A 55,198-nucleotide genomic window follows, 5' to 3' on the forward strand; every position below is an offset into this window, starting at 1 on the left:
GAAGCTGATCGCTCCGATCGCGATGGAAGAAGGTCTGCGCTTCGCAATCCGCGAAGGTGGCCGTACCGTCGGCGCCGGTGTCGTTGCCAAGATCATCGAGTAAAATCGCTGGTTTGCTGTAAGTAGTAGATGGTGCCCAGGGTGAGGGCGCCCGCTCTCGCGGAAGTCCTCGCCCTTCGTTCTTTTATTAATTGGCGGTGCAACATCGCCTCGCTCTTTTCCAAGGAATTGTCATGCCGAACCAGAAAATCCGCATCCGCCTGAAGGCTTTCGACTACCGCCTGATCGACCAGTCGGCAGCCGAAATCGTCGATACCGCGAAGCGGACTGGTGCAATCGTTCGTGGCCCGGTGCCGCTGCCGACCCGCATCCAGCGTTTCGACATCCTGCGTTCGCCGCACGTGAACAAGACGTCGCGCGACCAGCTCGAAATCCGAACCCATCTGCGCCTGATGGACATCGTCGACCCGACGGACAAGACCGTCGACGCACTGATGAAGCTGGATCTGCCGGCTGGCGTGGACGTCGAAATCAAGCTGCAGTAAGCGCTCGCAGTCGCCTCACGCGGCGCTCAAGTTATGCAGCGCCGCTAAGTCTTTGATTGCTTGCGGAAAACGAAAAGCCTCGCTATAATGCAAGGCTTTTCGCGCATTTGCGCAAAAATAGCCGTTGCAATCCGCGCCTCGCAGAGGCCTCCGGAAGCGGTATTTTGTAAATTAGCCCCGACCAATCGCAGTCGGGAATGGAGAAAACGATGAGCCTTGGACTCGTAGGTCGCAAGGTTGGCATGACCCGTATCTTTACGGCTGAAGGGGATTCGATTCCCGTCACCGTGCTGGACGTGTCCGACAACCGCGTGACGCAGATCAAGACTGTTGAATCCGACGGCTACACGGCCGTTCAGGTCGCTTTCGGTACGCGCCGCGCATCGCGCGTCATCAAGCCGATCGCAGGTCATCTCGCCAAAGCCGGTGTTCAGGCCGGTGAAATCCTGAAGGAATTCCGTATCGACGCAGCCAAGGCAGCCGAGCTGTCGAATGGCGCTATCGTCGGTCCGGATCTGTTCGAAGTAGGCCAGAAGGTCGACGTGCAAGGTGTGTCGATCGGTAAGGGCTACGCCGGTACCATCAAGCGTCACAACTTCAAGTCGGGCCGCGCGTCGCACGGTAACTCGCGTTCGCACAACGTGCCGGGCTCGATCGGTATGGCGCAGGATCCGGGTCGTGTGTTCCCGGGTAAGCGCATGACCGGCCACATGGGTGACGAAACGGTCACCGTGCAGAACCTCGAAATCGCTCGTATCGACGGTGAGCGCAAGCTGCTGCTCGTCAAGGGCGCCGTTCCGGGTGCTAAGGGCGGTAAGGTCTTCGTGACGCCGGCTGTGAAGGCACGTGCAGCGAAAGGAGCGAAATAATGGAACTTAAGCTCCTGAATGCTGATGGTCAGGAAGGTGCAGCAGTTACCGCGTCGGACGTCGTGTTCGGCCGTGACTACAACGAAGCGCTGATCCACCAGATCGTGGTTGCGTACCAGGCCAATGCTCGCAGCGGCAACCGTGCGCAGAAAGACCGTGAGCAGGTGCATCACTCGACCAAGAAACCGTGGCGTCAGAAGGGTACGGGCCGCGCTCGTTCCGGTATGACGTCGAGCCCGTTGTGGCGTGGCGGTGGTCGGATTTTCCCGAACTCGCCGGAAGAAAACTTCTCGCACAAGGTCAACAAGAAGATGCATCGCGCAGGTCTCTGCTCGATCTTCTCGCAGCTGGCCCGCGAAGGCCGTATCTCGGTGGTCGACGAGCTCACGCTCGAAGCGCCGAAGACCAAGCTGCTGGCTGAGAAATTCAAGGCAATGGGTCTCGAGTCCGTGCTGGTCATTACCGACACGGTTGACGAGAACCTGTACCTCGCGTCGCGCAACCTCGCCCATGTGGCAGTTGTCGAGCCGCGTTACGCCGACCCGCTGTCGCTGATCTACTTCAAGAAAGTCCTGATCACGAAGGCTGCGGTCGCCCAGATCGAGGAGTTGCTGTCATGAGCGAAGTTCGCAAAAACGATCATCGTTTGATGCAAGTTCTGCTCGCGCCGGTGATCTCCGAAAAGGCGACGCTGGTGGCCGACAAGAACGAACAAGTCGTGTTCGAAGTTGCGCCGGATGCTACGAAGCAGGAAGTTAAGGCTGCTGTCGAGCTGCTGTTCAAGGTGGAAGTCAATTCCGTCAACGTGCTGGTCCAGAAGGGCAAGGCCAAGCGCTTTGGCCGCTTCATGGGCAAGCGCAAGGACGTGAAGAAGGCGTATGTCTGCCTGAAGCCCGGCCAGGAAATCAACTTTGAAGCGGAGGCCAAGTAATCATGGCAATCGTTAAAGTTAAGCCGACTTCGCCGGGTCGCCGTGCGATGGTCAAGGTGGTGAACAAGGACCTGCATAAAGGCAAGCCCTTCGCACCGCTGCTCGACGTGAAGAAGTCGAAAGCAGGCCGTAACAACAACGGCCGCATCACCACGCGCCATCAAGGTGGTGGTCACAAGCAACATTACCGCATGGTTGATTTCCGTCGCACGAAGGACGGCATTCCGGCAAAGGTCGAGCGTCTCGAGTACGACCCGAACCGCAGCGCGAACCTCGCACTGGTGCTGTACGCAGACGGCGAGCGTCGCTACATCATCGCGCCGAAGGGCGTGGCGGTTGGTCAGCAACTGATGTCGGGCTCGGAAGCGCCGATTCGCGCAGGCAACACGCTGCCGATCCGCAACATCCCGGTCGGTACGACGATTCACTGCATCGAAATGATGCCGGGCAAGGGCGCGCAAATCGCGCGTTCGGCAGGTACGTCGGCGATGCTGCTGGCTCGTGAAAGCGTGTACGCACAGGTGCGTCTGCGTTCGGGCGAAATTCGCCGCGTGCACGTCGAGTGCCGCGCGACGATCGGTGAAGTAGGCAACGAAGAGCACAGCCTCCGTCAAATCGGTAAGGCAGGCGCGAACCGCTGGCGCGGTATCCGTCCGACGGTGCGCGGCGTTGTCATGAACCCGGTCGATCACCCGCACGGTGGTGGTGAGGGCAAGACGGCAGCAGGTCGCCATCCGGTGAGCCCGTGGGGCACGCCGACGAAGGGCTATCGCACCCGCAGCAACAAGCGCACGACGAGCATGATCGTCCAGCGCCGTCACAAGCGTTAAGGAGCAGACAATGGCACGTTCAATCAAAAAAGGTCCGTTCTGCGACGCTCATTTGCTGAAGAAAGTTGAGACGGCTGCAGCTACGCGCGACAAGAAGCCTATCAAGACCTGGTCGCGTCGTTCGACGATCCTGCCGGACTTCATCGGTCTGACGATCGCCGTTCATAACGGCCGTCAACACGTTCCGGTGTATGTCACGGAAAACATGGTCGGCCACAAGCTTGGCGAGTTCGCTTTGACCCGTACGTTCAAGGGTCACGCGGCCGACAAGAAGGCCAAGAAATAAGGGGCAATCAAGATGGAAGTGAAAGCAATTCATCGCGGTGCCCGCATCTCGGCGCAGAAAACGCGCCTTGTGGCTGACCAGATCCGCGGTTTGCCGGTCGACAAGGCGCTGAACGTTCTGACGTTCTCGCCGAAGAAGGCTGCGGGAATCGTGAAAAAGGTCGTGCTGTCGGCGATCGCGAATGCGGAGCACAACGAAGGCGCCGATATCGATGAGCTCAAGATTACGAGCATCTACATCGACAAGGCAGCTTCTCTCAAACGGTTCACTGCGCGCGCGAAAGGCCGTGGCAACCGCATCGAGAAGCAATCCTGTCACATCACTGTGACGGTCGGGAATTAAGGAGCCATACGATGGGACAGAAAATTCATCCGACTGGCTTCCGCCTGGCCGTCAGCCGCAATTGGGCTTCGCGTTGGTACGCGAGCAACACCAATTTCGCGGCGATGTTGCAGGAAGACATCGGTGTACGTGAATACCTGAAGAAGAAGCTGAAGAACGCTTCGGTCGGCCGCGTCGTTATCGAGCGTCCGGCGAAGAACGCGCGCATCACGATTTACAGCTCGCGTCCGGGCGTGGTGATCGGCAAGAAGGGCGAAGACATCGAACTGTTGAAGACGGAACTGCAGAAGCGCATGGGCGTTCCGGTCCACGTCAACATCGAAGAAATCCGCAAGCCGGAAACCGACGCGCAACTGATCGCCGATTCGATCACGCAACAGCTCGAGCGCCGGATCATGTTCCGTCGCGCGATGAAGCGTGCAATGCAAAACGCGATGCGTCTGGGTGCTCAAGGCATCAAGATCATGAGCGCTGGTCGTCTGAACGGCATCGAAATCGCCCGTACCGAGTGGTATCGCGAAGGTCGCGTGCCGCTTCATACGCTGCGTGCCGACATCGACTACGCAACTTCGGAAGCGAAGACGACGTACGGCATCATCGGCGTCAAGGTGTGGGTCTACAAGGGCGACACGCTCGGCCGTAACGATGCGCCGGTCGTGGAAGAAGTTGCCGAAGAAAAGCGTCCGCGCCGTAACGCGCGCCCGGGTGGCGATCGCCGTCCGCGTCGCGATGGTGAAGGCGGCGGCCCGGCAGGTGCACGTCGTGGCGGTCCCCGTCGTGGCGGCGCCGGCGGCGGCAGTGCCGGTGGCGATGGCAAGACTGGAGAATAACGATGCTGCAACCGAAACGCAGGAAGTATCGCAAAGAGCAAAAGGGCCGTAACACCGGTGTGGCGACGCGCGGCAACGCAGTGTCGTTCGGTGAATACGGTCTGAAGGCTATCGGTCGCGGCCGCCTGACCGCGCGTCAGATTGAAGCAGCGCGTCGTGCAATGACGCGTCACATCAAGCGCGGCGGCCGCATCTGGATCCGCATTTTCCCGGACAAGCCGATCTCGCAAAAGCCGGCTGAAGTACGTATGGGTAACGGTAAAGGTAACCCTGAGTACTACGTCGCCGAGATTCAACCGGGCAAGATGCTGTACGAAATGGACGGCGTAACCGAAGAACTGGCGCGCGAAGCGTTTCGTCTGGCTGCAGCAAAGCTGCCGCTGAAGACGACCGTCATCGTTCGTCAGCTTGGCGCCTAAGGAGTGATGATGAAGGCTTCCGAACTTCACCAGAAAGATAAGGCCGCGCTCGACAAGGAGCTGTCGGACCTGTTGAAGGCGCAATTCGGCCTGCGCATGCAACTCGCGACCCAGCAGCTCACCAACACGAGCCAGCTGAAGAAGGTTCGTCGCGACATCGCACGTGTGCGGACCGTCCTGACTCAGAAGGCGAACCAGAAATGAACGATAGCGTAAAAACAGCGCTTAAGCGGACGCTGGTCGGCAAGGTCGTCAGCAACAAGATGGACAAGACGGTCACCGTGCTGGTTGAGCACCGCGTCAAGCACCCGATCTACGGCAAGTACGTCGTGCGCTCGAAGAAGTACCACGCGCATGACGAAGCGAACACCTACAACGAGGGTGACCTCGTTGAAATCCAGGAAACTCGTCCGGTCTCCAAGACGAAAGCCTGGGCGGTGTCGCGCCTTGTCGAGGCTGCACGCATCATCTGATGCAGTCTGCATGCAGTAGAAGTAATTGAAGTCGCAGTAGATTTCGCTTGCAGGGCCGAGATTATTTGATATAATCTCGGTCTTCCCTCATTTATGGGATCCCGGCTGTAGCCTGTTGTTTGCAACACGCAATGCACCTGGCAAAGCGGCGGGCGAAATCGTAGGTGGGAAGCCGGTTCGGGCGTCAGCCTGTGCCGAAGGATTCACCGGATTGCGATGGCGGGTTTCGTTTGCCGTCGCTGCCTGTTCTAACCCAAGCAGCCACACGGCTGACGGGACCAAGACTGACCGGATGTGCCATGGTGGTACGACCGGATTAAGTTGGGAAAAGTTAAACCATGATCCAGACCGAAACTCGGCTTGAAGTGGCCGACAACACGGGTGCACGCGAAGTTATGTGCATCAAGGTGCTCGGCGGCTCGAAGCGTCGTTATGCCAACATCGGCGACATCATCAAGGTGACTGTCAAAGAGGCAACGCCGCGCGGGCGCGTGAAGAAAGGCGAAATCTACAACGCCGTGGTGGTTCGCACCGCCAAGGGCGTGCGCCGTCAAGACGGCTCGCTGATCAAATTCGACGGCAACGCCGCCGTACTTTTGAATACCAAGCTCGAGCCCATCGGCACCCGCATTTTCGGGCCGGTCACGCGTGAGCTGCGCAGCGAACGCTTCATGAAGATCGTTTCGCTGGCGCCGGAAGTGCTGTAAGGAGCCGAGATGAACAAGATTCGAAAGGGCGATGAAGTCATCGTTACGACCGGCAAAGACAAGGGCAAGCGTGGTGTTGTGCTGGCCATTGGCGATGAGCGCGTGACGGTCGAAGGCCTCAATATCGTCAAAAAGCATGTGAAGCCGAATCCGATGAAGGGTACGACGGGTGGTGTGGAGGCGAAGTCGATGCCGCTGCAGATCTCTAACGTAGCTCTCGTCGACGCGAATGGTAAGCCGTCGCGTGTCGGCATCAAGGTCGAAGGGGACAAGAAGGTTCGGTTCCTGAAGACGACCGGTGCCGTGCTGGGCGCCTGACGCTGCGGAGTAAAAAATGGCACGTTTGCAAGAATTTTATAAAGAGAAGGTTGTTCCCGGCCTGATCGAGAAGTTCGGTTACAAGTCCGTTATGGAAGTGCCGCGCATCACCAAGATCACCCTGAATATGGGCCTTGGCGAAGCGGTCGCTGACAAGAAGATCATCGAGAACGCCGTTGGCGATCTGACGAAGATCGCGGGTCAGAAGCCGGTGATCACGAAGGCACGCAAGGCAATCGCGGGCTTCAAGATCCGTCAGGGCTATCCGATCGGTGCGATGGTCACGCTGCGTGGTCAGGCGATGTACGAATTTCTGGACCGTTTCGTGACGGTTGCGCTGCCACGTGTGCGCGACTTCCGTGGCGTGTCGGGTCGTGCATTCGACGGTCGCGGCAACTACAACATCGGTGTGAAAGAGCAGATCATTTTCCCCGAAATCGACTACGACAAGATCGACGCGCTGCGTGGGCTGAACATCAGCATCACGACTACCGCGAAGACTGACGACGAAGCAAAGGCACTGCTCGCCAGCTTCAAGTTCCCGTTCAGAAACTGAGGTTACCGTGGCTAAACTGGCACTGATCGAACGTGAGAAGAAGCGTGCTCGCCTCGTCGCGAAGTATTCGACGAAGCGTGCTGAGCTGAAGGCGATCATCGACGACCAAGCAAAGTCGGACGAAGAGCGTTATGCCGCTCGTCTGGATCTGCAACAACTGCCCCGCAACGCAAACCCGACGCGTCAACGTAACCGTTGCGCGATCACGGGTCGCCCGCGTGGCACGTTCCGTAAATTCGGCTTGGCCCGTAACAAGATTCGCGAAATCGCGTTCCGCGGCGAGATCCCTGGCCTGACCAAGGCGAGCTGGTAATAGGAGAAACATAAGATGAGCATGAGTGATCCTATCGCCGATATGCTGACTCGCATCCGCAACGCGCAGATGGTCGAGAAAGTTTCGGTGACGATGCCCTCGTCAAAGGTCAAGATTGCAATCGCGCAGGTCCTGAAGGACGAAGGCTATATCGACGACTTCGCAGTGAAGTCCGAAGGCGCGAAAACTGAGCTGAACATCGCTCTGAAGTACTACGCTGGCCGTCCGGTTATTGAGCGCCTCGAACGCGTCTCGAAGCCTGGTCTGCGTGTGTACCGCGGCCGCAACGACATTCCGCAGGTCATGAACGGCCTCGGTGTTGCAATCGTGTCGACGCCCAAGGGTGTGATGACTGACCGCAAGGCTCGCGCTACAGGCGTGGGCGGCGAAGTCATCTGCTACGTCGCTTAAGGCCGAAAGGAGAGAGAAACATGTCTCGAGTAGGTAAAAGCCCCATCGTGCTGCAAGGCGCAGAAGTGGCGATCAGCGACGAGCGCATTACCGTCAAGGGTCCGCTGGGCACGATCTCGCAAAACGCGAATCGTCTGGTGAAGGTGGTGAACGACAACGGCACGCTGAAATTCGAGCCGACTGACGAGAGCCGCGAAGCAAATGCGATGTCGGGCACGATGCGCGCGCTGGTGGCGAACATGGTGAACGGCGTGACGAAGGGTTTCGAGCGCAAGCTGACGCTGGTTGGCGTTGGTTATCGTGCACAAGCGCAAGGCGACAAGCTGAACCTGTCGCTGGGTTTCTCGCACCCGGTGGTGCACCAGATGCCGGAAGGCATCAAGGCTGAAACCCCGTCGCAAACCGAAATCGTGATCAAGGGGATCAACAAGCAGCAGGTCGGCCAGGTTGCCGCAGAAGTGCGCGGCTACCGCCCACCCGAGCCCTACAAGGGCAAAGGCGTGCGCTATGCCGACGAGGTTGTGATCCTCAAAGAAACGAAGAAGAAGTAAGGGTGCGCAATCATGGATAAGACTCAATCTCGCCTGCGCCGCGCTCGTCAGACGCGCGTCAAGATCGCCGAGCTGCAGGTCGCACGTCTGGCCGTGCATCGCACGAACACGCACATCTATGCGCAAGTGTTCTCGCCGTGCGGCACGAAAGTGCTCGCCAGCGCGTCGACGCTCGAAGCCGAAGTGCGTGCGCAACTGGCTGACCAGTCGGGCAAGGGCGGCAACGTCGCCGCTGCCACGCTGATCGGCAAGCGTATCGCTGAAAAGGCTAAGGCTGCCGGCATCGAATCCGTCGCCTTCGACCGCTCGGGTTTCCGCTACCACGGCCGCGTGAAAGCGCTGGCTGATGCCGCGCGCGAAGCCGGGCTCAAGTTCTAAGGGAAGGAATTCGTCATGGCAAAGATGCAAGCGAAAGTTCAGGCTGACGAACGCGACGACGGCCTTCGTGAAAAGATGATCGCGGTCAATCGCGTGACCAAGGTGGTGAAGGGCGGCCGGATTCTCGGCTTCGCTGCACTGACCGTGGTTGGCGATGGCGATGGCCGTGTCGGTATGGGCAAAGGCAAGGCGAAGGAAGTGCCGGTCGCTGTCCAGAAGGCAATGGAACAAGCTCGTCGCAACATGTTCAAGGTGCCGCTTAAGAACGGCACGCTGCAACACGAAGTGCACGGTAAGCACGGCGCATCGATGGTCCTCCTCGCTCCGGCGAAGGACGGTACCGGTGTGATCGCCGGCGGTCCGATGCGCGCGGTGTTCGACGTGATGGGTGTGCAGAACGTGGTGGCGAAGAGCCACGGTTCGACGAACCCGTACAACCTCGTTCGTGCGACGCTCGACGGTCTGCGCAAGCAGTCCACGCCGGCTGATATCGCGGCGAAGCGTGGCAAGTCCGTCGAAGACATTCTGGGCTAAAGGTGGGCACCATGTCTGAAAAAACAGTGAAGGTTCAGCTCGTCAAGAGCCTGATCGGCACGCGTGAAACGCACCGTGCAACGGTGCGTGGCCTGGGCCTGCGCCGACTCAACTCGGTCAGCGAGCTGCAGGACACGGCGGCCGTGCGCGGCATGATCAACAAGGTTTCGTACCTCGTTAAGGTCATCGGTTAAGCGGCTGATCGGGTACTCAAGGAGTTGATAATGGAATTGAATAACCTGAAGCCGGCAGAAGGCGCGAAGCACGCAAAGCGTCGCGTTGGGCGCGGCATCGGCTCTGGCCTGGGCAAGACCGCAGGTCGTGGTCACAAGGGTCAGAAATCGCGTTCGGGCGGCTTCCACAAGGTCGGCTTCGAAGGCGGTCAAATGCCGCTGCAACGTCGTCTGCCGAAGCGCGGCTTCACGTCGCTGACGAAGGAATTCGTTGGTGAAGTGCGTCTGGGTGATCTGGAAAAGCTGCCGGTCGACGAAATCGATCTGCTGGCTCTGAAGCAAGCTGGCTTGGTGGGCGAGCTGACGAAGAGCGCCAAGATCATCGCGACGGGCGAGCTGAAGCGCAAGATCCTCGTGAAGGGTCTGGGTGCGACGAAGGGTGCGCGCGCTGCAATCGAAGCGGCCGGCGGCTCTTTTGCCGAGTAACGTGCAAAGCATTTTGCCGTCACTAGCATTTGCATCGGAGAAGGTACTTGGCTAATAGTCCGAGTCTCGCAAAACCGGGTCGAAGCGCGGCGAAGTTTGGCGATCTGCGTCGGCGTGCAGTGTTCCTGCTGCTGGCGCTGGTCGTCTACCGTATCGGTGCGCATATTCCGGTGCCGGGCATCGATCCGGATCAACTGGCAAAGCTGTTCCAAAGCCAGGCGGGCGGCATCCTTGGCATGTTCAACATGTTCTCGGGTGGTGCGCTTTCGCGATTCACGATTTTTGCGCTGGGGATCATGCCGTACATCTCGGCGTCGATCATCATGCAGCTGATGGCAATTGTCTCGCCGCAGCTGGAAGCGCTGAAGAAAGAAGGGCAGGCAGGGCAGCGGAAGATTACGCAGTACACGCGGGTCTTCACGGTGCTGCTGGCGACGTTCCAGGCATTCGGCATTGCCGTTGCGCTTGAGAACCAGCCGGGCCTGGTGATCGATCCAGGCATGGTGTTTCGCCTGACGACGGTCGTAACGCTGGTGACCGGCACGATGTTCCTGATGTGGCTCGGTGAGCAGATCACGGAACGCGGCTTGGGCAACGGCATTTCGATCATCATTTTCGGTGGTATCGCGGCGGGCTTCCCGAATGCGATCGGTGGTCTCTTCGAACTGGTTCGCACCGGCTCGATGTCGATCATCTCGGCGATCATCATCGTGGCGTTGATTGGGGCTGTGACGTACGTGGTGGTGTTCATCGAACGCGGCCAGCGCAAGATCCTCGTGAACTATGCGAAGCGTCAGGTCGGTAACAAGATTTACGGCGGACAGTCGTCGCATCTGCCGCTGAAGCTGAATATGTCGGGCGTGATTCCGCCGATCTTTGCATCGTCGATCATCCTGTTCCCGGCAACGATCCTGAACTGGTTTAGCACGGGATCGAATACGGGTTGGTTCGCCGAAACGCTGCACAACGTGGCCGAGGCGTTAAAGCCTGGTCAGCCGGTGTATGTGTTGTTGTATGCGTTGGCGATTGTTTTCTTCTGTTTCTTTTACACCGCGCTGGTGTTCAACAGCAGGGAAACTGCCGACAACCTGAAGAAGAGCGGCGCTTTCGTTCCGGGTATCCGCCCGGGCGATCAGACGGCGCGTTATATCGATCGGATCCTCACGCGTCTGACGCTGGCTGGTGCGATCTATATCGTGTTCGTTTGCCTGCTGCCCGAATTTTTGGTGCTGCGCTGGAACGTGCCGTTTTATTTTGGTGGAACGTCGCTGCTGATCATCGTCGTCGTCACCATGGACTTCATGGCCCAGGTGCAGTCGTACGTTATGTCGCAACAGTATGAATCGCTGCTGAAGAAAGCCAATTTCAAAGGCGGCGGCGTCCCAATGCGCTAAAGGACTTATGGCCAAAGACGATGTAATCCAGATGCAGGGAGAAGTCATTGAAAACCTGCCTAACGCTACCTTCAGGGTAAAGCTGGAGAACGGCCATGTCGTTTTGGGACATATTTCCGGCAAGATGCGGATGCACTACATCCGTATCCTGCCTGGCGACAAGGTGACAGTTGAGTTGACGCCCTACGATCTGTCGCGTGCGCGGATCGTGTTCCGGGCGAAGTGATTTGAAAAAAGGGTAATATCATGAAAGTGATGGCATCGGTTAAGCGCATCTGCCGCAACTGCAAGATCATCAAGCGCAAAGGCGTTGTCCGCGTGATTTGCAGCTCTGATCCGCGCCACAAACAGCGTCAAGGCTGAACGGCCACGCTTTTGCTTGCGCTTTTTGTTTGAGGAAAAACAATGGCTCGTATCGCAGGGGTTAACATCCCGAATCACCAGCACACCGAAATCGGCCTGACGGCAATTTACGGTGTTGGCCGCACGCGCTCGCGCATCATTTGCGAAGCTGCTGGTGTGGCATTTTCGAAGAAGGTCAAAGACCTGAACGACGCAGACCTCGAAAAGCTGCGTGAAGAAGTCGGCAAGTACATCGTCGAAGGCGATCTGCGTCGCGAAACGACGATGAACATCAAGCGCCTGATGGACCTCGGCTGCTACCGCGGCGTGCGCCATCGCAAGGGCTTGCCCCTGCGCGGTCAGCGCACGCGTACCAATGCGCGTACGCGTAAGGGTCCGCGTCGCGCAGCGCAATCGCTGAAGAAGTAAGCGGGACTGACAGTTACAGGAAAACGTATGGCTAAGGCTTCGAACAACACCGCGGCGCAACGCGTTCGCAAGAAGGTTAAGAAGAACGTCGCCGAGGGCGTGGTTCACGTTCACGCGTCGTTCAACAACACCATCATCACGATCACCGATCGTCAGGGCAACGCGCTTGCCTGGGCGACCTCCGGTGGCCAGGGCTTCAAGGGTTCGCGTAAATCGACCCCGTTTGCAGCTCAGGTGGCGGCCGAGTCGGCTGGCCGTGTGGCGATGGAATACGGCGTAAAGAACCTCGAAGTGCGGATCAAGGGCCCCGGCCCTGGCCGTGAGTCGGCGGTGCGCGCGCTGCATGGTCTTGGCATCAAGATCACCGCGATCTCCGATGTGACGCCGGTTCCGCACAACGGTTGCCGTCCGCCGAAGCGTCGTCGTATCTAAGACACGCTTGTTGCCTGCGCCTGTCTCCGCCGGGTGAAAAAGCCGGCGGCGGCAGGCCGTATGCATTGTTGAATTGACTAAGCCCACCGTTCGACCCAAAGGGTTCGGACTAGCGTGAATACAGTTCACGTGATCAATCATAGAAGGAACGCAAAGTGGCACGTTATATCGGCCCTAAGGCCAAGCTGTCCCGCCGTGAAGGCACTGACCTCTTCCTGAAAAGCGCGCGCCGTTCGCTCGCCGACAAGTGCAAACTCGATAGCAAGCCGGGTCAGCACGGTCGCACATCGGGCGCGCGTACGTCCGACTACGGCACGCAGCTGCGCGAAAAGCAAAAAGTGAAGCGTATCTACGGCGTGCTCGAGCGCCAGTTCCGCCGTTACTTCGCGGAAGCATCGCGTCGCAAGGGCAACACCGGCGAAAAGCTGCTGCAATTGCTCGAGTCGCGTCTCGATAACGTCGTGTATCGCATGGGCTTCGGCTCGACGCGCGCTGAAGCGCGTCAGCTGGTGAGCCACAAGGCGATCACCGTGAACGGCGTCGTGTCGAACATTCCGTCGCTGCAAGTGAAGTCCGGCGACATCGTCGCGGTGCGCGAGCAGTCGAAGAAGCAGGCGCGCATTCTCGAAGCGCTGTCGCTGGCTGAGCAAGGCGGTCTGCCGAGCTGGGTTGCTGTCGACGCGAAGAAATTCGAAGGCACGTTCAAGCAGATGCCGGAACGCAGCGACATCGCTGGCGATATCAACGAAAGCCTGATCGTCGAATTGTATTCGCGCTAATCGGATTGACGGCCGGGGTACCCTGATTGCGTTGTGCAAGGGGTCGCCTCGGCTGTTTATTTTCAGGTTGTTACCGGTCAGCCTTATCGGTGTAACGAGCCGAGGGTATTGAAAAGGAAAACCTATGCAAACCAGTTTGTTGAAACCCAAGATTATCGCAGTGGAATCGCTGGGCGAGAGCCATGCGAAAGTGGTCATGGAGCCGTTCGAACGCGGTTATGGCCACACCTTGGGTAACGCGCTTCGGCGTGTATTGCTGTCGTCGATGATCGGCTATGCGCCGACTGAAGTGACGATCGCAGGCGTGGTCCATGAGTACTCGACGCTCGACGGTGTGCAGGAAGACGTGGTCAACCTGCTGCTGAACCTGAAAGGCGTGGTGTTCAAGCTGCATAACCGTGACGAAGTGACGGTTACGCTGCGCAAGGAAGGCGAAGGCGTAGTTACCGCGGGCGACATCGAACTCGCGCACGACTGCGAAGTGATCAACCCGGATCACGTGGTTGCGCATCTGTCGAAGGGCGGCAAGCTCGACGTGCAGATCAAGGTCGAAAAGGGCCGCGGCTATGTGCCGGGCAACGTGCGTCGTTACGGCGAAGAGTCGGCCAAGATCATCGGCCGGATCGTGCTGGACGCGTCGTTCTCGCCAGTTCGCCGTGTGAGCTATGCGGTGGAAAGCGCGCGTGTCGAACAGCGTACCGACCTCGACAAGCTCGTGATGAACATCGAAACCAACGGTGTGATTTCGCCGGAAGAAGCGATCCGTCAATCGGCGCGCATTCTGGTCGATCAACTGTCGGTGTTCGCTGCGCTGGAAGGTACGGAAGCCACGGCAGAGGCACCGTCGCGTGCGCCGCAGATCGATCCGATCCTGCTGCGTCCGGTCGACGACCTCGAGCTCACGGTTCGTTCGGCAAACTGCCTGAAGGCCGAGAACATTTACTACATCGGCGATCTGATCCAGCGTACGGAAAACGAGCTGCTGAAGACCCCGAACCTCGGCCGCAAGTCGCTGAACGAGATCAAGGAAGTGCTCGCTTCGCGCGGTCTGACGCTCGGCATGAAGCTCGAAAACTGGCCGCCGGCTGGGCTGGACAAGTAAGTCGAACAAGTAAGGCACGAAGTCTTGCAGTGCGGGCGTCCGGCAACGGGCGCCAGTGTTGCACCGCAACTGGCAAAGACGCGGATTTTCCTTTAAAATCCGCGTCTTGCTTTTTTCTCTACCGGCCCGTGCGCCATCTTCACCGAGCGTCTCGCGAGGTGCAGCAAGCGCGATAGAAGAGCTGGATCAAAACTTTGAATCAAGGAAATTGAAATGCGTCACCGTCATGGTTTGCGGAAACTGAACCGCACGAGCAGCCACCGTCTGGCAATGCTCCGTAACATGTCCAACTCGCTGATCGAGCACGAAGTCATCAAGACCACGCTGCCGAAGGCAAAAGAACTCCGTAAAGTCGTCGAGCCGCTGATCACGCTCGGCAAGAAGCCGTCGCTGGCAAACCGCCGTCTGGCGTTCAACCGCCTGCGCGATCGTGACTCGGTCACGAAGCTGTTCGACGTGCTCGGTCCGCGTTTCGCGAACCGTCCGGGCGGCTACCTGCGTATCCTGAAGTTCGGTTTCCGCGTTGGCGATAACGCGCCGATGGCACTGGTCGAACTGCTCGACCGTCCGGAACTGCCGGAAGCTGAAAACGTCGTCGAAGCTGAATAAGCTTTGCTGCGGCGGTAGTTACAAAAAAACCAGGCCATTGAGCCTGGTTTTTTGTTTGTACGCACGCAAACGCTGTGATGAGCCAAAGTCGCGGCTGCGCCGGCGACAGCGGCGCCTTAGGCCAAGGTGATAGCATAGCGGCAGCGAAATTTGCGCGGTTGGAGGCGTCGACAACCATGAACGTGACCCTGCTGCTCACCACGGTGCCCGACACCACGACAGCCGAAAAACTGGCGTCGGACGTGCTGACTGCGCGGCTTGCCGCGTGCGTCACGCAGCTAGGTGCTGTGCGTTCGAGTTTCCACTGGCAAGGCAAGCTCGAATCCGCCGACGAGATTCAGCTACTGTTCAAGACAAGCATCGCCCGCGCGCTTGAACTCGAGCAGTTCATTCAGGCGCATCATCCGTATGACACGCCGGAAATCCTGACGTGGCAGGTCACCGCATCGATGGCGTACGGCCAGTGGGTCAATACAGAAACTCAACGTTCCATTCATGTTTAACGGTCTTTACAGACGTGTGCACGGTGTCGCGCACAACGTCAGATTGCTGCTTGCGTGCCTGTTCGTCGCGCTATTTTCGGTTGGCATCGCACACGCAGCCGACGACTTCCTCGATCCCGCCGATGCATTCAAATTCAGCGCGACCGAAAAGCCGGGCGAAGTCGACGTTCACTACAAGATCGCCGACGGCTACTACATGTACCGCGAGCGCTTTGCGTTCGCGACCCGCAACGGCACCACGACGATCGGCGATCCGCAACTGCCAGCCGGCCACGTCAAATTCGACGAGACGTTCCAGAAGAACGTCGAAACGTATCGTGGCGATCTGACGGTCCGCATCCCGATCAAACAGGCGTCGGGGCCGGTCGATATCGCGGTGACGTCGCAAGGCTGTGCGGACGCAGGTGTCTGCTACCCGCCGATGGAGCGCGTATACCACGTCAATGGCGCCGCGCTCCAGCCGGCAACCGCGGCGACAACTTCAACGGCAACCTCGACGGGTGCAGCCAATTCCTCGCAAGCGGACACGTCCACTGGCGGCAACTGGTACGAACGCGCAACCAGCGCGGACTACGCACAATCGCTGCTGCAGGGCGGCGGCTTCTTCGCGATCGTCGGGTTGTATTTCGTCGCGGGCATGGTGCTGAGCCTGCTGCCGTGTTCCTATCCGATGATCCCGATCCTGTCCGCGATCATCATCGGCGAAGGCGCGAAGGTGACGCGCGCGCGCGGCTTTGTGCTGTCGCTGTCGTACGTGATCGGCATGGCGCTCGTCTACACCGCGCTGGGGATCGCCGCCGCGCTGGTAGGTCAAGGCCTCGGCGCGTGGTTGCAAAACCCGTGGGTGCTCGGCGCATTCGGCGTACTGCTGACGATCTTCGCAGTCACGCTGATCGCGAAAGTCGACATTGTTCTCCCGCAACGCTGGCAGGCCGGTGTCTCGAAAGCATCCGAAGGCCGCTCGGGCGGCAAGCTGGCGGCCGTTGGGGTAATGGGCGCGCTTTCTGCACTGGTAGTCGGTGCCTGCATGACCGCGCCGCTGTTCGCGGTGCTGGCCTTCATCGCGCATACGGGCAACGCATTGCTGGGTGGCGCGGCGCTGTTCTCGATGGGCATCGGGCTCGGCGTTCCGCTGCTGATCATCGGCCTTGGCGCGGGCACGCTGCTGCCACGGGCCGGTGTCTGGATGGACGGCGTGAAGGTGTTCTTCGGTGTCGTTCTGCTGGCTGCCGCGTTGTGGATCGTGTGGCCGGTGCTCGGCGGCACCGCACAGATGCTGCTGAGCGTCCTGTGGCTGCTGATCGCGGCGGCGGCGCTAGGCTTGTTCTCGCCGCAACCTCAAGCGCCAGCGAGCTCGCTGTGGCGTAGCCTCGGACGCGGTATTGGCGCGGCGTTCGCGATCTGGGCAGCGGTGTTGCTGGTTGGCGTGGCGGCCGGTTCCACCGATCCTTTGCGGCCGCTGGCGGTTCTCGCGGGCCGCACGACACCCAGCAGCACGGTACCCGATGCAGCCACGGCCGAGACACAAAACGGCCTTGCCTTTGCGCCGGTCGCCTCTTCTGGCGAACTGGATCAGGTGGTGAAAACCGCCGCGCAGCCAGCGATGCTGGACTTCTACGCGGACTGGTGTGTGAGCTGCAAGGAGATGGAGAAATTCACCTTCAGCGATCCGCGCGTGAACGCGCGGCTCAAGCAACTGAAGCTTCTACGCGCCGACGTGACGGCAAACAACACCGACGACCAGGCGCTGCTGAAGCGTTTCAAGCTTTTCGGTCCGCCGGGCATCATTTTCTTCGACCGCAGCGGCAATGAAGTTCTGCGCGTGGTCGGCTACGAGTCGGCGGATACGTTCTTGCGCAGCCTGGACCGCGTGGCGGTCGCCGCACCGGTGCCTGCGCCGCAATCCTGATCGGCTTTAAAGGCAGCGAGCCTTGCGCAGGCGCCACAAGAAAAACGCGGAGCCTTCCGAAGAACGCTCCGCGTTTTCATAACCGCCACACCAGCTGCAATTCGACGTGAGGCGAGGCCCGCCTACCTGAAGTCAGGTAAACACAAACCTACCGCCACCCGCGCGCTACTTCTGCGCGCGCAGGATCCGCGCCGCATCCAGCGCAAAGTACGTCAACACCCCATTGGCACCTGCCCGCTTAAATGCGAGCAGCGATTCCATCATCACCTTGTCGTGATCGAGCCAGCCGTTCTGTGCCGCGGCCTTCAGCATCGCGTACTCACCGCTCACCTGGTACACATAAGTCGGAAAGCTGAACTCATCACGCACGCGCCGCACGATATCGAGATACGGCATGCCGGGCTTGACCATCACCATATCGGCGCCTTCGTCGATGTCTGCACGGATCTCGCGCATCGCCTCGTCGGAGTTCGCTGGGTCGAGCTGGTACGTCATCTTGTTGCTTTTGCCGAGGTTCGACGCGGACCCGACTGCATCGCGGAACGGCCCATAGAACGCCGAAGCGAATTTGGCCGAATACGCCATGATGCGCGTGTGAATATGGCCATCGCTTTCGAGCAACTCGCGGATCGCGCCGATGCGCCCATCCATCATGTCGGAAGGCGCGACGATATCGACGCCGGCTTCCGCATGCGTCCTCGCCTGGTCGCACAGAATCTCGACGGTCTCGTCGTTGATCACATAGCCCGCCTCGTCGAGCACGCCGTCCTGGCCATGGCTCGTATAAGGATCGAGCGCGACGTCGGTCAATATGCCCAGCTCGGGGAAGCGTTTTTTCAGCTCGCGCACCGCGCGCGGCACCAGCCCGGCCGCGTTGGCCGCTTCGCGCCCATCCGGCGTTTTCAACGAAGGCTCGATGGCCGGAAACAGCGACAACACCGGCACACCCAGTTCGACGCACTGTTCGGCCACACCCATCAGCAGGTCGACCGACACACGTTCGACGCCCGGCATCGACGGCACGGCTTGCCGCACGTTCGTGCCTTCGACGATGAACACCGGATAGATCAAATCGTTGGTGGTGAGGAGGTTCTCACGCATCATGCGGCGGGAGAAGTCGTCGCGGCGCATGCGGCGCGGACGGTGATGCGGGTAAAAACTCATATCGAAGCTCGTGCGAATGTGAAACAGGCGGGTGGGGCGTGCCAGAAACTTTTCGAGACAATGGTATATCATACCGATCGAGCTAGGCGCGTTGCGCTGATCTCCCCGCTTCTCCTCCCTGAGCGGGTGCCTGTCGTTTTTCGATTAGGCTGTTTAACCCGCCGTCACTAAGCGGCGGGTTTTTTTCTGGGCGAAACAAAAGCGAAAGCGAAGAAGTAAAGCTGTCTACAGGCCGGGTTCGTTGCGCGATTTACGCATTGCTACACCATCACGACGACCGCAACTACGACGCAGTTTCCCCGGAACCTGCCGCTTCATCCGGCACCAGCCAGCTTTCAATCAGCGCGTGCGCTTCATCGAGACCGACTCGCTTGAGCGCCGAGAACAGTTGTGCGGTCAGCTCGCCCTCGAATCCCGCCGCGCGATACTCCTCCAGCCCCTTCTTCGTAGCCCGCAACGCATTGATGCTTTCCTGACGCGTCAATTTGTCGCATTTGGTCAGCAGCGTGTGGATTGGCTTGCCTGTCGGTGCGAACCACTCGATCATGCGTCTGTCCAGTTCGGTCAGCGGGCGGCGCGAGTCCATCATCAGGATCATGCCGCGCAGTTGGGCGCGCGACTGCAGGTAGGTCGACAGCAGCCTTTCCCAGTGCTCTTTCGCAGCACCAGGCACTTCCGCATAACCATAGCCGGGCAGGTCGACCACATGCGCGACCGGTTCGTCGGCCGGACCGACCGAGAAGTAATTGATATGCTGCGTGCGCCCCGGCGTCTTGCTGGCGAAGGCCAACTGCTTCTGGTTGCACAGCAGGTTGATCGCGGTGGATTTGCCTGCATTCGAGCGCCCGGCAAATGCGATTTCCGGCTGCGCCGTGGGCGGCAGATCGCGCAAATGATTGACGGTAGTGAAGAAGCGGGCTTGGTGGAGCAGGAAGGACATGGATGAGACCGGGTATGTGATACAAGCCCAAGGCACGCAAAAACCGTGGGGCTGCTGGGCGGTGAACCGTGCTGCGAACCGCGCCTGGACTGGCTGCGGGGGATGCCCGACTGGCGTCTTCGCGCTTAGCGAGTTATTGTACAATACGATGGTTTACTGAAAACCTGTTAGGCATTGCGACCTTTACAAGTAATTCGGTCGCCGTCGTACTTTGCAGAACCTCTAATTCCCACAAGACGAAACAGGGTGTGCGAATGAATCGACTGGGCAGGATTCTGGTGGTGCTTCACACAGCAGTAGGTCTTTCAGGTTTGGCGGTACAGGCAAAAGCAGCGGATCAGGCTCCGGCCAAGCCGGATTTGAATCGGGGGCAGGCCATCGCAGCGCAGGTTTGCGCGACGTGTCACGGTGCAGATGGCAACAGCGCGGGCGGTGCCTATCCGAAGCTCGCGGGCCAGCATCCGGAATACCTCACCAAAGAGCTCAAGGATTTCAAGACACAGCCGGGCGCAAAAGGGCCCGCGCGGAACAATCCGATCATGGCGGGCATAGCGGGTGCGCTGTCGGATCAGGATATGGTCAACGTGTCGGCGTGGTTTGCGACGCAGGTGCCCAAGCCCGGGTACGCGCACAACAAAGACACCGTCCCGTTGGGTCAAAAGATCTATCGTGGCGGTATCGCGGATAAGGGCATACCCGCCTGCGCGAGCTGCCACGGCCCGACGGGCCAGGGCATTCCGTCGCAGTATCCGCGGTTGTCCGGCCAGTGGGCAGACTACACGGCCGCCCAGTTGACGGCGTTCCAGCAGGGCGTACGCAACAACAACGAGCCGATGCATGCCATCGCACAGCGTCTGTCAGATGGTGAAATAAAAGCAGTCGCTGATTACGTCGCGGGTTTGCATTAAGCTGGCGTCCGCGCCGCATCGGTATAGCCGGTCCCAGGGTCTTACGATCCGTCAGGCCGGCGCAAAAATAAGAAAAGGGTGAGGGCGCCGTGCCGGCACGGCAGCCTCTTCACCCTTTTTTGCTGTTCAGTCGGAGTTTGAATGAGCGTCACCACCTCGGGTTTGCAGTCGAAATCGCGTCAGCGGGTCACGCGCGAAATCGTCGAGTTGCTCAGTTCGATGCGCTTTGCGATCGCGATGCTCGTGATCCTGGCCATCGCGAGCATCATCGGCACCGTGCTTACGCAGGACGACCCGTATCCCAACTATGTGAACCAGTTCGGCCCGTTCTGGGCCGACATCTTCCGCTCGCTGAGCCTGTACACCGTGTACAGCGCGTGGTGGTTCATGTTGATCCTCGGCTTTCTGATTGCGTCGGTGTCGCTGTGCGTGATCCGGAATGCGCCGAAGATGCTGGCCGATACCAAAAGCTGGAAAGACAAGGTCCGCGAAGCGAGCCTGCGCGCGTTTCACCACAAGGGCGAATTCACGCTACACGGCTCGCGCGCGGAAGCCACCAACGTGCTCGCGAAGCTGTCCGCCAAGCTAGGCTACAAATTCGTTACACGCGAATCCGAAGGCGCGACGCTGATCGCCGCCAAGCGCGGTGCGCTGACCAAGCTCGGCTACATCTCCGCGCACCTGGCGATCGTGATCATCTGTATCGGCGGGCTGCTCGACAGCAACCTGCCGATCAAGCTGCAGATGTGGCTGTTCGACAAGTCGCCGATCAACAGCAACACGGTGATCAACGAAATCTCGCCCGACCACCGGCTGTCGGAGAGCAATCCGACCTTCCGCGGCTATGCGTGGGTGCCCGAAGGCCAGCATGTTTCGACCGCGATCCTGAACCAGCCGACCGGCTCGCTGATCCAGGACTTGCCGTTTTCGATCGAACTGAACAAGTTCATCGTCGATTACTACTCGACCGGCATGCCGAAGCTGTTCGCCAGCGACATCGTCGTGATCGACCACAAGACCGGGCAGCGCATTCCGGCGCGTGTCGAGGTGAACAAGCCATTCGAGTACGACGGCGTGTCGATCTTCCAGTCGAGCTTCCAGGACGGCGGCTCGGAGATGAAGACGACCGCCTGGCCGATGACCGGCAGCAGCACGAAAACGGTGCCGTTCGAAGGCACCATCGGCAACTCGACGCCGCTGGCGAATTCGGTGCCGGGCGCGGATGGCCAGACGATCGAATTTGCCGACTTCCGTGCGATCAACGTCGAGAACATCTCGAACGGCAGCGGTCAGAACGACGTGCGCGGCGTGACCGCGCATCAGTCGCTGAAAGAGGCGTTCGACGAGCGCCTCGGCTCCGGCGCGAAAACCTCGAAGCCGCTCGACCTGCATAACGTCGGGCCGTCGGTGCAGTACAAGGTACGCGGCAAGGACGGCCAGGCGCGCGAGTACAACAACTACATGCTGCCGGTCGATGTGAGCGGCGAGCGCGTGTTCCTCGCGGGCATGCGCACCAATCCGGACGACGCGTTCCGCTACCTGCGCATTCCCGCGGACACCGGCGGCACGGTCAAGGAATGGATGAGCCTGCGCGCCGCGCTGGAAAATCCGGCCACGCGTACCGAAGCGGCCCATCGCTTTGCGCAGCGCTCGGTGCCCGCGTCGAACCCGGACCTGCAGCAGCACCTCGAAGAAAGCGCGGTGCGCGTACTCACCCTTTTTGCCGGCGCCGATTCGACCCTCGGCACCCCGCCGCGCAGCCAGGTGAACGGCGGTTTCCAGTCGATCGCCACCTTTATCGACCATTCGGTGCCGAAAGCCGAGCAGGAAAAGGCCGCCGGCCTGCTGCTGCGCATGCTCGAAGGCTCGATGTGGGACGTCTGGCAAATCGCGCGCGAGCAAAACGGCGAAGCGTCGGCGCAGGTCAACGACGCGAACAGTCGTTTCATACAAAGCTCGATTAACGCAATTTCCGACAGTTTTCTGTACGGATCGCCGGTGTTTCTGCAGCTCGATTCGTTCAAGCAGGTGCAAGCATCGGTATTTCAGTTGACGCGCGCGCCGGGCAAAAAAGTCGTGTATCTTGGCAGCCTGCTGCTCGTGCTGGGTATCTTTTCGATGTTTTACGTCCGTGAACGGCGCCTGTGGTTCTGGCTCAAAGATACCGACCACGGCACGCACGTCGTGATGGCAATGTCGAGCGCACGCAAGACCTTCGACTTCGACAAAGAGTTCAAAGAGACGCGCGACGCGGTGGGCGAGGCGCTCGGTGCCACGCCAGTCAGTGCGTCCGATGCGTCCGGCGGCGCGAGCTCGCATGCCGGCCCACAAGATTCGACCCGGTAAGATCATGGACTTGACACAGGTTTCCTCCTCCTCGCCCGCACAGCGTCCCACCGGCGATGCGCCTGCGCGCCGCAGCCCGCTGCTCGACGATCGCCCGTTCCTGAAGCGCCTGAAGCCGTTCGACTGGCTATTCGCGCTGGCAATGGTGGCCGGCGCCGGTTTCGCGCTGTCGCGCTACTACGGGTTCATGAACTACTACGACAAGCTGGTGCTGGTGTGCGCAGTGCCGGTGTTCGTCGTGCTCGGCTGGCGCTGGAAGCCGGTGCGGCCGTTGATGATCGGCATTGCTGCGCTGTCGCTACTGGCCATCCAGATCTACCACGGCGATCTGGCGCGGGCCGACCAGGCGTTCTTCCTCAAATATTTCCTGTCGAGCCAGTCCGCGATTCTGTGGATGAGCGCGCTGTTTGTGTTCGCCACGGTGTTCTACTGGATCGGCTTGCTGACGCGCTCGCCCACGGGCGCAGCAATCGGCTCGAAAATGACGTGGGCCGCGGTGCTGATGGGCTTCGTCGGCCTGATGGTGCGCTGGTACGAGTCGTACCTGATCGGCGCGGACGTCGGCCATATTCCAATCTCGAACCTGTACGAAGTGTTCGTGCTTTTCAGCCTGATTACGGCGCTGTTCTATCTGTATTACGAATCGCACTACAACACGCGTGCGCTCGGCGCGTTCGTGCTGCTGGTCATCACGGCGGCGGTCGGCTTCCTGATGTGGTACTCGATCTCCCGCGACGCGCAGCAGATCCAGCCGCTGGTGCCCGCGCTGCAAAGCTGGTGGATGAAGATCCACGTGCCGGCGAACTTCATCGGCTACGGCAGCTTCGCGCTGTCGGCGATGGTGGGCGTCGCGTATCTGAGCAAAGAGCGCGGCGTGCTGGCCGACCGGCTGCCGCCGCTCGACGTGCTGGACGACCTGATGTACAAGTCGATCGCCGTCGGTTTCGCGTTTTTCACGGTCGCGACGATTCTCGGCGCGCTGTGGGCCGCGGAAGCGTGGGGCGGCTACTGGAGCTGGGACCCGAAAGAAACGTGGGCACTGATCGTCTGGCTGAACTATGCGGCATGGCTGCATATGCGTCTGATGAAAGGCCTGCGCGGTGCGGTCGCCGCCTGGTGGGCGCTCACGGGCCTGCTGGTCACGACGTTCGCGTTCCTCGGCGTCAATATGTTCCTGTCGGGGCTGCATAGTTACGGCAAGCTGTAATATCCGCTGTTCAGGTCCGACCAAGAAACCGCTGGGTGCGTGATAGCCCCAGCGGTTTTTTTACGTCAGGATGGGAAGGATTTGCCAGCATTTCCGTTTGCCAGAAGAGAGTCTGCGGATAAACGGACATAGCCATCGAATGGCGGGCGATCGGCGATCGGCGCCCGCGAGGAGCAGCATCATGTGGATCAAACGGTCTGACCGGACACAACTGAGCGGCGACGACATCCCGCGCAGCGAAATCACGCCGCAACACGTGTTCGAAAATCGGCGGCGCATCTTGCAGATGGCAGGCGCAGCGGCGCTAGGCGGCCTGATCGGCGTGCATGGTGAAGCGTATGCCGCGTTTGCGTCACCCGATCCGAAAGCGTTGAAGCTGTCGGCGAAGACGAACCCGAAATTCGTCGCGACCGACAAGGCGACGCCGTTCAAGGACATCACCACGTACAACAACTACTACGAGTTCGGCACCGACAAGGCCGATCCGGCGCACAACGCCGGCACGTTGCGGCCGCGTCCGTGGAGGGTGAGCGTTGAAGGCGAGGTGAAGAACGCCAAAGTCTACGACATCGACGAGCTGCTGAAGCTCGCACCGCTCGAAGAGCGCGTGTACCGGCACCGGTGTGTCGAAGGCTGGTCGATGGTGATTCCGTGGATCGGCATTCCGTTGTCGGAGGTGATCAAGCGCGCGCAGCCCACCGGCAACGCGAAATACGTGCAGTTCATTACGCTGGCCGATCCGTCGCAAATGCCGGGGCTGTCCGAGCCGATTCTGGACTGGCCGTATTCGGAAGGCCTGCGGATGGACGAAGCGATGAATCCGCTGACGCTGCTTACCGTGGGCCTGTATGGCCAGGTTCTGCCGAACCAGAACGGCGCGCCGGTGCGCATCGTGCTGCCATGGAAGTACGGCTTCAAGAGCGCGAAGTCGCTGGTGAAGATCCGCTTCGTCGACCAGCAGCCGCCGACCAGCTGGAACGTCTACGCGCCGAAGGAGTACGGCTTCTACTCGAATGTGAACCCGAACGTCGACCATCCGCGCTGGAGCCAGGCAACCGAGCGCCGGATTGGCGAGGATGGTTTCTTCACGCCGAAGCGCAAGACGTTGATGTTCAACGGCTACGGCGATCAGGTCGCGTCGCTGTATCAGGGCATGGACCTGAAGAAATTCTTCTGAGCGGGGACGTCGATGACAACCGATACGCAAACTGCTGCGGGTCGCAAGGTGCCGCGACCCGCGTCGGCCACGGCGGCAGCGACTGTTGCGGCTGCCGGCGCTGCCACGAAACGTGCAGCTACCGTGCCGGCCGGTGCGCGCTGGGTGAAACCCGCAAAGGTGGCGGTATTTGTCGCGGCGCTGTACCCGCTCGCGCGCCTCGTGCTGTTCGGTTTCACCGACCAACTGGGCGCCAATCCGATCGAATTCATCACGCGTTCGACCGGCCTATGGACGCTGGTATTTCTGTGCATCACGCTGGCCGTGTCGCCGCTGCGCCGGCTGACGGGTGTGAATGCGCTGCTGCGCTTTCGCCGCATGCTCGGGCTGTACGCGTTCTTCTACGCGGCGCTGCACTTCACGACGTATTTCTGGTTCGACAAGTGGTTCGACTTTGCGGAAATCCTGAAGGACATCGGCAAGCGTCCGTTCATCACGGTCGGTTTTGCGGCCTTCGTGTTGCTGATCCCGCTCGCGGCGACCTCGACCCGCGCGATGGTGCGCAAGCTCGGCCGACGCTGGCAGGTATTGCATCGCGCGATCTATCCGATCGCCGCGCTGGCGATCCTGCATTTCTGGTGGATGAAGGCGGGCAAGCACGATCTGATCTTGCCGAAGATCTACGGAGCGATCGTGATCGTGCTGCTGGGCTGGCGGCTTGCTGTGTGGGCGCGCGAGCGGATCGCGCGGCGCAGTGTCATAGGACGCTGACGCGCGGCGGCGGTGTAGGGCTGTGTTGTCGCGCAGTGACGCAGCCTGATGACGTAGAGCGATGACGCACGGTGGCGTAGCACGACGCGGCGCCATCTACTGCGTTGAGAGAATTTTTGCGGCGGGAGCTGACGGGCGGCGCGCATAGATGGCGCCGCTTGCTACCCGCCGAAGTTGATGCGCCTCAGTCCGGCAGAATCGATTCGCCAGCGAACAACTGCTTGATCTCTTCGCGTTCACGCACGACGTGCACCGTGTCGCCTTCCACCATCACTTCAGCGGCGCGCGTGCGCGTGTTGTAGTTCGAGCTCATCACAAAGCCATATGCGCCTGCCGAGCGAATCGCCAGCAGATCGCCCGGCTCGAGCGCCAGTTCGCGGCTGCGGCCCAGCCAGTCGCCGCTTTCGCAGACCGGACCGACCACGTCGTACAACTGTTTCGGCGCGCTGCGCGTCACCACCGGCTCGATCGCGTGATACGCGTCGTACATCGCGGGCCGCGCGAGATCGTTCATCGCGGCATCGACGATCGCAAAGTTCTTTTCCGCGCCCGGCTTCAGAAATTCGACACGCGTGAGCAGAATGCCCGCGTTGCCTACCAGCGAGCGCCCCGGCTCGAAATACACTTCGCGATGACCATGGCCGCGCGCCTCGATGCGATCGAGCACGGTGCGCACGAAATCGCCGATGGCAGGCGGTGTCTCGTCGCTATACGTAATGCCGAGGCCGCCGCCGACATCGATATGGCGAATCTTCAAGCCGTCGGATTCGATCTGCCCGACGAGTTCGAGCAGCTTGTCGACCGCATCGAGATACGGCGAGACTTCGGTGATCTGCGAGCCGATATGGCAATCGATGCCGACCACGTCCAGATGCGCCATCGCCGCCGCCGCGCGATACGTGGCGCGCGCTTCGTCAAACGCGACGCCGAACTTGTTCGACTTCAGGCCGGTGGAAATATACGGATGCGTCTTCGCGTCGACGTCCGGATTCACGCGCAACGAGACAGGCGCCAGCTTGCCGAGCGCGCCGGCGACTTCGTTGAGGCGGCTCAGTTCCGGAATCGACTCGACGTTGAAGCACTTGACGCCGGCTTCGAGCGCCTCGCGCATTTCCGCGACGCTCTTGCCGATGCCCGAAAACACCGTGTTCTCCGCCTTGCCGCCGGCCGCCAGTACGCGCGCCAGTTCGCCGCCGGACACGATATCGAACCCCGCGCCGAGCCGGGCGAACAGATTCAGCACCGCGAGGTTGCTGTTCGCCTTGACGGCGACATGGACCGTGGCACGCCGGCCGGCGCATGCGCCTGCATAGGCTTGCCATGCGTCGGTCAAGGCGGCGCGCGAATAGACGTACAGCGGCGTGCCGAACTGTTCGGCGAGCGATACGGCGGACACGCGTTCGGCGTGCAGCACGCCGTCGACATGGGCGAATGCGGATCGAGTCATGCGAAGGTCTTATTGAGCTTGAGGAACGCCGGATGCGGGTTGTTGCGGCAGGTTCGTCGACGGCATCCGGAAATTGTCGTCGGGGGACAGCGACAGCGCGGCGCCCGACGTGTCCGGAACGTCGGAAGCGGACGAAGCCGTTTCAGCGCCGGGGTTCACTTCATCGGGCGAAGGCGGCCGCGTTTGCTCGTTCGGTTTGGCGGGCAGTGGTGGTACGGTGGGCAGATAAAGCGCGCCGCGTTGCCCGCAGCCGGCGAGTGCGCCGACCGTAACGATGGACAAAGCCGCTACAATCGCGCTCATCCGGAAAACGGCTTGCATGACTGTCCCTGTATAACGAATCCGCTGGAGTTTAGCATGACCGATAGTGAATACTTAACCCGCGCCGAAGCCGTGCTGGCCGCGATCGAACGCGCGCTCGACGAGGTCGACGCCGATATCGAATTCGGCCGCAGCGGCAATGTGCTGACACTCGAATTCGAGAACGGCACGAAGATCATCGTGAACCTGCAGCCGCCGATGAAGGAAATCTGGATTGCGGCGAAGTCGGGCGGCTACCACTTCCGTTTCGTCGACGACGCATGGCGCGATACGCGCAACGGCACCGAGTTTTTCTCGGCGTTGTCCGACTACGCGTCGCAGCAGGCCGGCGAGCCGGTGCAGATCGCGCCGTAAGCGCACGGGGTGGCCGCTGGGTGCGCTGTCGCGATGATGCGAGCGGCGGGTGGTAAGCGGCGGGTGGTGAGCGGCAGGTGGTGAGCGGCAGGTGGTGAGCGGCTTCGCGAGCGGTGCGTAGTTGCACCGCTTACTGCGCGCCTCCTGGCCGCTTCAATGCCCGCGGAACAGGTTCATGATGTCCTGCTTTTCCTGCTCGTTAACCTGCTCGGGCGCAGCCTGCGCCCCGCTCGCCTCGTCACCCGGTTGCGGCAGCGAAACGCCGACCGCCGAAACGAATCCATTGCCCGGCGTAAATCCGTCGAAATACAACTCGTCGCCGATCGTCGTGACACCGGCCGGCATCGGCATCTTGTACTCGGGCACGCCCTTCAACGCGCGGCCCATATAGTCGACCCACACCGGCAACGCGAGACCGCCGCCGGTTTCCTTGTCGCCGAGGCTGCGCGGGTTGTCGTAGCCGATCCACGCAATGGCAGTCAGCGTGTGCTGATAGCCGGCGAACCACGCATCGCGCGAGTCGTTGGTGGTGCCGGTCTTGCCGGCAAGGTCGGTACGCTTGAGCACGTTCGTCTTCGCGCCGGTGCCGCGTTGCGCGACGCTCTGCAGCAGGCTGTTCATCACATACGCGTTGCGCGGCTCGATCGCATGCGGCGCACTTTGCGCGGCGACCAGCGGTTGTGCATGAGCGACCACCACGCCGCGCTGATCGGTGACTTCCGCGATCAGATACGGGTTGATCCGATAGCCGCCGTTCGCAAACACCGAATAGCCAGCCGCCATCTGCAGCGGCGTGACGAGACCCGCGCCGAGCGCCATCGGCAGATAGGCCGGATGCCGCTCCGCATCGAAGCCGAAGCGCGTGATGTACTGCTGCGCGTACTTCGTGCCGATGTGGTTCAGGATGCGGATCGACACAAGGTTCTTCGATTTCTGCAGCGCGGTGCGCATCGTCATCGGGCCATCGAAGCCGCCGCCATAGTTTTTCGGCTCCCACGCCTGGCCGCCCGTTTCTGCGGCACTGAAGAACAGCGGCGCATCGTTGATCACGGTAGCCGGCCCGAGGCCTTTTTCCAGCGACGCCGAGTAGATGAACGGCTTGAAGCTCGAGCCCGGCTGGCGCCATGCCTGCGTCACGTGGTTGAACTTGTTCTTGTTGAAATCGAAGCCGCCGATCAGCGCGCGGATCGCGCCGTCCTGCGGCACCACCGAAACGAATGCGCCTTCGACCTGCGGCAGCTGCGTAATCGACCACTCGCCATCGTCGCCATTGACCACCCGTACGATCGCGCCTGGACGGATACGCTGATTCGGCTGTGCACGCGCGTTCAACGCCGGCGCGGCATAGCGCAGCCCATTGCCGTCGATGGTGATCGAGTTGCCGCCGATCAACGTAGCCTGCACCTGCTTCGGCGTGGCCGACGTCACCACAGCCGCGATGATCTCGCCATTGTCGGGATGCTCGAGCAGCGCATCGTCGATTGCCTGCTCGCGGTCGTCGGCATCTTTCGGCAGGTCGATGAACGCTTCCGGGCCGCGATAGCCGTGACGCCGCTCATAGTCCATCAGCCCCTTGCGCAGCGCGCGATAGGCGACGTCCTGATCGGCCGAATCGATCGTCGTGACCACGTTCAGGCCGCGCGTGTAGGCTTCCTCGCGGTACTGCGCGTACATCATCTGGCGCACCATCTCGGCCACGTACTCGGCGTGCACGCTGAATTCCTTGCCCGCGCCCTTGACCACCAGCGGCTGCGCGTTGGCCTGCTCGAACTGCTGCTGCGTGATGTAGTGCAGCTCCAGCATGCGCTGCAGGATGTACTCCTGACGGACCTTGGCCCGCTTCGGGTTGACCACCGGGTTATACGCGGAAGGCGCCTTGGGCAGCCCCGCGAGCATCGCGCATTCGGCGAGCGTGAGGTCTTTCAGATCCTTGCCGAAATACACGCGCGCGGCACTCGCAAAGCCGTACGCGCGCTGGCCGAGATAGATCTGGTTCATGTAGACCTCGAGAATCTGGTCTTTCGACAGCTTCGACTCGATCTTGTACGCGAGCAACATCTCGTAGACCTTGCGCGTGTAGGTCTTTTCGCTCGACAGAAAGAAGTTGCGCGCCACCTGCATCGTGATCGTGCTCGCGCCTTGCGTGGCATGGCCGTTGGTCAGCGCGACGATGCCGGCGCGCGCGATGCCGGTCAGGTCGACGCCGCCGTGATCGTAGAAGCGCGCGTCTTCAATGGCGAGCACGGCTTTCTTCAGGTTGTCCGGCACGTCGCGGATGTGCACGACGTCGCGCCGCTCTTCGCCGAATTCACCGATCAGCACGTGATCGGCGGTATAGATGCGCAGCGGCACCTTCGGCTGATAGTCGGTCAGCGCTTCGAGCGAAGGCAGGTTCGGCGTGGCGACGACGAGCGCGTAGCCGAGCAGCAGCGCGACGCACACGACGCCGGCGAAGACCAGGCCAGCCAGACCGTAGATCAGCGTAAGCCACAGCGAGCGCTTGCGTTTGCGCGGCGCGGGCGGCGGCGGAGATGAAGGAGTCGACGATTGCATAAGACCACCAAAAACCAGTCCCGCGATTATAGCCGCGCGCGCAGCGAGCTTTCGACGCGCTTACATCGGACCGGCGGACTGCGGTAGCGAATTGCGTCAGCGAATGACATCACTGTAGCGCCTCCGGCTCACGCCTGGGACCGCTTTGCATCGCGTTAGCCATTCGGCTGAATATCGCGGATCAAGCCGTCTGAGCACAATTCTCCCTGTGGCCTGCGCTCGAATGCGTGGCCGCTTCGTTGCTGAAAGGGAGGCAAAAATGACGTTTAAAAATACGTTGCAAATGGCGGTACGCCGGTTCGCAGCCGGCATCGATGTGAATCCGTCCGAGGTGCGCCTCGTGGTGTTGAGCCGGCGTGCGCGTGGCGATGGTCCGGTGCGGGTCGAGTGCATCGCGTCGGTGCCGATGCGTGCCGGCGCAATGGCCGGTGCGGAGATCGTCGACCGGCCGGCGGTCGCGCGTGCGCTTGCCGAATTGCTCGAGGGTTTGCCGACCGAGCGCATTCTGTACGCACTGCGTTGTGCGATGGCCGTGCCGGGCTCGGCCACCCTCACTGCCAACGTGCCGGTCGCGCAGTTCGGGCCGCGGCGGCGGGGGCGCTTCGGCGCCACATATGGGCATGCCGCCTTCGAGGCCGCCGTGATGATCGAAGCCGAACGCATCGCCGGTCTCGAGCGCCACGCGCTTGCGGTCGACTGGTACGTCACCGAAGTGTCGCCGGATGCGGGCTGCGTGACGATCGCGGCTACCGCGCGCCAGCACCTCGAGGCGCGCCTTGAATGCGCGGCGATCGCCGGTGTTTCACTCACCGCGATCGACAGCGAGCCGCGCGCCGCGCTACGCGCGTTACGCCATGCAGCCGATCACGAACCATGCGCGGAAGACGCGTACGCGGCGCTCTGGGTCGCTCCCGATGGTCTCTATGGCTGGCGCATCGTCGACGATGCGATTGCGGCCGAGGTGCGCTATCCGGCGCTCGAGTACGCCGGCATTGCCGACGCGTTGCGCGATCTGGGCGGCGGCCAGACACTCGGCCGCGCGCTGGTGGCGGGCGAACTCGACCTGCTCGAGGGCGTGTCCTTTTCGCTGGCCGACATCGCCGACGTGCTCGCGTGCGGCGTCGTGCCGTTTCAATGCGCGGCGTTCGGTGAAGTCGTGCGCGCGTCCGACGAGAAGCTGTTGTACGAACCCGGCTGTGCCGTGGCCTTCGGTCTTGCACTGCGCGAGGTGCTCGAATGAGATCGCCGGACTTGCGCTTCGACACGGCCGCGCGGCCGCGCGTGCTGCCCGCGTGGAGCGGTGGCTTCAACCTGTTGCCGTACCGGCAACGCAACGCGCGCCGCGCGCGGCGGCGTCGCGTTGGGGAGTGGCTGGCGGCGGTGCTGGCCGGCTGTACGGCCGTGCTCGCGCTCGCCGGCTGGCAGACCGTCGAGCGAACCAGGCTGGACGCACAACGGGCTGCTGCAGAGCGTGCGTTCGCGCAACTGGCGGCGCCGCTTGCCGAGCATGCGCGGCTGTCGCGCGAGGTTGCCGATGCGCACACGCGAGCGGCGCGCGCCGAGACGCGTGCGGAACCGTTGACGCGTCTCATCGCACTCTTCGAGGTGCTGAGCGACGAAGCCGACCAGCGCATCGTGGTTCAGCAATTGAAGCAGCGTGACCACGAAACCGAGTTGCTTGCCAGCGCGCGCGACCACGCGGCGCCGGCCGCGTGGCTCAAACGCCTGAACGCAATCCACGGTGTGCGCGACACCGAGGTGAGCGATCTGCGCCGTGCGGGGACTTCATCGCATCGCACGTCGCCAGGCGAGAGCGCGGCGATCGAGTTCGCTACACGTCTGCACTGGAATCCTCTGCGCGACCCGGCACCGCACAAACCCACGGTAGCTGCTGCCCATCCTGTTCAACCTGGCAATACACGAGGTATGAAATGAATTCGACTCTTTCCGGCCACTTCGGCTATACGAACAACCGACCTTCTACGCGAGGCTGGGCCGACGGCCTGCGCGTGCCGCTTGCGGCCTGGAGTACGCGCCGCCGGCTGGCAATCGCATCGCTGATCGCGGTGCTTGTCTTCGGGCTCGGCACCCATGCATGGGTCGCGGCAGACCTGAGCGGTATCGGCGCAAGCCGTGCGTCGCTGGCGCAGGCGCAACATCGTTTCGACGATGCGCGTGGTGCGCTCGACGCATTGCCGGCGCTGCGCCGGTCGGCGGGCGCAGCAGGGGCCACCCGTCCGGCTGCGCCATGGACGTCGTCCGACGATGTGCGGGCCGTCACGCAACTGGCAGAGCGCAGCGGCATTTCGCTGCTTGCGCTGGAACCCGGTGTCGTCAGCGGCGACGGCATCGATGCCGCCCGGCCGATTCGCCTGACCGCACAGGCCGGTTTCGCGCAGCTGATGGCCTTCGTACGCGCGCTGCCGAGCCTGCCTGTGCTGGCCGTGCCGGGCGACATCACGGTCAGTAGGGCGGATACCGCGATCTCCGGCACGGGCCTGCTGTCGGTTGGCATCACGTTGAGCGTATTCGATGGGCTGCGCCCGTTCGACTCGATCATCGACGCGATCGATGACGCATTCGACGGCGACGAAGATATCGTGTTCAACGATCCCTTTGCACCGCCGGCGCGTTTCGAGCAGCGTGTAACCGACGTGGGCGACGCCGCGTTGCGTGTGGTCGGTTTGCTGTCCGACCTGGTGCGCGGCCTCGCGCTGGTCGAAACGCCGGACGGCGAGACTACGCTCGAGGCCGGGCAGCGTATCGGCAGCGCGCATGTCGCGCGCGTCGATGGGCACGGCATGACGCTTGCGATGCGCGATGGCGACAAGCGTGTCGTGGCATTCGGCGAGGCGCTCCAATGATGCGCGCGTACCGCCTGAAGTGGCTGGCGGGCATCGGGTGGGCGTTTGCGGCGGCAGCACATGCATCGATGCCGCCGCTGCCGGGACAGATGCCGCTCGACGATGGGCTTGCTTCGTACGGTACGCCGCCACTGCCGCGGGCGGCCGCCGACGAAGTGCAAAACCCGTTTGGCGAGCAGCCAGCCGAAGCCCGCCTGACGAACGTCGATGAGCCTCTGGTGGCCCCGGTTGACAACGCTGCGCAACAAGACCGCGCAGCGCGCAGCGAAGCCACAACGCCCGTCGATGCGGCACGCAACGAAGCTTCAGCCGGCGCGCTCGAGGGGCCGCCCGTGCCGCTCGCGCCGCAGGCGCGGCTTGGCGGTTCGGCGGCAAGCCTGCTCGCGGACGACCTGCCGCCGGACAAGCCGATCACGCTGAACTTCCGTCATGCGGAGCTCGGCGCGGTGCTGAACGCGTTTGCGCAGTTCACGGGGCTGAACATCATCGCCAGCGACAAGGCGCGCGGTGCGGTGACGCTGCATCTCGACAACGTGCCGTGGCGCATTGCTTTCGATACGCTGCTCGATGTCCATGGCCTTGCGATGGAGCGGCGCGGCAACGTGATCTGGGTTGCGCCGCTTGCCGAGCTCGCCGCGCGCGAGCGGCAGCGTTTCGAAACGCATGCGCGTGGCGCCGACCTCGAGCCGCTCGCGAGCCGCACCTTCGAGCTGAATTACGCGCATGCGGACGATGTGCGCAAGCTCCTGATGGGCTCGGCCAACCAGCGTGTGTTATCGAAGCGCGGCGCGGTGATGGCCGATCCGCGCACGAACCTGGTGTTCATCACCGACCTTGAAGCGCGCCTCGCGCAGATCGACAAGCTGATCGCCGCGCTCGACCGGCCGACTCGCCAGGTGTTGATCGAAGCACGCATTGTCGAAGGTGAGCGCGGTTTCTCGCGCAATCTCGGCGTGAAGCTGTCGATGGCCGGGACCAGCGAAGACGGTACGATGGTCGGCATGACAGGCAACCAGGACGGTCTTGTCCACGATCTTTCGGCGCGGCCGATTTCCGGTTTCGACGCGGCCACCGCTGGCCTCACGTTGTTTGCCGCGCGTGCCACGCGGCTCATCAACGTGGAGCTGAGCGCGCTCGAAGCGGAGGGGCGCGGGCAGATCGTGTCGAGCCCGCGCGTGGTGACTGCGGACCGCATGAAGGCGATCGTCGAGCAGGGCACCGAATTGCCGTATCAGGCGAAGGTCGGGCAGGGTGTATCCGGGGTGCAGTTTCGCCGCGCCAGCCTGAAACTGGAGGTCGAGCCGCAGATCACACCAGACGGCAAGGTCGTGCTCGACCTCGATGTCGCGAAAGACAGCGTCGGCGAGCAGACCGCGGCGGGCCCCGCGATCAACACGAAACACGTGCAAACGCGTGTGCAGGTGGAGGATGGCGGCACGGTGTCGATCGGCGGCATTTATGAGACCGACGACCGCGACGATGTGACGAGGGTGCCGCTCCTGGGCAAAATACCGCTTTTGGGCGCACTTTTTCGGCACCGTGCGCACCGCGATTCGCGCAGCGAACTGGTCGTTTTCATTACGCCTACTGTTGTGCAGACGAATTGAGCGTGAACGCCCGTGCTGCAAAATGGTGCCAGTGTTGCCGGTGTTGCCGGTGTTGCCGTTGGGACCGGGGCGCGCCGGTGCGGCGCCCCGGCACCCAGCAGCGGCCGCCTGCGCGGGGCGAACCGGCGCCACCCACCGCGTGCAAATTGCCCAGCGCGGGGAGTGGCCCCGGCGCCAGGCTCGACAAGCCAGTCGCTTTGCCAGTAAGCTGCGGCACGAACCAAACCCGATTAGCCAGAGGATAAGTTGCAAGCGCGGGACGCACAGGCGAATGTTTTTTTCGTAGGTCTGATGGGGGCCGGCAAGACGACCGTCGGCCGGGCCGTGGCGCGTCGGCTGGACCGTCCGTTCTTCGATTCCGACCATGAGATCGAGGCTCGCACCGGCGCGCGCGTTCCGGTGATTTTCGAACTGGAAGGCGAGGCGGGCTTTCGCGAACGCGAAGCGCAGGTGATCGCCGAGTTGACCGGCCGCGCGGGTATCGTGCTCGCTACCGGCGGCGGCGCGGTGCTGCGGCCGGAAAACCGTGGTGCGCTGCACGAGCGCGGCTTCGTCATTTATCTGCGCGCAAACCCGCATGATCTGTGGCTGCGCACACGCCGCGACAAGAACCGTCCGCTACTACAGACGGAAGACCCGAAAGGCAAACTGGAGGCGCTGTACGAGGCGCGCGATCCGCTGTACCGCGAGTGCGCGCATTTCGTCGTCGAAACCGGGCGTCCGTCGGTCAATGGACTCGTCAACATGGTGCTGATGCAGCTCGAGATGGCCGGCATCTGTCACCCCGGAAACCCGGGCGGCCCCAGCAACCCTGACACCCCCCCTGCGGCATAATCGCAAGCATGAGTACCTCCATGATTACCGTCAACGTCGATTTAGGCGAGCGCTCCTACCCGATTCACATCGGCGCCGATCTGATCGGCCAAACCGCATTGTTTGCGCCGCATATCGCGGGCGCGTCGGTCACCGTCGTCACCAATACCACCGTCGAGCCGCTGTACGGCGATGCGCTGCGCGCGGCGCTCGCGCCGCTCGGCAAGAGCGTGTCCACTGTCGTCCTGCCGGACGGCGAAGCGTACAAGAACTGGGAAACGCTGAATCAGATCTTCGATGCGCTGCTGGGCGCCCGGGCTGACCGCAAGACCACGTTGATCGCGCTCGGCGGCGGTGTGATCGGCGACATGACCGGCTTTGCCGCTGCGAGCTACATGCGCGGCGTGCCGTTTATCCAGGTGCCGACCACGCTGCTGTCGCAGGTCGATTCGTCGGTGGGCGGCAAGACCGGCATCAACCATCCGCTCGGCAAGAACATGATCGGCGCGTTCTACCAGCCGCAGGCCGTGATCGCCGACATCAGCACGCTGCGCACGTTGCCGTCGCGGGAACTGGCGGCGGGCATCGCCGAAGTAATCAAGACCGGCGCCATTGCAGACGCGGCTTTTTTCGACTGGATCGAAGCGAACGTCGAAGCGCTCAACCACTGCGAGCCGCATGCGCTGGCCGAAGCGGTCAAGCGTTCGTGCGAAATCAAGGCATCGGTCGTCGCGACGGACGAACGCGAAGGCGGCTTGCGCGCAATCCTCAACTTCGGCCATACGTTTGGCCACGCCATCGAAGCCGGGCTTGGCTACGGCGAGTGGCTGCATGGCGAAGCGGTCGGTTGCGGCATGGCGATGGCGGCCGATCTGTCGGTACGGCTCGGTCATCTCGATGAAGCAGCGCGGCAGCGTCTCGTGGCGCTGGTGCAGGCAGCCCATCTTCCGGTGCGCGGGCCGGCGCTTGGCGCGGCACGCTACGTCGACCTGATGCGTGTCGACAAGAAAGCCGAGGCCGGCGAGATCAAGTTCATTCTGTTGAAGCGCTTCGGTGAGACGCTGATCACCCGCGCACCCGACGACGCGGTGCAAGCCACACTCGCCGCAACCGTCGCAACGGTTTAGGCGCACGCACGCGCAGGCGGTGCGCTGCGCAATATGCGCATAAGACCGCGCGTAACCACGCGCACGCACGCGTAGCCCTCTGCGAGGCGGCCCAATGCCAGCTCTCGCAGCGGTTCGCCATTGTGTTTCGGAGAAGCCGGTGACCGAAGGACGCAGCGACAACCTGATCGATCCGCACCGCGCATCGCTGCCCGGCGTTGCCGCGGTCGCCGCGCTCGAAGCGCATCTCGCGCCGTACGCCGCGCATTCGTTGGAGTCGCGCGGGCGCCGTCACCCGGAGCCGGCGCCGAGCGCGCGCACTGAATTCCAGCGCGACCGCGACCGCATCGTTCACTCCACGGCGTTTCGCCGGCTCGAGTACAAGACGCAGGTGTTCGTCAATCACGAAGGCGACCTGTTCCGCACGCGGCTCACGCATAGTCTCGAAGTGGCGCAGATCGCGCGTTCGGTCGCACGCAATCTGCGCGTCAACGAGGATCTCGTCGAAGCGATCTCTCTTGCGCATGACCTCGGCCACACACCGTTCGGCCATGCCGGCCAGGATGCGCTGAACGAATGCATGAGCGAGCACGGCGGCTTCGAGCACAACTTGCAGAGCCTCGCCGTGGTCGACGATCTCGAGGAGCATTACGGCGCGTTCGACGGCCTCAACCTGTGTTTCGAAACGCGCGAAGGCATTCTCAAGCATTGCTCGCGCGAAAACGCGCGCAAGCTCGGCGCGCTCGGCGAACGTTTTTTACAGGGACGCCAACCGTCGATCGAAGCGCAAATCGCCAATCTGGCCGACGAAATCGCCTACAACAATCATGACGTCGACGATGGCTTGCGCTCCGGCCTGATCACGATCGAGCAACTCGCGGAAGTCGAGCTTTGGCGCGCGCACTACGATGCAGCGCGTAACGACTACCCGCATATCGAAGGCCGCCGGCTGATCCACGAGACGGTGCGCAGGATCATCAATACGTTGATCGTCGATCTGATCGATACCACTTCGCGCAACCTGCGGCAGCACGCGCCGCGTTCGCTCGATGACGTGCGCGCTGCGCCGCCGCTCGTCGCGCATGGCGACGCGGTGTCGGCGCAGGCGACGCAGCTCAAGCGTTTCCTGTTCAAGAACCTGTATCGGCACTATCGCGTGATGCGGATGGCCAACAAGGCCCGTCGCGTCGTAACAGGTCTGTTTGACGCGTTCAGTGAAGACTCCCGCTTGCTGCCTCCCAACTATCAGTCACCAGACTCGCAACTGCAGCCGCGGTTGATCGCCCACTACATCGCGGGCATGACCGACCGCTACGCGCTGAAGGAGTATCAGCGGCTGTTCGTCGTCAGCGACGCGTAGTGCGGCAAGACACAGCGGAAGTCGACGAAGCAGCGATCAGCCAGCGCAGCGCAACCGGTGAAAGCGGCGGCAGCCAAAGCAGCGACCACTAAAACAACGACCACTCAACGTGGCGGTCGCTTGGCGCAGCAGCCAGCCAGCAGCGTCGCTGCCGGGCAACGCAGCGCCGGCCAACGCAGCGCTCGCTCAAACAGCATCGCAACGCAGCCACCAACCCGCTGCCGCCCGCCTCTACGCGCCTCAGCGTCCGCGCGTGAGCAGCGCACCGGCCACCAGCGCAAGCGCACCGACCACGGCAATGGTGCGCCACGGGTTCTCATGCACGTAATCGTCCGCATCCGATAGCGCGACCTGCGCGCGTTCGCGCACAACCTCGCGCGTATCGTTCAGACGCGCGCGCGCATCGTCGAGGCGTTTGCGCACCTGCGTGCGCAGCGCGGCTGCATCGGCATGGGTGCCGTCGCCCAGGGTACTTTCGAGTTCGGTCATCAGCGTGCGCAATTCGCTGGCAATATCTTCCGCGGCGTGGCGGCTGTGACGCGCAATACGGCGCGCACGACGCGACGTGGTTGTCCAGGATTCGCCGATGGCATCTCGCGTATTCGGTAGTGCTGTCATGGTCGCTCCGTCGATGATGATTTGATGAAAGCCCGCAAGGAAAGCGCGGTGAATACTGCGGGACGCAACTTCGGTGCCTGCCGCGCAATACAAAATCGCGCACAGGGCGCCCATCAGGATGCACACCGTGATGCACACTGCAACATCCCTTTCAGGCAGCGCTGTCGCGCAGCAATCGCCCAACCCCGCGCATCATTGCCGCGCCGCACGCACCGCGCATGGCACCGCTGTTACGGCATAAATTTCAGACAGCATCGCACGCTGGCCGTCAAATTTACAACGATTGCAGGACGCACATGTGTCACACACCATTGCGACTGTCCTTGCGCAAAAACGAAAACGCCGCCGCAACTCGTGCGACGGCGTTGTCCAAGCCCTAAAAACTCGTCTAACCTAGGTTAGAACCGTAGTGTCAAAACCGGTAGCCGACGCTGACCAGCGTGACGATCGGGTTCAGGCGGATCTTGGTTTCCGATTGCACGTTGAGGGTTCCGACCGGCGTCTGCGCAGCGGTATTGAGCTTCGCGGTGGTGCTCAGCGGCAGGTACGAAATGGAGAAACCCGCGAACCAATGCTCGGTGAACGCGTAGGTGAAGCCCGCATTAAACACCGGCACCCACGAACTATCCGTGCTTACTGTGGTCGGACCATGCAATACGCTTTGTTCGAATACACCGTTGGTGATCTTCTCGTCGGTGAACCAGACCCGGCTCACGCCGATGCCCACGAACGGACGGAACTTCGATTGCGGTGCATTGAAATAGTACTTGAGGAGCAGCGCAGGGCTCCACTGTTTGGCCTCGCCGAGCTTGCCGAACTGTCCGAGCGAGCCGGTGCCCTTGAGGTCGAAAGTGGGCGGCACGCCGAAGTCGAACTGCGCGGCGATGTGGTCGGTGATGAAGTAGCCTGCCGTGAAGCCGGCGGTATCGGCCGAGCCGGCTTCGGCGCCCGTGTTCGGCACGGTGATGTTGACCGGCGAACCGCCGACGTTTGTCTCCTTCAACGGATCACTACTGGACTGAGGGGCAAGATGGAACCACCCTGCCGTGACGTAGATGCTTCCGGCCGTTTGAGCGTGGGCTGCAGTCGTTATGCATGCGAGCGCCGCGGCCCCCGTGATGGCCCGTTTTAATGTCATATGTGCTCCTCTCCTGAAAGGCCCGCACATTATGACTACTACGTTTGAAACAAACCATACGCGGCGGTTAGAGCGTTCTCCCTAGCCCAAACGCCGTTTTCTGGCACTGGCCCGCCGCACGGAACCTCGCGCCGGGCGGCCTTTTCGGACCTTCGGGTATGTACCAACGCGATTTTGGATAATCCAGCATGGCACGGCTTGCACGTCTTTATGTTCCCGACCAGCCGCAGCACGTGATCCTGCGCGGACTCGACCAGCAGCCCGCGTTTGTCGACGACCAGGACTACGAGCTTTTCATCGATTGCCTGAAGGCGGCTTCACGCGATCACCATCTTGCAGTTCATGCGTATGCGCTGATGCCGAACGCGGTGCAGCTGCTCGTCACGCCCACCGACGAATCGAGTTTACCCAAAGCGATGCAGGCGGTCGGGCGGCGCTACGTCGCGCATTTCAACCGGCGCTATTCGCGACGCGGCACGCTGTGGGAAGGCCGCTATCGCGCGACGGTGATCGAGGGCGAGCGCTACTTCCTGCTGGCGAGCCGGGTGGTCGAGATGTCGCCGGTGCGCAACCAGTTATCACCGGGCGCGGAAGAGTATCGCTGGTCGAGCTATCGGCATCACATCGGGCTCACGCTCGACAGCCTGATCACCGACCATCCGTTGTACTGGTCGCTCGGCAATACGCCGTTCGAAAGACAGCGCGCTTACCGCGAGCTGTGCGAGCAGCCGCTCGACGAACGCGAGGCCAGCCAGCTGCAGCAGGCGACGCTGAAGGGCTGGGTGCTGGGCAGCGAGACGTACCGCGAATGGGCGGCGCGAGCCGCGAACCGGCGGGTGTCGCCGCTGCCGCGGGGCCGGCCGCGCAAGGTGCGCGAAACGCCGCAGACCCAGTAACGCCGGCGCTTCAGGCTAGCGGGAAAGCGGCCGGCAAAGCCCGCGGCAAAATCGTTGCCCATCAAGGGTTTGCGCAGATAAACGGCATCCACGCATGCCGTTTTCTTTGGCCCTTTTTTGATAAGGCCCTAATAAACAGATGCACCAATGCATTGCATTTGTAATTGGGGTTCAATCATCACGTTTTGTTTGCTATTTCGTTGATTCGTCGCGTATATTCCGAATTCCGGCGCGCCGAACGCAGTGCAGCATCTCGCATGCGTCCCGCCCCGTCCGCGGTTGCAGCGGGTTTGCATCAGTAATCCCGCCTCCGCGGCAACAAGAAAGTGGTTTTAACGGCCGCCCCGGCCCCTGACAGACGGTGTCCCCCATGAACGACCATCAGCAACCGATTTCCTCGGTTCCCGCGGCGCAAGGTCTGTACGACCCGCAGAACGAACACGACGCATGCGGCGTCGGCTTCGTTGCGCATATCAAGGGCAAGAAAACCCACGAGATCATCCAGCAGGGTCTGAAAATCCTGGAGAACCTCGACCACCGTGGCGCGGTCGGTGCCGATCCGCTGATGGGCGACGGCGCGGGCATCCTGATCCAGATCCCGGACGGCTACTACCGCGAAGAAATGGCGCGCCAGGGCGTGACGCTGCCGCCGTTCGGCGAATACGGCGTCGGCATGATCTTCCTGCCGAAGGAACATGCTTCGCGGCTCGCGTGCGAGCAGGAGCTCGAGCGCACGGTGAAGGCCGAAGGCCAGGTGGTGCTCGGCTGGCGCGACGTGCCGGTCGACCACAACATGCCGATCTCGCCCACCGTGAAGGCGAGCGAGCCGCTGATCCGCCAGATCTTCATCGGCCGCGGCAAGGACATCATGGTGACCGACGCGCTCGAGCGGAAGCTGTATGTGATCCGCAAGACCGCGAGCCACCGCATCCAGGCGCTGAAGCTCAAGCACGGCAAGGAATACTTCGTGCCGTCGTGCTCGGCGCGCACGATCGTCTACAAGGGTCTGCTGCTGGCAGGCCAGGTCGGCGTGTACTACCGCGACCTGCAGGACGAGCGCGTGGTGTCGGCGCTGGCGCTCGTGCACCAGCGCTTCTCGACCAACACCTTCCCCGCATGGGAACTTGCCCACCCGTACCGGATGATCGCCCACAACGGCGAAATCAACACGGTGAAGGGCAACGTGAACTGGCTGAACGCGCGTACCGGCGCAATCGCGTCGCACGTGCTCGGCGACGACCTGCCGAAGCTATGGCCGCTGATCTACCCGGGCCAGTCCGACACCGCATCGTTCGACAACTGTCTCGAACTGCTGGTGATGGCCGGCTACCCGCTCGTCCACGCGATGATGATGATGATCCCGGAAGCCTGGGAACAGCACACGCTGATGGACGACAACCGCCGCGCGTTCTACGAATACCACGCCGCGATGATGGAGCCGTGGGACGGCCCCGCCGCAATCGCATTCACCGACGGCCGTCAGATCGGCGCGACGCTCGACCGTAACGGTCTGCGTCCGGCGCGCTATATCGTCACGGACGACGACCTCGTCATCATGGCGTCGGAAGCCGGCACGCTGCCGATTCCCGAATCGAAGATCGTCAAGAAGTGGCGTCTGCAGCCGGGCAAGATGTTCCTGATCGACATGGAACACGGCCGCATCATCGACGACAAGGAACTGAAGGACAACCTGTCGAACGCGAAGCCGTACAAGAGCTGGATCGACGCGGTCACCATCAAGCTCGACGAGATCGAGGCGAACCAGCAGGACGTCGCGACCGAGCGTCGCGAGGCGGCGGCGCTGCTCGACCGTCAGCAGGCGTTTGGCTACACGCAGGAAGACCTGAAGTTCCTGATGGCGCCGATGGCGCAGGCAGGCGAAGAAGCGGTCGGCTCGATGGGCAACGACTCGCCGCTCGCCGTGATGTCGAACAAGAACAAGACGCTGTACCACTACTTCAAGCAGCTGTTCGCGCAGGTGACGAACCCACCGATCGACCCGATCCGCGAAAACATGGTGATGTCGCTGGTGTCGTTCGTCGGCCCGAAGCCGAACCTGCTCGATACGAACAACATCAACCCGCCGATGCGTCTCGAAGTGTCGCAGCCGGTGCTCGACTTCAAGGACATCGCGAAGATCCGCGCGATCGATCAGTACACGGGTGGCAAGTTCAGCTCGTACGAACTGAACATCTGCTATCCGGCCGCATGGGGCAAGGAAGGCATCGAAGCGCGCCTCGCGTCGCTGTGCGCGGAAGCCGTCGATGCAGTGAAGTCCGGCTACAACATGCTGATCGTGTCGGACCGCAAGACCGACCGCGACAACGTCGCGATTCCGGCGCTGCTGGCTACCTCCGCGATCCACACGCACCTCGTCGCGCAAGGTCTGCGCACCAGCACGGGCCTCGTGGTCGAAACCGGCTCGGCGCGCGAAACGCATCACTTCGCGCTGCTCGCGGGCTATGGCGCGGAAGCCGTGCACCCGTACCTCGCGCTGGAAACGCTCGCGCAACTGGCCGCCGGCATGAAGGGCGACCTGTCGGCCGACAAGGCGATCTACAACTTCACGAAGGCAGTCGGCAAGGGCCTGCAGAAGGTCATGTCGAAGATGGGCATTTCGACGTACATGTCGTACACCGGCGCGCAGATTTTCGAAGCGGTCGGTCTGGCTGAAGACCTGGTGGCGAAGTACTTCGCAGGCACCGCGTCGAAGGTCGGCGGCATTGGCCTGTTCGAAGTGGCCGAAGAAGCGATCCGCCTGCATCGCGAAGCATTCGGCGACAACCCGGTGCTCGCGTCGATGCTCGACGCCGGCGGCGAATACGCGTACCGCGTGCGCGGCGAAGACCACATGTGGACGCCGGATGCGATCGCCAAGCTGCAGCACTCGGCACGCAGCAACTCGTACCAGACGTACAAGGAATACGCGCATCTGATCAACGATCAGACGAAGCGCCACATGACGTTCCGCGGCCTGTTCGAATTCAAGTTCGATCCGATGAAGGCGATCCCGCTCGACGAAGTGGAATCGGCGAAGGACATCGTCAAGCGTTTCGCGACCGGCGCGATGTCGCTCGGCTCGATCTCGACCGAAGCGCACGCCACGCTGGCGATCGCGATGAACCGCATCGGCGGCAAGTCGAACACCGGCGAAGGCGGCGAAGACAGCGCCCGCTATCGCAACGAACTGCGCGGCATTCCGATCAAGAACGGCGACACGATGAAGTCGGTGATCGGCGATGAAGTGATCGTCGACATCCCGCTGAAAGACGGCGATTCGCTGCGCTCGAAGATCAAGCAGGTTGCGTCGGGCCGCTTCGGCGTGACCGCGGAGTACCTCGCGTCGGCCGACCAGATCCAGATCAAGATGGCGCAGGGCGCCAAGCCCGGCGAAGGCGGTCAGCTGCCGGGCCACAAGGTGTCCGAGTACATCGGCAAGCTGCGTTACTCGGTGCCGGGCGTTGGCCTGATCTCGCCGCCGCCGCACCACGACATCTACTCGATCGAAGACCTCGCGCAGCTGATTCACGATCTGAAGAACGTGAATTCGTCGTCGAGCATTTCGGTGAAGCTGGTGTCTGAAGCGGGTGTCGGCACGGTGGCCGCAGGCGTTGCGAAGGCGAAGGCCGATCACGTGGTGATCGCCGGGCACGATGGCGGCACCGGCGCTTCGCCGCTGTCGTCGATCAAGCACGCCGGCACGCCGTGGGAACTGGGCCTCGCCGAAACGCAACAGACGCTGGTGCTGAACCGTCTGCGCGGCCGTATCCGCGTGCAGGCCGATGGCCAGATGAAGACCGGCCGCGACGTCGTGATCGGCGCGCTGCTCGGCGCGGACGAGTTCGGTTTCGCGACCGCGCCGCTGGTCGTCGAAGGCTGCATCATGATGCGCAAGTGCCATCTGAACACCTGCCCGGTCGGCGTTGCGACGCAAGACCCTGTGCTGCGTGCGAAGTTCAAGGGCCAGCCGGAACACGTGGTCAACTTCTTCTTCTTCATTGCGGAAGAAGTGCGCGAAATCATGGCGCAACTCGGTATCCGCAAGTTCGACGACCTGATCGGCCACGCCGAACTGCTCGACATGAAGAAGGGCATCGAGCACTGGAAGGCGAAGGGTCTCGATTTCTCGCGCGTGTTCTACCAGCCGCAAGTGCCGGCCGACGTCGCACGCCTGCACGTCGAAACGCAGGATCACGGCCTCGCGCGCGCACTCGACCACACGCTGATCGAAAAGGCCAAGGCCGCGATCGACAAGGGCGAGCATGTGTCGTTCATCCAGCCGGTGCGCAACGTGAACCGTACCGTCGGCGCGATGCTGTCCGGTGCGATCGCGAAGAAGTACGGCCACGACGGTCTGCCCGACGATACGGTTCATATCCAGTTGAAGGGCACGGCGGGCCAGAGCTTCGGCGCATTCCTCGCGAAGGGCGTCACGCTGGATCTGGTCGGCGACGGTAACGACTATGTCGGCAAGGGTCTGTCGGGCGGCCGCATCATCATCCGTCCGACCAACGACTTCCGCGGCAAGTCCGAAGAAAACATCATCTGCGGCAACACGGTGATGTACGGCGCGATTGAAGGCGAATCGTTCTTCCGCGGCGTCGCGGGCGAGCGCTTCTGCGTGCGTAACTCGGGCGCCACGGCAGTCGTCGAGGGCACCGGCGACCACGGCTGCGAATACATGACGGGCGGCACGGTGGTCGTGCTCGGCGAAACCGGCCGCAACTTCGCGGCGGGTATGTCGGGCGGCATCGCGTATATGTACGACCCGGACAACACCTTCGCGGGCAAGTGCAACAAGTCGATGGTCGCGCTCGAGCCGGTGCTGCAACAGGCCGAGCAGGAGCGCACGGTCGACCAGGCACTGTGGCATAGCGGCCAGACCGACGAAGCGCTGCTGAAGGGCTTGATCGAGCGTCACTTCCAGTTCACCGGCTCGCCGCGTGCAAAGGCGCTGCTGGAAAACTGGGATGCGTCGCGCCGTCAGTTCGTCAAGGTGTTCCCGACCGAGTACAAGCGCGCGCTCGGCGAAATGGGCGCGAAGAAGGCCAGCAAGGAAGTACTTGCGGCCTGAGCGCCGGTTGGCTTGAAAGCGCCTCAGCAGCAAGCAACGCAATTAATCAGCGCACCTGCCGCACGCATCAGTTAAACGCGGCGGCAGGTGCCGATCCCCACTGAATTGGATAGGCAAGAGAACCACATGGGCAAGGCAACCGGTTTTCTCGAGTTCGAGCGCCGCCACGAGGCGTACGAAGCTCCGCTCACACGTGTGAAGCACTACAAGGAATTCGTCGCGGCACTCACCGACGAAGACGCGAAGATTCAAGGCGCGCGCTGCATGGACTGCGGCATTCCGTTCTGCAACAACGGCTGCCCGGTCAACAACGTGATTCCGGACTTCAACGATCTGGTGTTCCGCCAGGACTGGAAGAACGCAATCGAAGTGCTGCATTCGACCAACAACTTCCCCGAGTTCACGGGCCGCATCTGCCCGGCGCCGTGCGAAGCGGCATGCACGCTCGGCATCAACGACGATCCGGTCGGCATCAAGTCGATCGAGCACGCGATCATCGACAAGGCATTTGCCGAAGGTTGGGTTGCGCCGCTGCCGCCGACCCACAAGACCGGCAAGAAGGTTGCGGTGGTCGGTTCGGGCCCGGCGGGTCTGGCGGCTGCGCAGCAACTGGCGCGTGCCGGTCATGACGTGACGGTGTTCGAGAAAAACGACCGCGTCGGCGGCCTGCTGCGTTACGGCATTCCCGACTTCAAGCTGGAGAAGTGGCTGATCGACCGCCGCATGCGCCAGATGGAAGCCGAAGGCGTGACCTTCCGCGCGAACGTGTTCGTCGGCAAGGATGCGCTGCCGGCGTATATCGGCAACACCGCGAAGGAAACCGTCACGCCGGACGAACTGAAGGAACAGTTCGACGCGATCGTCATCGCAGGCGGCTCGGAAACGCCGCGCGACCTGCCGGTGCCGGGCCGCGAACTGGCTGGCATTCACTACGCGATGGAATTCCTGCCGCAGCAGAACAAGGTCAACGCCGGCGACAAGGTCACCGACCAGTTGCTCGCGAAGGGCAAGCACGTGGTCGTGATCGGTGGCGGCGATACCGGCTCGGACTGCGTCGGCACGTCGAACCGGCATGGTGCGAAGGACGTCGCGCAGTTCGAACTGCTGCCGCAGCCGCCGGAAGAAGAAAACAAGCCGCTGGTGTGGCCGTACTGGCCGGTCAAGCTGCGCACCTCGTCGTCGCACGAGGAAGGCTGCGAGCGCGATTGGGCGGTCGCGACCAAGCGCTTCGAAGGCAAGAACGGCAAGGTCGAGAAGCTGATCGCGGCGCGCGTCGAATGGAAGGACGGCAAGATGCAGGAAGTGCCGGGCTCCGAGTTCGAGATGAAGGCCGACCTCGTGCTGCTGGCGATGGGCTTCACGCAACCGGTGTCGCTGGTACTCGAGGCATTCGGCGTCGACAAGGATGCGCGCGGCAACGTGCGTGCGTCGACCGAGGGCGACAAGGCGTATTACACGTCGGTCGACAAGGTGTTTACGGCCGGCGATATGCGCCGTGGCCAGTCGCTGGTGGTGTGGGCGATTCGCGAAGGCCGTCAGTGCGCCCGCTCGGTGGATGCATTTTTGATGGGACATTCCGAGCTGCCGCGTTAAAATCTCCGGCGTTGCCGATCGGGGCCGGTTGCGTAGTCTGGTTGCTTAGTTATTACGCATGGCGGTCGCGATTGCGGTTTTGCAGGAAGAGGTGGAGACGACCAGGCGCAGTTCGGGCTTGAACAAGGCCGGGCACCCGTGAGGGTGACCCGGCTTTTCATTTGGTGCGGTGCTTTCGCCACACGTAGCCGCTGGGGCGATAATGCGGCGAGAACCTCACCGCCATCGGCGCAGCAGAGGCAAAGCGATGCGTCCACCTGACCCGCAACCCACGATCGAACCAGATGTCGAGCCTTCAGGCTGGCAGCGCTGCTTCGTCGCGCTCGAACCGGACGAGGCAACCCGCGCTGCGTTCGCCGCGGTGCGCGTGCGTCCTCCGGCGCGGCCTGTGCCTCGCGAGCAACTGCATCTGACTGTGACGTTCATCGGCGCGCTGACGCTGGAGTGCGGCGCGGCGTTAAGCGATGCGCTGAGCGCGCAGCCGGTGCCGCTTGGGCCCGTGCGGGTCACAAGTGTCGAGCACTGGCCGCGCGCCACGCATCCGCGCCTGACGGTCGCGACGCTGGCGATGTCCGACGCGTTCGTCGCGCTCGACTCGCGTATTCGTGCGTTGATGGTCGATCTTGGTTTGCCGGTCGACGCGCGTGCGTTTCGCCCGCATGTAACGCTCGGGCGGTTTCGTCGCGATGTGGCGGTGGCCGGGCGAGCACCGGATGTACCGGGCGAGTTGCTCGCCCGTTTCGAAGCGCTGACGCTGTTTTCCAGCACGCTGGCGCCAGATGGCGCGCGCTATCGCGTGCTGGCGAGTGTGCCGGTGACGGCGCCTTGATGGACGCCGACCGCTTGACCGTTGGAGACCGTGCTCATATTTACAGCACGCTGGTGCCAGGCGGTGCGCGCTATCGCGAGCCGGCGCGTGCAAGGGACGGCGCTTTGACGGGCGCCGACCGCTCAACCGTTGGAGATCGTGCGGATGCGGGGCCGCCTCTACAAAGGCAGCGGCGCCCGTTTGCATCCGCGGCCCTCAAGCCGCATCGCCCTCAGGCCCGCTGGCTCTCAAGCCGCTTCTGTCTCAGGCCCGCTGCCTCTCAAGCCGCTTCTCTCTCAGACCCGCTACGCTCCCGGGCCGCTTATTCTCAAGCCGCTTCGCGCTCGACCGCACGCTCGATAAACAGCGTCTGGTCGTGGAACGCCTCAAGCGATTTACGATGCGCGACGCTCATGATCGCGGTATCCGGCAGACGCTCGGCCATCGCCGTATAGATGACGGTCTCGTTGTCCGGATCGAGCGCGCTGGTTGCTTCGTCGAGGAACAGGAAGTCGGGCTTTTGCAGTATCGCGCGGGCCGCGGCCATGCGCTGCTGTTCGCCCGGCGACAGCGTGCGCTCCCAATGCGCGGACTCTGCAAGGCGCTCGGTAAATTCTCCGAGTCGGCACAGGTTCAGCACTTCGCGGCAGGCTTCGTCGGTGAAAGCACTCTCGTCGGACGGGTAGCACAGCGCACCCTTCAGCGTGCCGATCGGCAGATAGCTACGCTGCGGCACGAACAGCAGCTTGGCTCCCGCAGGCGCCTCGATGGTGCCTTCGCCGAACGGCCACAAACCGGCGAGCGCGCGCATCAGCGTGCTCTTGCCCGCGCCCGACGGACCGCGCACCAGCCAGCGCGATTTCGGCGCGACGTTGAACGAGCCGACATTCGCCATCACCGAGCCATCCGGACGCGCGAGCACCAGATCTTTCACGTCGAGCATCTGCGTATCGGTCATGTGCAGATTGATGCCGCCATGCGCGGTGCCGCCCACTACCGATTCATGCAGATGCTGGTCGAGCATCACGCGATGGAATTCCCTCAGACGGTTCACGGTAGCGCGCCATTCGGCAAGCGAATCGTAATTGTTGATGAACCACGAGAACGAGTCGCTGACCGTGCCGAACGCGCCGGTCACCTGTTGATAGACGCCGAGCGTGATGCTCTTCGAGAAGTACTTCGGCGCGGCCGCGATATACGGGAACACGATCGCCAGCTGCGAATAGCTGATCACGACGATGTTCAGGCGCCGCGTGAAGCGCATCACCAGCCGCCAGTTGTTGCGGATATGGCCGAACACGCCTTGCAGCGATTTTTCTTCGGCGGCTTCGCCCTGATACAGCGCGATCTGGTCGGCGTTCTCGCGAATCCGGATCAGCGAGAAACGGAAGTCTGCTTCGACGCGCTGCTGCTGGTAGTTGATCGACACCAGCGGATGGTTGACCTTGTGCGTGATCCACGAGCCGATTGCCGCGTAGACCAGCGCAACCCACACCATGTAGCCGGGCACCGAGATTTGCGTGCCGAACATGTGGAACGCGAGCGAACCCGACAGATTCCACAGGATCACGATGAACGAGAACAGCGTGACGGTGGTCGACAGCAGCCCGAGCGACAGATTCAGCGTCGTGCTGGCGAGGCCTTGCAGGTCGGCGGACACCCGCTGGTCGGGGTTGTCGGCGAGGCGATCGCGCTCGATGCGGTAAAACGCATCCTCGCCTAGCCAGTCGTTCAGATACTTGGTGGTCAACCACTGACGCCAGCGGAATTCGAGCATCTGGCGGAAGTACGTGCGATACGAGCCCAGCAGGATCAGCGCCAGCGCGATCACGGTGAACTGCAGCAGCGAGTTCTTGAAGACCGGGTAGTTGTACTGCTGGATCGCATCGAAGAAGATGCCCTGCCAGCGGTTGAACCAGACGTTGGCGGCGACCATCGTCATGTTCATCGCGACGACGATCGCGAGCAGGCCCCACGCGCGCCATTTGTCCTCGGACACCCAGTAGGGCTTGATCAGGCCCCACGCGGTGATGTCCGCGGGATTGCTTGGTTTTTCGGTCATAAGCGTCCTTAAAAACGGCGTCTTTGATCAGGGCATCGCGACGCGCGGCGCGAGCCGGCGAAGCGTGCGCCGGCGGTGAATCCGAGGCGCGATTGTCTCGGCCAAGGCTTAACCGGAACTTAATGCGATGCAACCGCGGTGCTGCTACGGCAGGGTGAAGCGGCGGTTGCTGCAGCGGGACGATGCGGCGGCCGGCACCGGGCTGGCGCGACCCTCGCAACGTAAGCCAACGGAAGGCCGCAAAAACGGACAGCCAACCGACGGCGAACGGGCACCCAGCCAAGTACCAAGCGGGGTACCAAGCAGGCGCCGCAATACCCACTGCGTCGACGCGCCATTATGTCAGAGGCACCCCGGCCGGGCTCACAACGAATTTGTCCGGATTGGCCCATCACGCGCGCGAACCCGGTAAACATCGCCTGCGGCGCGCGGCGATGATGCATCGCGGCAAGCCGTTTGTACACACGAAACAAGCAGCCTCGGGCCGCACACAGCCAGTTTCGTCGACGATACCCGTGGAAGCCGCGGGTTTGCGCGAGATGCCTTTTATGGTCTAATGGCCTCGACGAAACAGGGGTGCTTTGGCGCTGACAATCTGTCGCGGTGAGGCTGAGAGAGACCCTTCGCACCCGATCCGGGTAATACCGGCGCGGGAAGTTTCTGAAAGTTTTTCGTTTGCCGCTGGGCGGGCTCCCCTATCGGGCGTCGTGTTCCGGCCGGCTTCGCTAAGCTGCCGCCTCCGCCGGTTTCGTCCTTGGGTACGTGCGTTTTCATTTGCCGTACGGAAAAGGATCCGATGACCGCTCAATTTTCAATCTTCCAATTCGCCTGGTGTTGTCCGGCTTGCTGCTCGGTGCGTGCGGCAGTGCGTGTTTGTGCGCGTCGCGAGGGTGACGCGAAATGAACCCGTCCGCGCAACAGCCGGAATTCGCCGTGCTGGGCGGCGGCCTGTGCGGGCGCCTCGTCGCGTGGCGCCTCGCCGGCGCCGGCCGGCGTGTCGCGCTGTATGAGCGCGGCGATGCCGCCGGCACGCAGGCCGCCGCGTGGGTCGCGGCCGCGATGCTCGCGCCGCTGGCCGAGGCCGCCAGCGCAGAACTGTTGATCACCCGTCTGGGCGCGGCTTCGCTGGACACGTGGCCGGGCATCCTCGCGGAATTGCCGGAGCCGGTGTTCTTCCAGCGCAACGGCACGCTGGTCGTGTGGCATCACAGCGACCGCAGCGAGGCGCCGTTATTCGAGCGCCGGCTGCGCGCCAATGCGCCGGCCGAGTTGCTCGACGGCGGCATGCTGACCTTGAGCGGCGCGCAGGTCGGTGCGGCCGAGCCCGCGCTGGCGGGCCGTTTCCCGCAAGGCTGGCTGCTGCCGCACGAAGGCCAGCTGGACAATCGCCAGGTGCTGGCCGCACTTGCGGCCGGGCTCGCGCAACGCGGCGTCGACACGCACTGGAACACCCCCATCGACGACCACTCGCTGCCCGCCGCGCGCATCACGATCGACTGCCGGGGCCTCGGCGCAAAACCGGTGTTGCCGACGCTGCGCGGCATCCGCGGCGAAGTCGCGCGCGTGCATGCGCCGGGTATCGGGCTTGCGCGTCCGGTCAGACTCCTGCATCCGCGCTATCCGCTCTATATCGCGCCGAAGCAGAACGACCTGTACGTGATCGGCGCAACCGAAGTGGAAGGCGAGGACATGTCGCCGGTCAGCGTGCGCTCGGCGCTCGAACTGCTGAGCGCGGCGTTCTCGGTGCATCCGGGTTTCGGCGAAGCGCGCATTCTGGAGTTGAACTCGCAGTGCCGGCCGACGCTGCCCGATCACCGCCCGGCGTTGATCTGGGACGGCGGAAAGACGCTGCGGGTCAACGGCCTGTACCGGCACGGCTACATGATTGCGCCCGAAGTGGCGGACGAAGCGGTGCGCTTCGCGCTCGCGCTCAGCGACGGTGGCATCGCGGACGCCGACGCGTTCGCCGGCTGGCAACGCAGCGCTCGCTGGCACGAGCTGTTTCATCACCAGCAGCCGCAACCGCGCGACGCCGAGCGCGCGTCCGCATGAGCTTCACCGGCACGTAAGGCACGTAATGCACGAGCGGCAAGAGCGCGAACCGCGCGAATGGCGTGAACCGCGCAAACAGGACGAACAAAGGTATTCGAACACCATGGACATTCAGATCAACCAGAAGCCGCTGTCGCTGCCCGATGGCGCGACCGTCGCCGATGCGCTCGCCGCGTTCGGCGCGCGCCCGCCGTTCGCGGTCGCGCTGAACGGCGATTTCGTCGCGCGTACGCAGCATGCGGCGCGCGCGTTGCAAGCGGGCGACCGGCTCGACGTGGTGCATCCGGTCGCGGGCGGCTGAGCCGCACCGCGCCAAATAGAAACACGCTGGAAACAGGCAACTGCCACAGGCAAGGACAGACCGATGACTTCTCCTCAAGCCGCGCCCGCCGACGCGCTCACGCTGTACGGCGAGACTTTTGCGAGCCGCGTGCTGCTCGGCACGTCGCGCTATCCGTCGCTGCAATCGCTGTCCGATTCGATCGCAGCGGCCCGGCCGGGCATGATCACCGTCGCGCTGCGCCGGCAGATGAACGAAGGCGGCGCGCAAGCCGGCTTCTTCGATTTGCTGAAGCGTCATGGTGTGCCGCTGCTGCCGAACACCGCCGGCTGCCAGACGGTCAGCGAGGCGATCACCACCGCGCAGATGGCGCGCGAAGTGTTCGAAACAGACTGGGTCAAGCTGGAACTGATCGGCGACGACTACACGCTGCAGCCCGACCCGGTCGGGCTGATCGAGGCGGCCGCGAAGCTCGTCAAGGACGGCTTCAAGGTGCTGCCGTATTGCACCGAAGATCTGGTGATCGGCCGGCGTCTGCTCGATGCGGGCTGCGAAGCGTTGATGCCGTGGGGCGCACCGATCGGCACCGGCAAGGGCGTGGTCAATCCGTACGGTCTGCGCGTGCTGCGCGAGCGGCTGCCGGACGTGCCGCTGATCGTCGATGCCGGCCTCGGCGTGCCGTCGCATGCGAGCCAGGTGATGGAGTGGGGTTTCGACGGCGTGCTGTTGAACACGGCGGTGTCGCAAGCGACGCATCCGGAAGCGATGGCGCGTGCCTTTGCACTGGGCGTCGAAGCCGGCCGCGTGGCGTATCTGGCCGGCCCGATGGCCGAGCGCGAGAGCGCGCATGCGAGCACGCCGGTGGTCGGCATGCCGTTCTGGCATCAGGATGGGAGTGCCGCAGCATGACGCAGACGCTGAAATTCGCGGGCCGCGATCTGTTCTGGCCACCCACCGACGAACTTACCGAAGCGGCCGAGCGGATTCGCGCGAGTCTGGGCGACTGGCCCGCGCAGCACGCACCGTGGCGCATCTGCCTGACCGCGCCCGATGACACGAGTGACGGCCCGAACGGCGGCGACCTGATCGTCGTCGCAGACCTGCAGCCTCACGGCGAGCAGGTGGCGCGCTGGCTGGTGCGCGGCGCAGGCGTGATCGAAGCGGCGCAGGGCGGTGCGACGCTGCATCTGGGCGGCGAGCGTTACCGCCTCACCGGCCATCTGCCTGAAGACTGGACCGCAGCGCTTGCCGCGTTTCTCGATTGCGGTTTCGATCCGCACGATGCGCTGGTGCTGTCGATGGCATGGCGCGACGGCGACGAGCGCAACACACAGCAAGACGCCTGGCCGACCGACCTGTCGCGCTTCCCGCGCGTGGTCGGCCTGCCGGCCGCTCCGGCGCAGCCGTTCGCGGCTTGCCCCGACGCGCTCGGCCTGTACCCGGTACTGCCGACTGCGGAGTGGGTCGAACGCGTAACCGGTTTCGGCGTGAAAACGGTGCAACTGCGCCGCAAGACAGCCGAACCCGGCGAATTACAGCGCGAAATCGCGCGCTCGGTTGCCGCCGGGCGCAAGCACGACGCGCAGGTGTTCATCAACGACCACTGGCAGGCCGCAATCGATGCCGGCGCGTACGGCGTGCATCTCGGCCAGGAAGACGTGCACACCGCCGACCTGCACGCGCTCGCCGCGGCCGGCGTGCGCCTCGGACTGTCGACGCACGGCTACTACGAAATACTCACCGCGCTGCATTTCCGCCCGAGCTATATCGCGTGCGGCGCCGTATTCGCGACCACCACGAAGACGATGCCAACCGCGCCGCAAGGGCTCGCGCGCCTGACCCGCTACCTGCAGCTGCTCGACGGCGTGGTGCCGACGGTGGCGATCGGCGGCATCAGCGCCGACGTGCTGCCCGAAGTGCTCGCCACTGGGGCGCGCAGTGCGGCGCTGGTGCGCGCAGTCACGGAAGCCGCCGATCCGGCGACCGCGGTGGCCGGCCTGCAGCAAGCGTTTGCGCGTGCATCGTCAACTTAGGTAAAGGGGCAGAGCGCACTAAGGCAGCTTTTCCACGATGGCCCTATAATTCGCCTTCCGTGTAAAAGGACTGTCAGTGTTGCCTTCCTCTTCCGAGCCCCTTCTCGAGCTGCGCGGCGTCGACTTCGGTTACGGCGACCGGCTCGTTCTGTCGAACCTGAACCTGCGTTTTGGGCGCGGGCAGGTGGTCGCGGTCATGGGCGGCTCCGGGTGCGGCAAGACCACGGTGCTGCGGCTGGTCGGCGGCCTGGTGCGTGCGCTGCGCGGCCAGGTACT

Annotated in this window: 62 protein-coding genes and 1 riboswitch (1 of these 63 cut by a window edge); of the genes, 54 read left to right on the forward strand and 8 right to left on the reverse strand. The window is 62.6% G+C overall.

All coding sequences use genetic code 11. The annotated features are described in order from the left end of the window. The 32 genes from ACYVNQ_RS04765 to dsbD form a co-directional block, all read left to right on the forward strand. On the forward strand, positions 1-103 hold a 103-nt coding region (locus ACYVNQ_RS04765; protein ID WP_080363168.1), incomplete at its 5' end, for an EF-Tu C-terminal domain-related protein. Between the two features lie 130 nt (positions 104-233). Beyond that, positions 234-545 (forward strand): 30S ribosomal protein S10, encoded by a 312-nt coding sequence (gene rpsJ, locus ACYVNQ_RS04770; protein ID WP_111487235.1) that lies wholly within the window; start codon positions 234-236, stop codon positions 543-545. A 209-nt stretch (positions 546-754) separates the two neighbouring features. After that, the gene (gene rplC / locus ACYVNQ_RS04775; RefSeq protein WP_460901129.1) at positions 755-1,414 is read left to right on the forward strand and encodes a 50S ribosomal protein L3; all 660 of its coding nucleotides are present in this window, start codon (positions 755-757) and stop codon (positions 1,412-1,414) included. Next, positions 1,414-2,034 carry a 50S ribosomal protein L4 gene (gene rplD, locus ACYVNQ_RS04780; RefSeq protein ID WP_459707954.1) on the forward strand — a complete coding sequence of 207 codons (621 nt, stop codon included), beginning with the start codon at positions 1,414-1,416 and terminating at the stop codon, positions 2,032-2,034. The genes rplC and rplD overlap by 1 nt, the downstream gene beginning before the upstream one ends. Next, the gene (rplW, locus tag ACYVNQ_RS04785; RefSeq protein WP_007730525.1) at positions 2,031-2,345 is read left to right on the forward strand and encodes a 50S ribosomal protein L23; all 315 of its coding nucleotides are present in this window, start codon (positions 2,031-2,033) and stop codon (positions 2,343-2,345) included. Before rplD ends, rplW begins: the two co-directional genes overlap by 4 nt. Positions 2,346-2,347: 2 nt before the next feature. Continuing rightward, on the forward strand, positions 2,348-3,175 hold the full coding sequence (gene rplB / locus ACYVNQ_RS04790) for a 50S ribosomal protein L2 (protein ID WP_460901130.1): 828 nt from the start codon (positions 2,348-2,350) through the stop codon (positions 3,173-3,175). A 10-nt stretch (positions 3,176-3,185) separates the two neighbouring features. Further along, a complete protein-coding gene (gene rpsS, locus ACYVNQ_RS04795; RefSeq protein ID WP_460901131.1) occupies positions 3,186-3,461 on the forward strand; it encodes a 30S ribosomal protein S19 in 276 nt (91 codons plus the stop codon). 12 nt (positions 3,462-3,473) lie between these two features. After that, positions 3,474-3,803: a 50S ribosomal protein L22 gene (gene rplV / locus ACYVNQ_RS04800; RefSeq protein WP_011490054.1), complete on the forward strand. Its 330-nt coding sequence runs from the start codon at positions 3,474-3,476 to the stop codon at positions 3,801-3,803. Between the two features lie 11 nt (positions 3,804-3,814). Continuing rightward, complete coding sequence (gene rpsC, locus ACYVNQ_RS04805) at positions 3,815-4,633, forward strand: 30S ribosomal protein S3 (RefSeq protein ID WP_460901132.1); 819 nt, start codon at positions 3,815-3,817, stop codon at positions 4,631-4,633. 2 nt (positions 4,634-4,635) lie between these two features. After that, a complete protein-coding gene (gene rplP / locus ACYVNQ_RS04810; protein WP_460901133.1) occupies positions 4,636-5,052 on the forward strand; it encodes a 50S ribosomal protein L16 in 417 nt (138 codons plus the stop codon). Between the two features lie 9 nt (positions 5,053-5,061). Continuing rightward, entirely contained in the window at positions 5,062-5,256 is a 195-nt protein-coding gene (rpmC, locus tag ACYVNQ_RS04815; protein WP_460901134.1) for a 50S ribosomal protein L29, read from the forward strand. After that, on the forward strand, positions 5,253-5,525 hold the full coding sequence (gene rpsQ / locus ACYVNQ_RS04820) for a 30S ribosomal protein S17 (protein WP_460901135.1): 273 nt from the start codon (positions 5,253-5,255) through the stop codon (positions 5,523-5,525). Before rpmC ends, rpsQ begins: the two co-directional genes overlap by 4 nt. 338 nt (positions 5,526-5,863) lie before the next feature. Beyond that, positions 5,864-6,232, forward strand: a complete 369-nt coding sequence (rplN, locus tag ACYVNQ_RS04825; RefSeq protein ID WP_007730565.1) for a 50S ribosomal protein L14 — start codon at positions 5,864-5,866, stop codon at positions 6,230-6,232. Between the two features lie 9 nt (positions 6,233-6,241). Then, on the forward strand, positions 6,242-6,550 hold the full coding sequence (gene rplX / locus ACYVNQ_RS04830; protein WP_460901136.1) for a 50S ribosomal protein L24: 309 nt from the start codon (positions 6,242-6,244) through the stop codon (positions 6,548-6,550). Between the two features lie 16 nt (positions 6,551-6,566). Beyond that, positions 6,567-7,106 carry a 50S ribosomal protein L5 gene (gene rplE, locus ACYVNQ_RS04835; protein WP_006052214.1) on the forward strand — a complete coding sequence of 180 codons (540 nt, stop codon included), beginning with the start codon at positions 6,567-6,569 and terminating at the stop codon, positions 7,104-7,106. 7 nt (positions 7,107-7,113) lie between these two features. Beyond that, complete coding sequence (gene rpsN / locus ACYVNQ_RS04840) at positions 7,114-7,419, forward strand: 30S ribosomal protein S14 (protein ID WP_460901137.1); 306 nt, start codon at positions 7,114-7,116, stop codon at positions 7,417-7,419. Positions 7,420-7,434: 15 nt separating this feature from the next. Continuing rightward, positions 7,435-7,830 (forward strand): 30S ribosomal protein S8, encoded by a 396-nt coding sequence (gene rpsH / locus ACYVNQ_RS04845; protein WP_175227714.1) that lies wholly within the window; start codon positions 7,435-7,437, stop codon positions 7,828-7,830. Between the two features lie 20 nt (positions 7,831-7,850). Further along, entirely contained in the window at positions 7,851-8,381 is a 531-nt protein-coding gene (gene rplF, locus ACYVNQ_RS04850; protein WP_460901138.1) for a 50S ribosomal protein L6, read from the forward strand. 12 nt (positions 8,382-8,393) lie between these two features. Continuing rightward, on the forward strand, positions 8,394-8,759 hold the full coding sequence (rplR, locus tag ACYVNQ_RS04855) for a 50S ribosomal protein L18 (protein WP_007730600.1): 366 nt from the start codon (positions 8,394-8,396) through the stop codon (positions 8,757-8,759). Between the two features lie 15 nt (positions 8,760-8,774). After that, entirely contained in the window at positions 8,775-9,293 is a 519-nt protein-coding gene (gene rpsE / locus ACYVNQ_RS04860) for a 30S ribosomal protein S5 (protein ID WP_175227717.1), read from the forward strand. 11 nt (positions 9,294-9,304) lie between these two features. Next, positions 9,305-9,487 (forward strand): 50S ribosomal protein L30, encoded by a 183-nt coding sequence (gene rpmD / locus ACYVNQ_RS04865; RefSeq protein WP_460901139.1) that lies wholly within the window; start codon positions 9,305-9,307, stop codon positions 9,485-9,487. A 30-nt stretch (positions 9,488-9,517) separates the two neighbouring features. Then, positions 9,518-9,952, forward strand: coding sequence for a 50S ribosomal protein L15 (rplO, locus tag ACYVNQ_RS04870; RefSeq protein ID WP_460901140.1), 435 nt, complete (start codon positions 9,518-9,520; stop codon positions 9,950-9,952). Positions 9,953-9,999: 47 nt separating this feature from the next. Continuing rightward, positions 10,000-11,346, forward strand: a complete 1,347-nt coding sequence (secY, locus tag ACYVNQ_RS04875; protein WP_460901141.1) for a preprotein translocase subunit SecY — start codon at positions 10,000-10,002, stop codon at positions 11,344-11,346. 7 nt (positions 11,347-11,353) lie between these two features. Beyond that, positions 11,354-11,572: a translation initiation factor IF-1 gene (gene infA, locus ACYVNQ_RS04880; protein ID WP_004521905.1), complete on the forward strand. Its 219-nt coding sequence runs from the start codon at positions 11,354-11,356 to the stop codon at positions 11,570-11,572. Between the two features lie 20 nt (positions 11,573-11,592). Next, positions 11,593-11,709, forward strand: coding sequence for a 50S ribosomal protein L36 (rpmJ, locus tag ACYVNQ_RS04885; RefSeq protein WP_004199844.1), 117 nt, complete (start codon positions 11,593-11,595; stop codon positions 11,707-11,709). Between the two features lie 42 nt (positions 11,710-11,751). Continuing rightward, positions 11,752-12,117: a 30S ribosomal protein S13 gene (gene rpsM / locus ACYVNQ_RS04890; RefSeq protein WP_219798721.1), complete on the forward strand. Its 366-nt coding sequence runs from the start codon at positions 11,752-11,754 to the stop codon at positions 12,115-12,117. A 27-nt stretch (positions 12,118-12,144) separates the two neighbouring features. Then, positions 12,145-12,549, forward strand: coding sequence for a 30S ribosomal protein S11 (rpsK, locus tag ACYVNQ_RS04895; protein ID WP_017777173.1), 405 nt, complete (start codon positions 12,145-12,147; stop codon positions 12,547-12,549). 155 nt (positions 12,550-12,704) lie between these two features. After that, positions 12,705-13,328: a 30S ribosomal protein S4 gene (gene rpsD / locus ACYVNQ_RS04900; protein ID WP_460901142.1), complete on the forward strand. Its 624-nt coding sequence runs from the start codon at positions 12,705-12,707 to the stop codon at positions 13,326-13,328. 124 nt (positions 13,329-13,452) lie between these two features. Next, positions 13,453-14,430 carry a DNA-directed RNA polymerase subunit alpha gene (locus tag ACYVNQ_RS04905; RefSeq protein WP_460901143.1) on the forward strand — a complete coding sequence of 326 codons (978 nt, stop codon included), beginning with the start codon at positions 13,453-13,455 and terminating at the stop codon, positions 14,428-14,430. 213 nt (positions 14,431-14,643) lie between these two features. Beyond that, complete coding sequence (gene rplQ / locus ACYVNQ_RS04910; protein ID WP_460901144.1) at positions 14,644-15,039, forward strand: 50S ribosomal protein L17; 396 nt, start codon at positions 14,644-14,646, stop codon at positions 15,037-15,039. A gap of 176 nt (positions 15,040-15,215) precedes the next feature. Further along, positions 15,216-15,542 carry a divalent-cation tolerance protein CutA gene (gene cutA / locus ACYVNQ_RS04915; protein WP_460901282.1) on the forward strand — a complete coding sequence of 109 codons (327 nt, stop codon included), beginning with the start codon at positions 15,216-15,218 and terminating at the stop codon, positions 15,540-15,542. Further along, positions 15,535-17,451 (forward strand): protein-disulfide reductase DsbD, encoded by a 1,917-nt coding sequence (gene dsbD / locus ACYVNQ_RS04920; RefSeq protein WP_460901145.1) that lies wholly within the window; start codon positions 15,535-15,537, stop codon positions 17,449-17,451. The genes cutA and dsbD overlap by 8 nt, the downstream gene beginning before the upstream one ends. A 165-nt stretch (positions 17,452-17,616) precedes the next feature. Here the strand turns inward: dsbD and hemB are convergent, their stop codons facing one another. Beyond that, complete coding sequence (gene hemB / locus ACYVNQ_RS04925) at positions 17,617-18,615, reverse strand: porphobilinogen synthase (protein WP_460901146.1); 999 nt, start codon at positions 18,613-18,615, stop codon at positions 17,617-17,619. A 283-nt stretch (positions 18,616-18,898) separates the two neighbouring features. Next, positions 18,899-19,555, reverse strand: coding sequence for a ribosome biogenesis GTP-binding protein YihA/YsxC (gene yihA / locus ACYVNQ_RS04930; protein WP_460901284.1), 657 nt, complete (start codon positions 19,553-19,555; stop codon positions 18,899-18,901). Between the two features lie 254 nt (positions 19,556-19,809). Here yihA and ACYVNQ_RS04935 point away from each other — a divergent pair, with 254 nt between their 5' ends. The 5 genes from ACYVNQ_RS04935 (at position 19,810) to msrQ (ending at position 25,943) form a co-directional block, all read left to right on the forward strand. Continuing rightward, positions 19,810-20,463 carry a c-type cytochrome gene (locus ACYVNQ_RS04935; RefSeq protein WP_460901147.1) on the forward strand — a complete coding sequence of 218 codons (654 nt, stop codon included), beginning with the start codon at positions 19,810-19,812 and terminating at the stop codon, positions 20,461-20,463. A 141-nt stretch (positions 20,464-20,604) separates the two neighbouring features. Beyond that, entirely contained in the window at positions 20,605-22,809 is a 2,205-nt protein-coding gene (locus tag ACYVNQ_RS04940; RefSeq protein ID WP_460901148.1) for a cytochrome c biogenesis protein ResB, read from the forward strand. A gap of 4 nt (positions 22,810-22,813) precedes the next feature. Then, positions 22,814-24,016, forward strand: coding sequence for a c-type cytochrome biogenesis protein CcsB (gene ccsB, locus ACYVNQ_RS04945; RefSeq protein ID WP_460901149.1), 1,203 nt, complete (start codon positions 22,814-22,816; stop codon positions 24,014-24,016). A 181-nt stretch (positions 24,017-24,197) separates the two neighbouring features. Beyond that, positions 24,198-25,193 carry a protein-methionine-sulfoxide reductase catalytic subunit MsrP gene (msrP, locus tag ACYVNQ_RS04950; RefSeq protein WP_460901150.1) on the forward strand — a complete coding sequence of 332 codons (996 nt, stop codon included), beginning with the start codon at positions 24,198-24,200 and terminating at the stop codon, positions 25,191-25,193. Between the two features lie 12 nt (positions 25,194-25,205). Beyond that, on the forward strand, positions 25,206-25,943 hold the full coding sequence (gene msrQ / locus ACYVNQ_RS04955; protein ID WP_460901151.1) for a protein-methionine-sulfoxide reductase heme-binding subunit MsrQ: 738 nt from the start codon (positions 25,206-25,208) through the stop codon (positions 25,941-25,943). Positions 25,944-26,127: 184 nt separating this feature from the next. Here msrQ and lysA read toward each other — a convergent pair whose 3' ends face one another. Together lysA and lptM are read right to left on the reverse strand one after the other, a co-directional pair. After that, positions 26,128-27,390, reverse strand: coding sequence for a diaminopimelate decarboxylase (gene lysA, locus ACYVNQ_RS04960; protein WP_460901152.1), 1,263 nt, complete (start codon positions 27,388-27,390; stop codon positions 26,128-26,130). Positions 27,391-27,399: 9 nt separating this feature from the next. After that, positions 27,400-27,693, reverse strand: coding sequence for an LPS translocon maturation chaperone LptM (gene lptM, locus ACYVNQ_RS04965; protein ID WP_460901153.1), 294 nt, complete (start codon positions 27,691-27,693; stop codon positions 27,400-27,402). 54 nt (positions 27,694-27,747) lie between these two features. Here lptM and cyaY point away from each other — a divergent pair, with 54 nt between their 5' ends. Continuing rightward, entirely contained in the window at positions 27,748-28,065 is a 318-nt protein-coding gene (cyaY, locus tag ACYVNQ_RS04970; RefSeq protein WP_460901154.1) for an iron donor protein CyaY, read from the forward strand. 153 nt (positions 28,066-28,218) lie between these two features. Here cyaY and ACYVNQ_RS04975 read toward each other — a convergent pair whose 3' ends face one another. Further along, positions 28,219-30,618 carry a penicillin-binding protein 1A gene (locus ACYVNQ_RS04975; RefSeq protein WP_460901155.1) on the reverse strand — a complete coding sequence of 800 codons (2,400 nt, stop codon included), beginning with the start codon at positions 30,616-30,618 and terminating at the stop codon, positions 28,219-28,221. Positions 30,619-30,877: 259 nt separating this feature from the next. Between ACYVNQ_RS04975 and pilM the strand changes: the two genes are divergently transcribed. The 7 genes from pilM (at position 30,878) to ACYVNQ_RS05010 (ending at position 38,368) form a co-directional block, all read left to right on the forward strand. Then, positions 30,878-31,858, forward strand: a complete 981-nt coding sequence (pilM, locus tag ACYVNQ_RS04980; protein WP_460901156.1) for a pilus assembly protein PilM — start codon at positions 30,878-30,880, stop codon at positions 31,856-31,858. Continuing rightward, positions 31,855-32,553, forward strand: coding sequence for a fimbrial assembly protein (locus ACYVNQ_RS04985; protein ID WP_460901157.1), 699 nt, complete (start codon positions 31,855-31,857; stop codon positions 32,551-32,553). The genes pilM and ACYVNQ_RS04985 overlap by 4 nt, the downstream gene beginning before the upstream one ends. Continuing rightward, complete coding sequence (locus tag ACYVNQ_RS04990) at positions 32,550-33,482, forward strand: hypothetical protein (protein ID WP_460901158.1); 933 nt, start codon at positions 32,550-32,552, stop codon at positions 33,480-33,482. Before ACYVNQ_RS04985 ends, ACYVNQ_RS04990 begins: the two co-directional genes overlap by 4 nt. Further along, positions 33,479-35,089, forward strand: a complete 1,611-nt coding sequence (locus ACYVNQ_RS04995; protein ID WP_460901159.1) for a type IV pilus secretin PilQ — start codon at positions 33,479-33,481, stop codon at positions 35,087-35,089. The genes ACYVNQ_RS04990 and ACYVNQ_RS04995 overlap by 4 nt, the downstream gene beginning before the upstream one ends. Before the next feature lie 246 nt (positions 35,090-35,335). Next, a complete protein-coding gene (locus tag ACYVNQ_RS05000; protein WP_460901160.1) occupies positions 35,336-35,923 on the forward strand; it encodes a shikimate kinase in 588 nt (195 codons plus the stop codon). A 20-nt stretch (positions 35,924-35,943) separates the two neighbouring features. Continuing rightward, complete coding sequence (gene aroB / locus ACYVNQ_RS05005; protein WP_460901161.1) at positions 35,944-37,029, forward strand: 3-dehydroquinate synthase; 1,086 nt, start codon at positions 35,944-35,946, stop codon at positions 37,027-37,029. A gap of 139 nt (positions 37,030-37,168) precedes the next feature. Then, positions 37,169-38,368 carry a deoxyguanosinetriphosphate triphosphohydrolase gene (locus ACYVNQ_RS05010; RefSeq protein WP_460901162.1) on the forward strand — a complete coding sequence of 400 codons (1,200 nt, stop codon included), beginning with the start codon at positions 37,169-37,171 and terminating at the stop codon, positions 38,366-38,368. 240 nt (positions 38,369-38,608) lie between these two features. Here the strand turns inward: ACYVNQ_RS05010 and ACYVNQ_RS05015 are convergent, their stop codons facing one another. Both ACYVNQ_RS05015 and ACYVNQ_RS05020 read right to left on the reverse strand, forming a co-directional pair. Continuing rightward, positions 38,609-38,986 (reverse strand): ElaB/YgaM/YqjD family protein, encoded by a 378-nt coding sequence (locus ACYVNQ_RS05015; RefSeq protein WP_460901163.1) that lies wholly within the window; start codon positions 38,984-38,986, stop codon positions 38,609-38,611. Positions 38,987-39,398: 412 nt separating this feature from the next. After that, positions 39,399-40,124 (reverse strand): OmpW/AlkL family protein, encoded by a 726-nt coding sequence (locus ACYVNQ_RS05020; RefSeq protein ID WP_460901164.1) that lies wholly within the window; start codon positions 40,122-40,124, stop codon positions 39,399-39,401. Between the two features lie 188 nt (positions 40,125-40,312). Between ACYVNQ_RS05020 and ACYVNQ_RS05025 the strand changes: the two genes are divergently transcribed. From ACYVNQ_RS05025 to thpR, 4 genes are all read left to right on the forward strand, one after another. Beyond that, positions 40,313-41,020 (forward strand): transposase, encoded by a 708-nt coding sequence (locus ACYVNQ_RS05025; RefSeq protein WP_460901165.1) that lies wholly within the window; start codon positions 40,313-40,315, stop codon positions 41,018-41,020. A gap of 370 nt (positions 41,021-41,390) precedes the next feature. Continuing rightward, a complete protein-coding gene (locus tag ACYVNQ_RS05030; RefSeq protein ID WP_460901166.1) occupies positions 41,391-46,094 on the forward strand; it encodes a glutamate synthase-related protein in 4,704 nt (1,567 codons plus the stop codon). Between the two features lie 126 nt (positions 46,095-46,220). Beyond that, positions 46,221-47,687 (forward strand): glutamate synthase subunit beta, encoded by a 1,467-nt coding sequence (locus tag ACYVNQ_RS05035; RefSeq protein WP_460901167.1) that lies wholly within the window; start codon positions 46,221-46,223, stop codon positions 47,685-47,687. A gap of 247 nt (positions 47,688-47,934) precedes the next feature. After that, positions 47,935-48,516 carry an RNA 2',3'-cyclic phosphodiesterase gene (gene thpR, locus ACYVNQ_RS05040; protein ID WP_460901168.1) on the forward strand — a complete coding sequence of 194 codons (582 nt, stop codon included), beginning with the start codon at positions 47,935-47,937 and terminating at the stop codon, positions 48,514-48,516. Positions 48,517-48,823: 307 nt separating this feature from the next. Here thpR and ACYVNQ_RS05045 read toward each other — a convergent pair whose 3' ends face one another. Then, the gene (locus ACYVNQ_RS05045) at positions 48,824-50,557 is read right to left on the reverse strand and encodes an ABC transporter ATP-binding protein/permease (protein ID WP_460901169.1); all 1,734 of its coding nucleotides are present in this window, start codon (positions 50,555-50,557) and stop codon (positions 48,824-48,826) included. A 562-nt stretch (positions 50,558-51,119) separates the two neighbouring features. Beyond that, positions 51,120-51,230: riboswitch (TPP riboswitch) on the forward strand. Positions 51,231-51,457: 227 nt separating this feature from the next. On the opposite strand from ACYVNQ_RS05045, the gene ACYVNQ_RS05050 reads away from it, so the two are divergent. The 5 genes from ACYVNQ_RS05050 to ACYVNQ_RS05070 form a co-directional block, all read left to right on the forward strand. Then, complete coding sequence (locus tag ACYVNQ_RS05050) at positions 51,458-52,609, forward strand: FAD-dependent oxidoreductase (protein ID WP_460901170.1); 1,152 nt, start codon at positions 51,458-51,460, stop codon at positions 52,607-52,609. Positions 52,610-52,712: 103 nt separating this feature from the next. Beyond that, positions 52,713-52,910 (forward strand): sulfur carrier protein ThiS, encoded by a 198-nt coding sequence (thiS, locus tag ACYVNQ_RS05055; RefSeq protein WP_460901171.1) that lies wholly within the window; start codon positions 52,713-52,715, stop codon positions 52,908-52,910. 63 nt (positions 52,911-52,973) lie between these two features. Further along, a complete protein-coding gene (locus ACYVNQ_RS05060) occupies positions 52,974-53,798 on the forward strand; it encodes a thiazole synthase (RefSeq protein WP_460901172.1) in 825 nt (274 codons plus the stop codon). Then, a complete protein-coding gene (gene thiE / locus ACYVNQ_RS05065) occupies positions 53,795-54,922 on the forward strand; it encodes a thiamine phosphate synthase (RefSeq protein ID WP_460901173.1) in 1,128 nt (375 codons plus the stop codon). Before ACYVNQ_RS05060 ends, thiE begins: the two co-directional genes overlap by 4 nt. 79 nt (positions 54,923-55,001) lie before the next feature. After that, positions 55,002-55,198, forward strand: partial view of an ABC transporter ATP-binding protein gene (locus ACYVNQ_RS05070; protein ID WP_460901174.1) — the start only. Its footprint extends 625 nt past the window's final position; 197 of the gene's 822 nt are visible here — the first part of the coding sequence; its start codon is at positions 55,002-55,004; the stop codon falls past the right edge of the window.

The organism is Paraburkholderia jirisanensis (genome assembly GCF_054782355.1).

Coding starts and splice junctions, on each gene's coding strand:
- rplP (WP_460901133.1), top strand. CDS start 4,636: ATGCTGCAACCGAAACGCAGGAAGTATCGCAAAGAGCAAAAGGGCCGT.
- ACYVNQ_RS05030 (WP_460901166.1), top strand. CDS start 41,391: ATGAACGACCATCAGCAACCGATTTCCTCGGTTCCCGCGGCGCAAGGT.
- msrP (WP_460901150.1), top strand. CDS start 24,198: ATGTGGATCAAACGGTCTGACCGGACACAACTGAGCGGCGACGACATC.
- ccsB (WP_460901149.1), top strand. CDS start 22,814: ATGGACTTGACACAGGTTTCCTCCTCCTCGCCCGCACAGCGTCCCACC.
- rpsK (WP_017777173.1), top strand. CDS start 12,145: ATGGCTAAGGCTTCGAACAACACCGCGGCGCAACGCGTTCGCAAGAAG.
- rplB (WP_460901130.1), top strand. CDS start 2,348: ATGGCAATCGTTAAAGTTAAGCCGACTTCGCCGGGTCGCCGTGCGATG.
- rplQ (WP_460901144.1), top strand. CDS start 14,644: ATGCGTCACCGTCATGGTTTGCGGAAACTGAACCGCACGAGCAGCCAC.
- aroB (WP_460901161.1), top strand. CDS start 35,944: ATGATTACCGTCAACGTCGATTTAGGCGAGCGCTCCTACCCGATTCAC.
- ACYVNQ_RS04935 (WP_460901147.1), top strand. CDS start 19,810: ATGAATCGACTGGGCAGGATTCTGGTGGTGCTTCACACAGCAGTAGGT.
- ACYVNQ_RS05035 (WP_460901167.1), top strand. CDS start 46,221: ATGGGCAAGGCAACCGGTTTTCTCGAGTTCGAGCGCCGCCACGAGGCG.
- ACYVNQ_RS05045 (WP_460901169.1), bottom strand. CDS start 50,557: ATGACCGAAAAACCAAGCAATCCCGCGGACATCACCGCGTGGGGCCTG.
- thiS (WP_460901171.1), top strand. CDS start 52,713: ATGGACATTCAGATCAACCAGAAGCCGCTGTCGCTGCCCGATGGCGCG.
- cyaY (WP_460901154.1), top strand. CDS start 27,748: ATGACCGATAGTGAATACTTAACCCGCGCCGAAGCCGTGCTGGCCGCG.
- rpsE (WP_175227717.1), top strand. CDS start 8,775: ATGGCAAAGATGCAAGCGAAAGTTCAGGCTGACGAACGCGACGACGGC.
- ACYVNQ_RS04905 (WP_460901143.1), top strand. CDS start 13,453: ATGCAAACCAGTTTGTTGAAACCCAAGATTATCGCAGTGGAATCGCTG.
- yihA (WP_460901284.1), bottom strand. CDS start 19,555: ATGTCCTTCCTGCTCCACCAAGCCCGCTTCTTCACTACCGTCAATCAT.
- rplD (WP_459707954.1), top strand. CDS start 1,414: ATGGAACTTAAGCTCCTGAATGCTGATGGTCAGGAAGGTGCAGCAGTT.
- rpsH (WP_175227714.1), top strand. CDS start 7,435: ATGAGCATGAGTGATCCTATCGCCGATATGCTGACTCGCATCCGCAAC.
- ACYVNQ_RS05015 (WP_460901163.1), bottom strand. CDS start 38,986: ATGACAGCACTACCGAATACGCGAGATGCCATCGGCGAATCCTGGACA.
- rpmD (WP_460901139.1), top strand. CDS start 9,305: ATGTCTGAAAAAACAGTGAAGGTTCAGCTCGTCAAGAGCCTGATCGGC.
- rplW (WP_007730525.1), top strand. CDS start 2,031: ATGAGCGAAGTTCGCAAAAACGATCATCGTTTGATGCAAGTTCTGCTC.
- rplV (WP_011490054.1), top strand. CDS start 3,474: ATGGAAGTGAAAGCAATTCATCGCGGTGCCCGCATCTCGGCGCAGAAA.
- rpmC (WP_460901134.1), top strand. CDS start 5,062: ATGAAGGCTTCCGAACTTCACCAGAAAGATAAGGCCGCGCTCGACAAG.
- ACYVNQ_RS04985 (WP_460901157.1), top strand. CDS start 31,855: ATGAGATCGCCGGACTTGCGCTTCGACACGGCCGCGCGGCCGCGCGTG.
- ACYVNQ_RS05060 (WP_460901172.1), top strand. CDS start 52,974: ATGACTTCTCCTCAAGCCGCGCCCGCCGACGCGCTCACGCTGTACGGC.
- ACYVNQ_RS05020 (WP_460901164.1), bottom strand. CDS start 40,124: ATGACATTAAAACGGGCCATCACGGGGGCCGCGGCGCTCGCATGCATA.
- rplC (WP_460901129.1), top strand. CDS start 755: ATGAGCCTTGGACTCGTAGGTCGCAAGGTTGGCATGACCCGTATCTTT.
- rplR (WP_007730600.1), top strand. CDS start 8,394: ATGGATAAGACTCAATCTCGCCTGCGCCGCGCTCGTCAGACGCGCGTC.
- infA (WP_004521905.1), top strand. CDS start 11,354: ATGGCCAAAGACGATGTAATCCAGATGCAGGGAGAAGTCATTGAAAAC.
- rpsS (WP_460901131.1), top strand. CDS start 3,186: ATGGCACGTTCAATCAAAAAAGGTCCGTTCTGCGACGCTCATTTGCTG.
- rpsJ (WP_111487235.1), top strand. CDS start 234: ATGCCGAACCAGAAAATCCGCATCCGCCTGAAGGCTTTCGACTACCGC.
- pilM (WP_460901156.1), top strand. CDS start 30,878: ATGACGTTTAAAAATACGTTGCAAATGGCGGTACGCCGGTTCGCAGCC.
- rplX (WP_460901136.1), top strand. CDS start 6,242: ATGAACAAGATTCGAAAGGGCGATGAAGTCATCGTTACGACCGGCAAA.
- rplF (WP_460901138.1), top strand. CDS start 7,851: ATGTCTCGAGTAGGTAAAAGCCCCATCGTGCTGCAAGGCGCAGAAGTG.
- ACYVNQ_RS04975 (WP_460901155.1), bottom strand. CDS start 30,618: ATGCAATCGTCGACTCCTTCATCTCCGCCGCCGCCCGCGCCGCGCAAA.
- cutA (WP_460901282.1), top strand. CDS start 15,216: ATGAACGTGACCCTGCTGCTCACCACGGTGCCCGACACCACGACAGCC.
- rplE (WP_006052214.1), top strand. CDS start 6,567: ATGGCACGTTTGCAAGAATTTTATAAAGAGAAGGTTGTTCCCGGCCTG.
- ACYVNQ_RS04990 (WP_460901158.1), top strand. CDS start 32,550: ATGAATTCGACTCTTTCCGGCCACTTCGGCTATACGAACAACCGACCT.
- thpR (WP_460901168.1), top strand. CDS start 47,935: ATGCGTCCACCTGACCCGCAACCCACGATCGAACCAGATGTCGAGCCT.
- rplN (WP_007730565.1), top strand. CDS start 5,864: ATGATCCAGACCGAAACTCGGCTTGAAGTGGCCGACAACACGGGTGCA.
- thiE (WP_460901173.1), top strand. CDS start 53,795: ATGACGCAGACGCTGAAATTCGCGGGCCGCGATCTGTTCTGGCCACCC.
- rpsQ (WP_460901135.1), top strand. CDS start 5,253: ATGAACGATAGCGTAAAAACAGCGCTTAAGCGGACGCTGGTCGGCAAG.
- ACYVNQ_RS05050 (WP_460901170.1), top strand. CDS start 51,458: ATGAACCCGTCCGCGCAACAGCCGGAATTCGCCGTGCTGGGCGGCGGC.
- lptM (WP_460901153.1), bottom strand. CDS start 27,693: ATGAGCGCGATTGTAGCGGCTTTGTCCATCGTTACGGTCGGCGCACTC.
- rplO (WP_460901140.1), top strand. CDS start 9,518: ATGGAATTGAATAACCTGAAGCCGGCAGAAGGCGCGAAGCACGCAAAG.
- ACYVNQ_RS04995 (WP_460901159.1), top strand. CDS start 33,479: ATGATGCGCGCGTACCGCCTGAAGTGGCTGGCGGGCATCGGGTGGGCG.
- ACYVNQ_RS05025 (WP_460901165.1), top strand. CDS start 40,313: ATGGCACGGCTTGCACGTCTTTATGTTCCCGACCAGCCGCAGCACGTG.
- msrQ (WP_460901151.1), top strand. CDS start 25,206: ATGACAACCGATACGCAAACTGCTGCGGGTCGCAAGGTGCCGCGACCC.
- rpsM (WP_219798721.1), top strand. CDS start 11,752: ATGGCTCGTATCGCAGGGGTTAACATCCCGAATCACCAGCACACCGAA.
- lysA (WP_460901152.1), bottom strand. CDS start 27,390: ATGACTCGATCCGCATTCGCCCATGTCGACGGCGTGCTGCACGCCGAA.
- rpmJ (WP_004199844.1), top strand. CDS start 11,593: ATGAAAGTGATGGCATCGGTTAAGCGCATCTGCCGCAACTGCAAGATC.
- rpsC (WP_460901132.1), top strand. CDS start 3,815: ATGGGACAGAAAATTCATCCGACTGGCTTCCGCCTGGCCGTCAGCCGC.
- ACYVNQ_RS04940 (WP_460901148.1), top strand. CDS start 20,605: ATGAGCGTCACCACCTCGGGTTTGCAGTCGAAATCGCGTCAGCGGGTC.
- dsbD (WP_460901145.1), top strand. CDS start 15,535: ATGTTTAACGGTCTTTACAGACGTGTGCACGGTGTCGCGCACAACGTC.
- hemB (WP_460901146.1), bottom strand. CDS start 18,615: ATGAGTTTTTACCCGCATCACCGTCCGCGCCGCATGCGCCGCGACGAC.